58 protein-coding genes and 1 tRNA gene (1 of these 59 only partly in view) are annotated in these 55,065 nt (G+C 67.5%); 27 read left to right on the forward strand and 32 right to left on the reverse strand.

Annotated features, from left to right (window positions below; all coding sequences use genetic code 11):
* Positions 1-145: 145 nt before the first annotated feature.
* Positions 146-1,012, reverse strand: a complete 867-nt coding sequence (locus ACFW6D_RS25900; RefSeq protein ID WP_379332235.1) for a M23 family metallopeptidase — start codon at positions 1,010-1,012, stop codon at positions 146-148.
* Positions 1,013-1,278: 266 nt separating this feature from the next.
* On the opposite strand from ACFW6D_RS25900, the gene ACFW6D_RS25905 reads away from it, so the two are divergent.
* Positions 1,279-2,325 (forward strand): NAD(P)H-dependent flavin oxidoreductase, encoded by a 1,047-nt coding sequence (locus ACFW6D_RS25905; protein ID WP_379332237.1) that lies wholly within the window; start codon positions 1,279-1,281, stop codon positions 2,323-2,325.
* A gap of 69 nt (positions 2,326-2,394) precedes the next feature.
* On the forward strand, positions 2,395-2,787 hold the full coding sequence (locus ACFW6D_RS25910; protein WP_379234155.1) for an SCO5389 family protein: 393 nt from the start codon (positions 2,395-2,397) through the stop codon (positions 2,785-2,787).
* Positions 2,788-2,842: 55 nt separating this feature from the next.
* Here the strand turns inward: ACFW6D_RS25910 and ACFW6D_RS25915 are convergent, their stop codons facing one another.
* Both ACFW6D_RS25915 and ACFW6D_RS25920 read right to left on the reverse strand, forming a co-directional pair.
* A complete protein-coding gene (locus ACFW6D_RS25915) occupies positions 2,843-4,477 on the reverse strand; it encodes a long-chain fatty acid--CoA ligase (RefSeq protein ID WP_379332239.1) in 1,635 nt (544 codons plus the stop codon).
* Positions 4,478-4,588: 111 nt separating this feature from the next.
* Positions 4,589-4,969 carry an ArsR/SmtB family transcription factor gene (locus ACFW6D_RS25920; protein WP_379332241.1) on the reverse strand — a complete coding sequence of 127 codons (381 nt, stop codon included), beginning with the start codon at positions 4,967-4,969 and terminating at the stop codon, positions 4,589-4,591.
* A gap of 72 nt (positions 4,970-5,041) precedes the next feature.
* On the opposite strand from ACFW6D_RS25920, the gene ACFW6D_RS25925 reads away from it, so the two are divergent.
* The 4 genes from ACFW6D_RS25925 to ACFW6D_RS25940 all read left to right on the forward strand — a co-directional run bounded on the left by ACFW6D_RS25925 (position 5,042) and on the right by ACFW6D_RS25940 (position 7,869).
* Positions 5,042-6,181, forward strand: a complete 1,140-nt coding sequence (locus ACFW6D_RS25925; protein WP_379332243.1) for an acyl-CoA dehydrogenase family protein — start codon at positions 5,042-5,044, stop codon at positions 6,179-6,181.
* A gap of 98 nt (positions 6,182-6,279) precedes the next feature.
* The gene (locus ACFW6D_RS25930) at positions 6,280-7,041 is read left to right on the forward strand and encodes a DUF1542 domain-containing protein (RefSeq protein ID WP_379332245.1); all 762 of its coding nucleotides are present in this window, start codon (positions 6,280-6,282) and stop codon (positions 7,039-7,041) included.
* A gap of 74 nt (positions 7,042-7,115) precedes the next feature.
* A tRNA-Arg gene (locus tag ACFW6D_RS25935) sits at positions 7,116-7,191 on the forward strand.
* A gap of 30 nt (positions 7,192-7,221) precedes the next feature.
* A complete protein-coding gene (locus tag ACFW6D_RS25940) occupies positions 7,222-7,869 on the forward strand; it encodes a Uma2 family endonuclease (protein WP_379332247.1) in 648 nt (215 codons plus the stop codon).
* 61 nt (positions 7,870-7,930) lie between these two features.
* Here the strand turns inward: ACFW6D_RS25940 and ACFW6D_RS25945 are convergent, their stop codons facing one another.
* Both ACFW6D_RS25945 and ACFW6D_RS25950 read right to left on the reverse strand, forming a co-directional pair.
* Entirely contained in the window at positions 7,931-8,818 is an 888-nt protein-coding gene (locus ACFW6D_RS25945; RefSeq protein WP_379332249.1) for an exodeoxyribonuclease III, read from the reverse strand.
* 709 nt (positions 8,819-9,527) lie between these two features.
* On the reverse strand, positions 9,528-9,848 hold the full coding sequence (locus ACFW6D_RS25950; RefSeq protein WP_379332251.1) for a hypothetical protein: 321 nt from the start codon (positions 9,846-9,848) through the stop codon (positions 9,528-9,530).
* Between ACFW6D_RS25950 and ACFW6D_RS25955 the strand changes: the two genes are divergently transcribed.
* The 3 genes from ACFW6D_RS25955 (at position 9,820) to ACFW6D_RS25965 (ending at position 12,108) form a co-directional block, all read left to right on the forward strand.
* Entirely contained in the window at positions 9,820-10,131 is a 312-nt protein-coding gene (locus tag ACFW6D_RS25955) for a hypothetical protein (RefSeq protein ID WP_379332253.1), read from the forward strand. The genes ACFW6D_RS25950 and ACFW6D_RS25955 overlap by 29 nt on opposite strands.
* Positions 10,132-10,381: 250 nt before the next feature.
* Positions 10,382-11,629 carry an ATP-binding protein gene (locus ACFW6D_RS25960; RefSeq protein WP_379332255.1) on the forward strand — a complete coding sequence of 416 codons (1,248 nt, stop codon included), beginning with the start codon at positions 10,382-10,384 and terminating at the stop codon, positions 11,627-11,629.
* A gap of 326 nt (positions 11,630-11,955) precedes the next feature.
* The gene (locus tag ACFW6D_RS25965; protein WP_379332257.1) at positions 11,956-12,108 is read left to right on the forward strand and encodes a hypothetical protein; all 153 of its coding nucleotides are present in this window, start codon (positions 11,956-11,958) and stop codon (positions 12,106-12,108) included.
* A 34-nt stretch (positions 12,109-12,142) separates the two neighbouring features.
* On the opposite strand, the gene ACFW6D_RS25970 is transcribed toward ACFW6D_RS25965, so the two are convergent.
* The 3 genes from ACFW6D_RS25970 to ACFW6D_RS25980 all read right to left on the reverse strand — a co-directional run bounded on the left by ACFW6D_RS25970 (position 12,143) and on the right by ACFW6D_RS25980 (position 15,390).
* Positions 12,143-13,351: an alpha/beta fold hydrolase gene (locus tag ACFW6D_RS25970; RefSeq protein ID WP_379332259.1), complete on the reverse strand. Its 1,209-nt coding sequence runs from the start codon at positions 13,349-13,351 to the stop codon at positions 12,143-12,145.
* Between the two features lie 149 nt (positions 13,352-13,500).
* Positions 13,501-14,436 carry an NADP-dependent oxidoreductase gene (locus ACFW6D_RS25975; RefSeq protein WP_379332261.1) on the reverse strand — a complete coding sequence of 312 codons (936 nt, stop codon included), beginning with the start codon at positions 14,434-14,436 and terminating at the stop codon, positions 13,501-13,503.
* Positions 14,437-14,514: 78 nt separating this feature from the next.
* Complete coding sequence (locus ACFW6D_RS25980; protein WP_379332263.1) at positions 14,515-15,390, reverse strand: dioxygenase; 876 nt, start codon at positions 15,388-15,390, stop codon at positions 14,515-14,517.
* Between the two features lie 120 nt (positions 15,391-15,510).
* Between ACFW6D_RS25980 and ACFW6D_RS25985 the strand changes: the two genes are divergently transcribed.
* The 3 genes from ACFW6D_RS25985 to ACFW6D_RS25995 all read left to right on the forward strand — a co-directional run bounded on the left by ACFW6D_RS25985 (position 15,511) and on the right by ACFW6D_RS25995 (position 17,684).
* The gene (locus ACFW6D_RS25985; protein ID WP_379234115.1) at positions 15,511-15,984 is read left to right on the forward strand and encodes a MarR family winged helix-turn-helix transcriptional regulator; all 474 of its coding nucleotides are present in this window, start codon (positions 15,511-15,513) and stop codon (positions 15,982-15,984) included.
* A gap of 201 nt (positions 15,985-16,185) precedes the next feature.
* Positions 16,186-16,599, forward strand: coding sequence for a RidA family protein (locus tag ACFW6D_RS25990; RefSeq protein WP_379332265.1), 414 nt, complete (start codon positions 16,186-16,188; stop codon positions 16,597-16,599).
* Positions 16,596-17,684, forward strand: a complete 1,089-nt coding sequence (locus ACFW6D_RS25995) for an NADH:flavin oxidoreductase (RefSeq protein WP_379332267.1) — start codon at positions 16,596-16,598, stop codon at positions 17,682-17,684. Before ACFW6D_RS25990 ends, ACFW6D_RS25995 begins: the two co-directional genes overlap by 4 nt.
* Positions 17,685-17,688: 4 nt before the next feature.
* Here ACFW6D_RS25995 and ACFW6D_RS26000 read toward each other — a convergent pair whose 3' ends face one another.
* Positions 17,689-18,831 carry a serine hydrolase domain-containing protein gene (locus tag ACFW6D_RS26000; protein ID WP_379332269.1) on the reverse strand — a complete coding sequence of 381 codons (1,143 nt, stop codon included), beginning with the start codon at positions 18,829-18,831 and terminating at the stop codon, positions 17,689-17,691.
* 160 nt (positions 18,832-18,991) lie between these two features.
* On the opposite strand from ACFW6D_RS26000, the gene ACFW6D_RS26005 reads away from it, so the two are divergent.
* Positions 18,992-19,693 (forward strand): helix-turn-helix domain-containing protein, encoded by a 702-nt coding sequence (locus ACFW6D_RS26005; RefSeq protein WP_379332271.1) that lies wholly within the window; start codon positions 18,992-18,994, stop codon positions 19,691-19,693.
* On the opposite strand, the gene ACFW6D_RS26010 is transcribed toward ACFW6D_RS26005, so the two are convergent.
* Positions 19,675-20,250, reverse strand: a complete 576-nt coding sequence (locus ACFW6D_RS26010; protein WP_379332273.1) for a dihydrofolate reductase family protein — start codon at positions 20,248-20,250, stop codon at positions 19,675-19,677. The two genes, ACFW6D_RS26005 and ACFW6D_RS26010, sit on opposite strands and share 19 nt — an antisense overlap.
* Positions 20,251-20,873: 623 nt before the next feature.
* On the opposite strand from ACFW6D_RS26010, the gene ACFW6D_RS26015 reads away from it, so the two are divergent.
* Positions 20,874-21,458 carry a chloramphenicol phosphotransferase CPT family protein gene (locus tag ACFW6D_RS26015; RefSeq protein WP_379332275.1) on the forward strand — a complete coding sequence of 195 codons (585 nt, stop codon included), beginning with the start codon at positions 20,874-20,876 and terminating at the stop codon, positions 21,456-21,458.
* 236 nt (positions 21,459-21,694) lie between these two features.
* Here ACFW6D_RS26015 and ACFW6D_RS26020 read toward each other — a convergent pair whose 3' ends face one another.
* The 6 genes from ACFW6D_RS26020 to ACFW6D_RS26045 all read right to left on the reverse strand — a co-directional run bounded on the left by ACFW6D_RS26020 (position 21,695) and on the right by ACFW6D_RS26045 (position 25,551).
* Positions 21,695-21,862, reverse strand: a complete 168-nt coding sequence (locus ACFW6D_RS26020) for a DUF4236 domain-containing protein (protein WP_082843603.1) — start codon at positions 21,860-21,862, stop codon at positions 21,695-21,697.
* 67 nt (positions 21,863-21,929) lie between these two features.
* A complete protein-coding gene (locus ACFW6D_RS26025) occupies positions 21,930-22,151 on the reverse strand; it encodes a hypothetical protein (protein ID WP_379332277.1) in 222 nt (73 codons plus the stop codon).
* Positions 22,152-22,328: 177 nt separating this feature from the next.
* On the reverse strand, positions 22,329-23,291 hold the full coding sequence (locus ACFW6D_RS26030; RefSeq protein WP_379332279.1) for a helix-turn-helix domain-containing protein: 963 nt from the start codon (positions 23,289-23,291) through the stop codon (positions 22,329-22,331).
* 48 nt (positions 23,292-23,339) lie between these two features.
* Positions 23,340-23,777, reverse strand: a complete 438-nt coding sequence (locus ACFW6D_RS26035) for a DUF6194 family protein (protein WP_379332281.1) — start codon at positions 23,775-23,777, stop codon at positions 23,340-23,342.
* A 31-nt stretch (positions 23,778-23,808) separates the two neighbouring features.
* The gene (locus tag ACFW6D_RS26040; protein WP_379332283.1) at positions 23,809-24,627 is read right to left on the reverse strand and encodes a helix-turn-helix transcriptional regulator; all 819 of its coding nucleotides are present in this window, start codon (positions 24,625-24,627) and stop codon (positions 23,809-23,811) included.
* Between the two features lie 57 nt (positions 24,628-24,684).
* Entirely contained in the window at positions 24,685-25,551 is an 867-nt protein-coding gene (locus ACFW6D_RS26045) for an NAD(P)-dependent oxidoreductase (RefSeq protein ID WP_379332285.1), read from the reverse strand.
* Between the two features lie 234 nt (positions 25,552-25,785).
* On the opposite strand from ACFW6D_RS26045, the gene ACFW6D_RS26050 reads away from it, so the two are divergent.
* Positions 25,786-26,772, forward strand: coding sequence for an adenylate/guanylate cyclase domain-containing protein (locus ACFW6D_RS26050; RefSeq protein WP_379332287.1), 987 nt, complete (start codon positions 25,786-25,788; stop codon positions 26,770-26,772).
* Positions 26,773-26,809: 37 nt separating this feature from the next.
* Positions 26,810-27,577, forward strand: coding sequence for an RluA family pseudouridine synthase (locus ACFW6D_RS26055; protein ID WP_379332289.1), 768 nt, complete (start codon positions 26,810-26,812; stop codon positions 27,575-27,577).
* A 13-nt stretch (positions 27,578-27,590) separates the two neighbouring features.
* Here ACFW6D_RS26055 and ACFW6D_RS26060 read toward each other — a convergent pair whose 3' ends face one another.
* Positions 27,591-28,133, reverse strand: coding sequence for a DUF4333 domain-containing protein (locus ACFW6D_RS26060; protein WP_379332291.1), 543 nt, complete (start codon positions 28,131-28,133; stop codon positions 27,591-27,593).
* Positions 28,134-28,362: 229 nt separating this feature from the next.
* On the opposite strand from ACFW6D_RS26060, the gene ACFW6D_RS26065 reads away from it, so the two are divergent.
* Positions 28,363-29,142 carry a phosphodiesterase gene (locus tag ACFW6D_RS26065; RefSeq protein ID WP_379332293.1) on the forward strand — a complete coding sequence of 260 codons (780 nt, stop codon included), beginning with the start codon at positions 28,363-28,365 and terminating at the stop codon, positions 29,140-29,142.
* Positions 29,143-29,230: 88 nt separating this feature from the next.
* On the opposite strand, the gene ACFW6D_RS26070 is transcribed toward ACFW6D_RS26065, so the two are convergent.
* Positions 29,231-29,716: an ester cyclase gene (locus ACFW6D_RS26070; protein WP_379332295.1), complete on the reverse strand. Its 486-nt coding sequence runs from the start codon at positions 29,714-29,716 to the stop codon at positions 29,231-29,233.
* Complete coding sequence (locus tag ACFW6D_RS26075; protein WP_379332297.1) at positions 29,706-30,512, reverse strand: PIG-L deacetylase family protein; 807 nt, start codon at positions 30,510-30,512, stop codon at positions 29,706-29,708. Before ACFW6D_RS26075 ends, ACFW6D_RS26070 begins: the two co-directional genes overlap by 11 nt.
* 106 nt (positions 30,513-30,618) lie before the next feature.
* On the opposite strand from ACFW6D_RS26075, the gene ACFW6D_RS26080 reads away from it, so the two are divergent.
* Positions 30,619-31,797 (forward strand): acyl-CoA dehydrogenase family protein, encoded by a 1,179-nt coding sequence (locus ACFW6D_RS26080; protein WP_379332299.1) that lies wholly within the window; start codon positions 30,619-30,621, stop codon positions 31,795-31,797.
* A gap of 22 nt (positions 31,798-31,819) precedes the next feature.
* On the opposite strand, the gene ACFW6D_RS26085 is transcribed toward ACFW6D_RS26080, so the two are convergent.
* Positions 31,820-34,591 (reverse strand): ATP-binding protein, encoded by a 2,772-nt coding sequence (locus tag ACFW6D_RS26085; RefSeq protein ID WP_379332301.1) that lies wholly within the window; start codon positions 34,589-34,591, stop codon positions 31,820-31,822.
* A gap of 29 nt (positions 34,592-34,620) precedes the next feature.
* Entirely contained in the window at positions 34,621-35,532 is a 912-nt protein-coding gene (locus ACFW6D_RS26090) for a LysR family transcriptional regulator (RefSeq protein WP_379332303.1), read from the reverse strand.
* Positions 35,533-35,616: 84 nt separating this feature from the next.
* On the opposite strand from ACFW6D_RS26090, the gene ACFW6D_RS26095 reads away from it, so the two are divergent.
* The 6 genes from ACFW6D_RS26095 (at position 35,617) to ACFW6D_RS26120 (ending at position 41,746) form a co-directional block, all read left to right on the forward strand.
* A complete protein-coding gene (locus ACFW6D_RS26095; RefSeq protein WP_379332305.1) occupies positions 35,617-36,528 on the forward strand; it encodes a DMT family transporter in 912 nt (303 codons plus the stop codon).
* A gap of 120 nt (positions 36,529-36,648) precedes the next feature.
* On the forward strand, positions 36,649-38,691 hold the full coding sequence (locus ACFW6D_RS26100) for an ABC transporter ATP-binding protein (RefSeq protein ID WP_379332390.1): 2,043 nt from the start codon (positions 36,649-36,651) through the stop codon (positions 38,689-38,691).
* Positions 38,688-39,425, forward strand: coding sequence for an energy-coupling factor transporter transmembrane component T family protein (locus tag ACFW6D_RS26105; protein WP_379332307.1), 738 nt, complete (start codon positions 38,688-38,690; stop codon positions 39,423-39,425). The genes ACFW6D_RS26100 and ACFW6D_RS26105 overlap by 4 nt, the downstream gene beginning before the upstream one ends.
* A 53-nt stretch (positions 39,426-39,478) precedes the next feature.
* Complete coding sequence (locus tag ACFW6D_RS26110; RefSeq protein ID WP_379332309.1) at positions 39,479-40,156, forward strand: DUF1345 domain-containing protein; 678 nt, start codon at positions 39,479-39,481, stop codon at positions 40,154-40,156.
* A gap of 172 nt (positions 40,157-40,328) precedes the next feature.
* Positions 40,329-40,961, forward strand: a complete 633-nt coding sequence (locus tag ACFW6D_RS26115; RefSeq protein ID WP_379332311.1) for an ammonium transporter — start codon at positions 40,329-40,331, stop codon at positions 40,959-40,961.
* A gap of 143 nt (positions 40,962-41,104) precedes the next feature.
* Positions 41,105-41,746: a cysteine hydrolase family protein gene (locus ACFW6D_RS26120; protein ID WP_379332313.1), complete on the forward strand. Its 642-nt coding sequence runs from the start codon at positions 41,105-41,107 to the stop codon at positions 41,744-41,746.
* Between the two features lie 139 nt (positions 41,747-41,885).
* Here ACFW6D_RS26120 and ACFW6D_RS26125 read toward each other — a convergent pair whose 3' ends face one another.
* The 5 genes from ACFW6D_RS26125 to ACFW6D_RS26145 form a co-directional block, all read right to left on the reverse strand.
* Positions 41,886-42,056, reverse strand: coding sequence for an antitoxin (locus ACFW6D_RS26125; RefSeq protein WP_379332315.1), 171 nt, complete (start codon positions 42,054-42,056; stop codon positions 41,886-41,888).
* 75 nt (positions 42,057-42,131) lie between these two features.
* Entirely contained in the window at positions 42,132-44,396 is a 2,265-nt protein-coding gene (locus ACFW6D_RS26130; protein WP_379332317.1) for an ATP-dependent DNA ligase, read from the reverse strand.
* Positions 44,397-44,444: 48 nt separating this feature from the next.
* Positions 44,445-44,690: an antitoxin gene (locus ACFW6D_RS26135; RefSeq protein ID WP_379332319.1), complete on the reverse strand. Its 246-nt coding sequence runs from the start codon at positions 44,688-44,690 to the stop codon at positions 44,445-44,447.
* 31 nt (positions 44,691-44,721) lie between these two features.
* Positions 44,722-45,855, reverse strand: coding sequence for an MBL fold metallo-hydrolase (locus ACFW6D_RS26140; protein ID WP_379332321.1), 1,134 nt, complete (start codon positions 45,853-45,855; stop codon positions 44,722-44,724).
* Positions 45,855-46,583: an enoyl-CoA hydratase gene (locus ACFW6D_RS26145; protein ID WP_379332323.1), complete on the reverse strand. Its 729-nt coding sequence runs from the start codon at positions 46,581-46,583 to the stop codon at positions 45,855-45,857. The genes ACFW6D_RS26140 and ACFW6D_RS26145 overlap by 1 nt, the downstream gene beginning before the upstream one ends.
* Before the next feature lie 92 nt (positions 46,584-46,675).
* Between ACFW6D_RS26145 and ACFW6D_RS26150 the strand changes: the two genes are divergently transcribed.
* Complete coding sequence (locus ACFW6D_RS26150) at positions 46,676-47,839, forward strand: flavin-containing monooxygenase (protein ID WP_379332325.1); 1,164 nt, start codon at positions 46,676-46,678, stop codon at positions 47,837-47,839.
* On the opposite strand, the gene ACFW6D_RS26155 is transcribed toward ACFW6D_RS26150, so the two are convergent.
* Together ACFW6D_RS26155 and ACFW6D_RS26160 are read right to left on the reverse strand one after the other, a co-directional pair.
* Entirely contained in the window at positions 47,820-48,674 is an 855-nt protein-coding gene (locus tag ACFW6D_RS26155) for an aldo/keto reductase (RefSeq protein WP_379332327.1), read from the reverse strand. The two genes, ACFW6D_RS26150 and ACFW6D_RS26155, sit on opposite strands and share 20 nt — an antisense overlap.
* A 103-nt stretch (positions 48,675-48,777) precedes the next feature.
* Positions 48,778-50,286, reverse strand: a complete 1,509-nt coding sequence (locus ACFW6D_RS26160) for a carboxyl transferase domain-containing protein (RefSeq protein ID WP_379332329.1) — start codon at positions 50,284-50,286, stop codon at positions 48,778-48,780.
* A gap of 82 nt (positions 50,287-50,368) precedes the next feature.
* On the opposite strand from ACFW6D_RS26160, the gene ACFW6D_RS26165 reads away from it, so the two are divergent.
* Both ACFW6D_RS26165 and ACFW6D_RS26170 read left to right on the forward strand, forming a co-directional pair.
* On the forward strand, positions 50,369-50,647 hold the full coding sequence (locus tag ACFW6D_RS26165; protein WP_101464495.1) for a helix-turn-helix transcriptional regulator: 279 nt from the start codon (positions 50,369-50,371) through the stop codon (positions 50,645-50,647).
* On the forward strand, positions 50,644-51,177 hold the full coding sequence (locus ACFW6D_RS26170) for a hypothetical protein (protein WP_379332332.1): 534 nt from the start codon (positions 50,644-50,646) through the stop codon (positions 51,175-51,177). The genes ACFW6D_RS26165 and ACFW6D_RS26170 overlap by 4 nt, the downstream gene beginning before the upstream one ends.
* A 58-nt stretch (positions 51,178-51,235) precedes the next feature.
* Here ACFW6D_RS26170 and ACFW6D_RS26175 read toward each other — a convergent pair whose 3' ends face one another.
* The 4 genes in view from ACFW6D_RS26175 to ACFW6D_RS26190 are tightly spaced (at most 7 nt apart) and all read right to left on the reverse strand, a layout consistent with a single transcriptional unit that may run on beyond the window.
* Positions 51,236-51,838 carry an ATP/GTP-binding protein gene (locus ACFW6D_RS26175; protein WP_174551063.1) on the reverse strand — a complete coding sequence of 201 codons (603 nt, stop codon included), beginning with the start codon at positions 51,836-51,838 and terminating at the stop codon, positions 51,236-51,238.
* Complete coding sequence (locus ACFW6D_RS26180; RefSeq protein WP_056818578.1) at positions 51,819-52,193, reverse strand: DUF742 domain-containing protein; 375 nt, start codon at positions 52,191-52,193, stop codon at positions 51,819-51,821. The genes ACFW6D_RS26175 and ACFW6D_RS26180 overlap by 20 nt, the downstream gene beginning before the upstream one ends.
* Before the next feature lie 7 nt (positions 52,194-52,200).
* Positions 52,201-52,614 carry a roadblock/LC7 domain-containing protein gene (locus tag ACFW6D_RS26185; protein WP_011207200.1) on the reverse strand — a complete coding sequence of 138 codons (414 nt, stop codon included), beginning with the start codon at positions 52,612-52,614 and terminating at the stop codon, positions 52,201-52,203.
* Positions 52,611-55,065, reverse strand: the 3' portion of a protein-coding gene (locus ACFW6D_RS26190) for an ATP-binding protein (protein ID WP_379332334.1). It continues 1,205 nt past the right edge of the window; the window shows 2,455 of its 3,660 coding nt (coding positions 1,206-3,660); the start codon falls outside the window, past its right edge — the gene reads right to left on this strand; the stop codon is at positions 52,611-52,613. Before ACFW6D_RS26190 ends, ACFW6D_RS26185 begins: the two co-directional genes overlap by 4 nt.

Here is a 55,065-nt window from a genome sequence, read left to right on the forward strand (position 1 = left end):
GCGGTGGGCCCGCCGCCGCCGTCGGCGTTACGCGGCCGCCCCGCTGACCCGGCGCCGTTGCGTACGCGACGAAGGAGCAAGCAACGGTGCCTGAACAGCGGGACACAAGGGGCCGCGAACTCGAGCGCGCCAGCGCTCCAACAACTCAGTGCGAGGAAGGGCCCCACTCCAGCGGCACACCCTTGGCGGCCAGATACGGAATCGGGTCCATCTTGCCGCCGCCCTGATCCCAGATCTCGAGGTGCAGGTGCGGGCCGCTGGACTGGCCGCGGTTGCCCACGGTCGCGATGACGTCGCCCGCGTTGACCCGCTGGCCCTCGCTGACCAACATGTCGTTGACGTGGCCGTAGACGCCGGTGGTGCCGTCGTCGTGCAGCACGCGCACCCACAGGCCGAAGCCCGACGCCGGGCCCGCCTCGATCACGGTGCCGCTGGCGACGGACTTGATCGGGGCGCCGAGCGAATCGGCGAAGTCGATGCCGTAGTGCATGGCACCCCAGCGGGCGCCGTAGCCGGAGCTGATCGGGCCCGCGACCGGACGCGCGGCCTGCGGCGGCGCGACCTGGTGCTGGATGCCCTGCAGCATGTCCTCGACCTGGGCCAACGGGCCGGACAGCTCGGGGGGCAGGTTGCCGATGCCGAAGGGCGCGGCCACGGGGGCGGCGATCGGCGCGGCGACCGCGGTGACCGGCGCGGGGGCCTCGGTGTGCGCGGAGACCTGCTGCGCGGCGACGAGGTCGACGTCGGAGCGCGCGGACTCGGGGGCGACCGATTCCTCGACGCTGTCGTCGTGGGTGGGCAGCAGCGGCGCGGCGAAAGCCAGGGCCGGGGCGACCTGGGCGGTCACGCCGACCAGCGCGCCCGCGGCGACCGCTGCGGTGGCGGCGGCGCGCACCCGATCGGTGCGCGAAGCCTCGGCGCGGTGCCTGCTCCTGCTCGGGCTCCGGCCATCCGCGTGTGCAAGCAGAGCCTGCACGGAGATGGATTCGGGACCCACACGGTGCTGCGACAAGATCTCGTCCTAGCGTCCGACAACAAGGGAACGAAACCGATCTATGACCGGCCCGGGGACCACCTGGGTGTTCCCCACTGCCGAACTATGTGTAACGGTTCGGCATACGTTGTGACGGGAACTCTACTCGGCCGTGACCATTCCGCAACCTTCTGTTGCGAATTCGCAGGTAGATGGCGTGTCACACAGTAACGATCACAGTGTCCGAACCGTCACAGGCATTGTCAGCGGGCCTGAACACGGCCTCGACGGGCCAGACTCGACCCATGGTGATCGAGACCTTGACTGTCCCCATCGTCGCCGCGCCCATGGCAGGCGGCCCGTCCACACCCGAACTGGTGGCCGCCGTGACGGCCGCGGGCGGGTTCGGCCAGCTCGCCGCAGGCTACCTCGGCACCGAGGCGGTGGCCGCGCAGATCGCCGCGACCCGAGCAGCCACCACGGCGCCGTTCGGCGTGAACCTGTTCGCGCCGGGAGCAGTGGCCGATCCGTCCGCGTACGCCACCTACCTCGCCGAACTCGGTGCCGAATTCCCCCTCGGCACCCCCGAGCACGACACCGACGGCTGGGCCGACAAGCTCGATCTGCTGGTCGCCGATCCGGTCGCGGTGGTCTCGACGACCTTCGGCTGCCCCACCGCGGTGGAGGTGGACCGGCTGCACGCGGTCGGCTCGGAGGTATGGGTCACGGTCACCTCGCCCGCCGAGGCACTGGTCGCCGTCGACGCGGGCGCCGATGTGCTGATCGCCCAGGGCGCCGAGGCCGGCGGCCACCGCGCGAGCTTCGTCGACGACCCCGCCGACGACGCCGTAGACCCACCCGGCCTGCTGACCCTGATCCAGTTGCTCACCGCCGTCACCTCCCGCCCGCTCGTCGCGGCGGGCGGGATCGCGACGGGCGCGGGGGTGGCTGGGGTGTTGGCCGCCGGCGCCTCGGCGGCGCAGATCGGCACCGCGCTGCTGCGCTGTCCGGAAGCGGGCACCAACGCCGTGCACCGCGGCGCGATCGGGACGCCGGACCCCACGATGCTCACGCGCGCCTTCACCGGCCGACGCGCGCGCGGGATCCGCAATCGCTTCCTCGTCGAACACACCGCCGACGCGCCCGCCGCCTATCCCGAAATCCATTACGCCACCGCACCGTTGCGGGCCGCCGCCCGTAGCGCGGGCAACATCGACGATGTGAATCTGTGGGCGGGACAAGCACATTCGCTGAGCACCGGGCAACCGGCAGGCGAACTGGTCGCCGACCTCGCCTCGGACGCGAAAAGCGCACTCCGGAAAGCACTTTCGGAACGAATCCAGGGTTATTGACAACGAATTTCGTTTAGACTCGGACCTGGCATCGCGTCCCGCCGACCACCCCCAAGCAGGAGGAGAGCCATGTCCCTCGATGTACCCGCCGCCCTACTCGAACGCGCCGAAAGCGGCGATATCGACGACGCAGAATTCGTCGAATGTGTCCGTACCTCACTGCCTTACGCCTGGGAAGTGGTGAGCCGGGTCGCGGACGATCTCCGCACCGGCACCGACGAATACGCCGACAACCGCATCCCGCCGCCGGACGAGGTGGCCCGCGGCCAACTGCTGCGCGCCCTGGCCTCCGACGCCATTCGCGGTGGGCTGGAACGGCATTTCGGTGTGAAGCTGGCCTTCCAGAACTGCCATCGCGTCGCGGCGTTCCCGCTGTCGGCCGTCGGCGGGGAGACCTACACCCGCTACATCAGCCCGCGCGCGCAGCTCCTGAACCAGAGCCCGGAGCTCCGGAACTGTTGAGATAGCGCAAAAAAGGCGGGCGTGGAACTGGTTCCACGCCCGCCTTTTTCGGGTCTTACACCGTGATGACTTCCAGCTCACCCTCGGCGTACTGAGCGCGCAGGCGCTTCTTGTCGAACTTGCCGACGCTGGTCTTGGGGACCTCCGCGATGAAGGTCCAGCGCTCGGGCAGCTGCCACTTGGCGAACTTGTCGGCCAGGTAGTCACGCAGCTCGGCAGCCTCGGCGGCGGCGCCTTCGGCCAGCACGATGGCGACCAGCGGGCGCTCGTCCCACTTCTCGTCGGGCACACCGATGACCGCGGCCTCGGCGACGGCCGGGTGGCCCATCACCGAGTTCTCCAGGTCCACCGAGGAGATCCACTCGCCACCGGACTTGATGACGTCTTTGGAGCGGTCGACCAGGGTGAGGTAGCCGTTGGGGCTGATCTTGCCCACATCGCCGGTGCGCAGCCAGCCGTCGTCGAACTTGTCCGGGTCGATCTCCGAGCCGGTGGGCGAGTAGTAGGAGCCGGTGATCCAGGCGCCGCGCACCTCGAGCTCACCGAGCGACTCACCGTCGTTCGGGACGACCTTGCCGTCGTCACCGACCAGCCGGGCCTCGACATTGGCGGGGAAACGGCCCTGGGTGTAGCGGTACTCCCAGGCCTCGTCCTCGCTCGCACCCGCGGGCGCGTGCGCGACGCTGCCCAGCGGGGAGGTCTCGGTCATGCCCCACGCGTGCAGGATGCGCACGCCGTGCTTGTCCTCGAACGCGCGCATCATCGCGGGCGGCACCGCCGAACCACCGACAACGGCGGTACGCAGGTGCGAAATGTCTTGCGGCGCAGCAGCGAGCGTGGCCAGCACGCCACCCCAGATGGTCGGCACGGCGGCGGCGAAGGTCGGCTTCTCGGCGGCCATCATCTCCAGCAGCGGGCCCGGCTGCAGGAAGCGGTCCGGCATCAGGATGTTGGCGCCCGACATCAGCGCCGCGTACGGCAGGCCCCACGCATTGGCGTGGAACAGCGGCACGATCGCCAGGACGTAGTCGGAACCGTTGAAGCCCATGCCGTTCGGCGAGTTCACCTGCATGGCGTGCAGCCAGTTGGACCGGTGCGAGTAGACGACACCCTTCGGGTCGCCGGTGGTGCCGGAGGTGTAACACATTGCGGCAGCGGAACGTTCGTCGATCACCGGGAAGTCGAACTCGGCCGACTGCGCGTCGAGCAGCTCACGGTAGGAGTGCACCTGCACGCCCTCGGGCGCGGTGAGCGCGGCGGCGTCACCGTTGACGACGATCACGTGCTTCACGGTCTTCAGGTTCGGCAGGTACTGCGCGAACAGCGGCAGCAGCGTGCCGTCGACGAGCACGACCTTGTCCTCGGCGTGGTTGGCGACGAACACCAACTGCTCGGGGAACAGGCGGATGTTGAGCGCGTGCAGCACCGAGCCCATCGCGGGGACCGCGATGTAAGCGACCATGTGCTCGTTGTTGTTCCACATGAAGGTGCCGACGCGGTCGCCCTCTTCGATGCCGAGCCCACGCAGCGCATTGGCCAGCCGGGCCGAATCCGCACCCAGCTCGCGGTAGGTCATCGTGCGGACACCGTCACCGGTCCAGGTCGACACGGTCGAGTCGCCCTGGAAAGTGGCGGCGTATTTGAGCAGTGTCGCCAGCGAGAGCTGGTCTTCCTGCATGGTGCTCAGCATCGGTGCTCCTTCAAGTCCCTGCCGTGGCATGAGCCACGTCACAACGGATGCTACCGAAAGGTTTGAGCCCTGCAATCGTTTCCTCCGACAACATTCCTGCTGGTCGGCTCGTCACCGCAGACCGCGCGGCTCCGCGTGCGGCGGCTGACCGTCGGGATCTCTATGGTGCGACGGCACGCCCGGACCGGCGTGTTCGGCGTTGTGCACGGCGTCGACGACCAGGCTGCGGACGTGGTCGTTGTCGAGGCTGTAGTAAATGGTCGTTCCCTCGCGACGGGTGCGAACGAGCCTGGCCATGCGCAGTTTCGCCAGGTGCTGCGACACCGACGGACCCGGTTTGCCGACTCGGCTCGCCAGTTCGTTCACCGAGAGTTCTTGTTCGGCCAGCGCCCACAGGACTTGGACCCGGGTCGGGTCGGCCAGCATCCGGAACACCTCGACCACCAACCCCACCTGATCCTCGGCCAGTGGCGCGTGGGCATCTGCATTCATGCGCAGATAATAGATCCGCGCAGGCTCGCCTCGCCAGGATCGGCGATGTGAACGGTGGTTACTGTGACGAGCATGGCTGTTGACCGAATGCTGCCCACCGACGAGGCGCGCGAGCTGATCGAACTGACCCGCGATATCGCCGACAAGGTCCTCGAACCGCGCGTCGCCGAGAGCGAGAAGACCGGCGTCTTCCCCGACGGTGTGTTCCCCGCGCTCGGGGCGGCCGGGTTGCTCAGCCTGCCCTACCCCGAGGAATTCGGCGGCGGCGCGCAGCCCTACGGGGTGTACCTGCAGGTGCTCGAGGAGATCGCGAGCCGCTGGGCCGCGGTCGCCGTCGCGGTGAGCGTGCACGGGCTTTCCTGCCATCCCCTGTTCACCTACGGCACCGACGAGCAGAAACAGCAGTGGCTCGAGCGCATGCTGTCGGGCGAAACCATCGGCGCCTACAGCCTTTCCGAGGCGCACGCCGGTTCCGACGCGGCCGCCCTTCGCTGCCGCGCGACTCCCGTCGACGGGGGCTACAACCTCAACGGCACCAAGGCCTGGATCACCAACGGCGGCCGCGCCGACTTCTACACCCTGTTCGCCCGCACCGGCGAGGGCTCGCGCGGCATCTCCTGCTTCCTGGTCCCCGCCGACACCGCGGGCCTGAGCTTCGGCAAGCCGGAGGAGAAGATGGGCCTGCGCGGCATCCCCACCACCACCGCCGCCTACGACGACGCGTTCCTGCCCGCCGAACGTCGCATCGGCGAAGAGGGACAAGGACTTTCGATCGCCTTCAGCGCCCTGGACGCGGGCCGCCTCGGCATCGCCGCCGTCGCCACCGGTGTCGCCCAGCGCGCCCTCGACGAAGCGGTCGCCTACGCCAAGGAACGAGAAGCCTTCGGCCGCAAGATCATCGACCACCAGGGCCTCGGTTTCGTCCTGGCCGACATGGCCGCCGCCGTCGACACCGCCCGCGCCACCTACCTCGACGCCGCCCGCCGCCGCGACGCGGGCCTGCCCTACTCCCGCCAGGCCTCGGTCGCCAAACTCGTCGCGACCGACGCGGCCATGAAGGTGACCACCGACGCCGTCCAGGTCTTCGGCGGCTACGGCTACACCCAGGACTTCCCCGTCGAGCGGTACATGCGCGAGGCGAAGGTCATGCAGATCTTCGAAGGAACCAACCAGATCCAGCGCCTGGTAATCGCCCGCCACCTAGCCGGATAGCTATCTCGCAACGCGCTGATCAATGGGGGTCAGCACGTTAGGGCAACCGATCAGTAAACTGGACAGCATCTCGACACCTCGACGAAATGAGGCGCGCGATGCTGTGGTGGTTGGTCGTGATCGTGATCCTGTGCGTCGGCGCTCTGCTGTACCTGCGCGCCGAACAGAACAAGCGCAACGCGCGCGAACTCGAGGAGGCCCAAGCCGACGCGAGGGTGACGATCGAACGCCTCGGCGGCCAGGTCTACCAGCTGACCCCCCGCAACGAAGCCGCCCGTCAGGCCCTTGCCGACGCCTCCGAGCGCTACAACGCCGCAGGCGGCCAGATCGACCGCGCCAACTCCCCCACCCAAGCCCGCCTGGCCAAACAATCCGCTCTCGAAGGCCTCTACTACATCAGCGCCGCCCGCACCGCGATGGACATGGACCCCGGCCCCCCGATCCCCACCATCGACGGCCAGGACATCGCAGGCCGAGTCGACGAAAAACGCACCGTAGCCCACAACGGCCGCACCATCACCGCCTCCCCCACCCCTTCCGCGGGCACCCCCAACTACTTCCCCGGCGGCCGAGTAGCAGGCCGCCCCGTCCCCGCCGGCTGGTACTCCGAACCCTGGTGGAAGCCCGCCCTGATCGCAGGAGCCTGGGGCGCGGGATCGGTACTGCTGTTCACGACGTTGTTCGCCGGAATGGGCGGTGTCGGCTACGACGCCCAAGCCTTCGAAGACGGCACCGGCGAAGCGGCCCTCGATCCCGGCTACGACCAGGGCGGATTCGAGCCCGGCAACCCCGACACCGGCTTCGACAACAACACCGGAACCGGCTTCGACAGCAGCGGCGGCGGTTTCGACGCCTTCTGACCACCGCCCCAACGGGCCGACGCCACCGAACCCGACCCCACGCTATACTCAGCTCGGCCAGCCGAGGCTGGCGCGCCTTCGTAGCTCAGGGGATAGAGCAACCCTCTCCTAAAGGGTAGGTCGCAGGTTCGAATCCTGCCGAGGGCACCAGAGTTCGCCGGGTGCGAGGAGAAGATGACGATGTCGAATCCGTCAACGGAGTTCCCCCCACTGCCCGACCGCATGACGTGGGCCGAGTTGAGCGCCCTACCACCTGACCAGTCGGAACGCATCGAACTGATCAAAGGGCACCCGGTATGGGTACGGACCGGCCCACCAGAACACCAACGCTTCGCCACTCGCCTACGTAACGCACTGGAGAACTCGGCCAGGCGCAGCATGCGCGCCCGCCCAGGCGAATGCTGGCAGGTCGACACTGAGACCAATGTCTTCCTGAGTCGCGCCAAGGACGACTTCCTCACCCCGGACTTCATGGTCTACCGCTGCCCCGACGAGCCGTGGACGCCGATCTTCGCCGACGAAGTCGTCATCGTCGGCGAAGTGCTCTCCCCGTCCAACCACATCGGCCAGATGCTCACGAAACAAGCCCGCTACGCCGAAGCCGGGATCAGCGAGTACTGGGAGGTACTGCTGGACCGGGAAGGCCGGCGCATCGACACCATCTTGACCTACGTCCTGGCGACACCCACCGACCTACCAGTGGGCGTCACGCCTTTGCGGCCGCGCCAGTACGCCCTGGTCAGCGAATGGTCACCCACCATCCATCCCGAGGTCGAGCTGAACCACCCGTTCCCACTCACCCTCAGCTGGACCGACCTCGAATATTGAGCACCCGCGCCCGTTTCGGGTGGGTCGCAGGTTCGAATCCTGCCGAGGACACCAGAACTTCTCAGTCAGGCATTGCCGAGTAGGTCACCACGAGTGGGGCGTGATCGGAGAGCCGCTCGGCGGGTGACGGTTCCTTGTCGACGACGACAGACGTGGCGAGGCGGGCGAGACCGGGTGTCGCGAGTTGGTGGTCCACTCGCCAACCCACATCCTTGGCGAACGATTGACCCGCCCAACTCCACCAGGTGAGTGGACCCGGGCGATCGCCGTGCACCTGACGCACCACGTCGACGAGCCGACGCGTGCCGAGAATCGAACTGAACCACTCGCGGTCGGCAGGCAGGAATCCGTCCATCGTGCGGGCGGCACGCCAGTTGGTCACATCGTGCCAGGTGTGCGCGATGTTCAGATCCCCGGTGAGGACGAACTCGCGTCCCGCGCTCAGCGCCGCGAGCCGGTTCCGGTGCACTTCGCGGGCGAACGCCGCGAGGAACCGCTGCTTCCGTTCGTACTTGACCCCACCGTCGGGCTGTTCGCGCATAGATCCCGGGCGCTGGAGATGCGAGGGCAGACCACCCTTGGGGAGATAGAGACAGGCCACCGTCACCGGTCGGTCGGCCAGGTCGACCTCGACATAGCGTCCCTGTGCGGCGAACTCACCGAGTCCGCGGGCCCTGGGTGGGTGGGTCACCCACGTCCGCACGGCAGCGGCGGAAACCCTCGTCAGTACGGCCACACCGTTACGACCGGCCACGGAACCCACGTCCACCGCCGCGGAATAGCCCGGGAAGGTGCCCACATCAGATGCGGGACAACGCAACTCCTGCAACGCGAGCACATCGACCGACCGCGCCCGCAACCACTGGTCGAATCCACGACGACGTGCCGCGCGGATTCCGTTCACGTTGAATGTGGCGACAGTGAGAGAATCAGCGACCGACGAACCCATGGCAACACTGTGCCGGAGTCCCCCGTCACCCGCTCGGGCAGCTCCGGTACGCGCCCTCGGTGGGGCCGGGGAGGTCGGCGAACTGGTTTCCCACGCGCAAGCCGATGGATGGGACCGTGTATTCTCGCCTCCCCCAACGGCACTCGGTACGTCGAAGACGGGTACAGAAACCGATCCGAACCGGCGGTGCGTGAGGATCAGATCGAGATCGAACCCGCGATGACCAGGCGTTTTACAGTTGCCCATATTTTGCGTGTCCTGCCGAGGGCACATTTTCTTCCGAGGACCGAGGCTGACCCCGATTACCTAGAGGGTAGATCGCAGGTTCGAATCCTGCCGGGGGCACCAACCTGCGACCACATTTCCGCAGTTCAGGGCAATGTTGCCAGTGCAAAGCTAACTCGACCTCACAAGAAACCCCAGGTCACGCGTCGCAGGTTCGCGCCCTAGGTACGCACGACACACCGATCAACCGCATCGCCCGTCCCGGCCAGCACCAACCGGATTTAACTCACACCGTCACCGTCCCCATGATCGCGGCGCCTGACCAACAGCGCGGCAATTGCCTTGGCCTGCACCGCGGCGAGGCGCTCTCCTTCCGCACCGTCGACATGACGAATCTCGAACGACGCCGAGATGCCACCGCGCGTCCCAGGTAACTCGCCCAGATGACCGCGGCTGACCTCCGCGCCTTCCACACGTGCAGCATCTAGCACCTAGACTTCGCGACGGCAGCCGGGGTCAGGGCCCTCCATCGAGCAAACGCTGCTCGGCGTGCGGCGTGGTCAGGAGATCGATCCCATTGATCTGCTTGCCTGCCAGGTCGCCCCGAAAACAACAGGGCGTGGATCTCGCCGGTGCTATCACGATCGGAAAATTCGGCGGCACCGTGCAGTTCACCGACATAGCGGAAGTTCTCGATCGCGCCGAGAACGGCCGCGAGCACGGCCATGAGCTGGTCGCGGCTCTCGAACGGGGTGAACTTCACCGGCGAGTGCAGAGTGGCGTCAGGGGCCAGCAGCGATGACAACGCGGCGAGGTCCTGGCGCTCGCGGCGAACGATCTACCTCAACTTCCCCGGCGGCAAGGCCGAACTGGTCGCCGAGGCCACCCGCGTCGCGGGCCGCGCAGTCGGGTCACTACTGAGCGCGATTCCGGCGACCGCGTCGGCAACCGAGGCAGTCTCGGTGCTGGTCGAAATATGGAAACACACCCTGCGAACCAGCGATTTCACGGCGGGATGCCCGGTCGTCGCGGCGACGCTGGGTCGCGATGAGTCCCCGGATGCCGCTGACTCGTCGGCTAGCAGTTGACGAAGCTGGTCGAGATATAGGTTCAGACCTGAGCGCGGACGAATCTCCACGCTTCCGGCGTTCTCAGGCCCGAGAATGGGGCTCTACGTGCCGTGGTGACCGAACGCGCTCGAATACGGATCGCACACCGGTGATAGTCCGGAGATCCGGCAGATCGACGGAACATGCGTCGGCAGATTGACGCCGCGCACTTCGGCAGATCGGCGGAACCACCCTCGGCAGATTGACGGCTCAGAGGTACGATCACTACATGCATCAGGCCGCCGATCTCCTGCCCCGAAAAGCCTCTGAACTTGTCAAAGAGGCGCTTGAAGACACGCGGGTGGTAGTTATCAACGGCGCTCGACAAACTGGCAAGAGCACCCTCGCCGAGCAGTGCCTGCGGGGATCCGCTGAGGTGACCAAACGTTATCTCGACGATGTGCGGACCCGCACCTCCGCGGCCGCCGATCCGGCGGGCTTCCTCGATGCCCCCGGCACGATGATGATCGACGAAGTGCAGCGTGTTCCCGACCTGTGGCTGTCGATCAAACATGCCGTTGATCGCGACCCACGACCCGGCCATTTCCTACTGACCGGCTCGGCCCGGCTACTCGGTCTGAGCGGGCTCGGCGACTCGCTGCCAGGACGGTCGGAAACCATCGAATTGTTTCCCCTGTCTCAAGGCGAAATCAATGGCGCCCCAGATGGTTTCATCGACGCGGTGTTCGCCGCAGGCGCGGCCTTCCGCACCGGCCCGTCGGACCTGCGACGCAAGGACTATCTGGCGTCGGCGGCCAGGGGTGGATATCCCGAAGCCATCCGCCGAACCGCACCCCGCCGACGCGCCCAGTTCTTCAGTTCCTACCTCGACGACATCATGAGCCGCGACGTGCATCAGGTCGCTGACATCCGACGCGGCTCCGACATGCGTCGCCTCATCGCTGCCATGGCCGCACAGACCGGCGGGCTGCTCAACTACACCCGCCTGTCCGCTGACCTGGGAATACCGGTTACCACCGTCCGGGACTACATCGACATCTTGGAACTCATCTACCTCATCCGCCTGGTCCCCGCCTGGTCTGCCAACGCCACAACCCGTGCGATATCGACGCCGAAACTGACCTTCACCGACTCAGGCCTCGCCGCCCACCTACTAACCGGCATCACCAACGACGCGACCACCGGCGCCATCATGGAAACCTTCGTACTCGGCGAACTGACCCGCCAACTCACCTGGAGTACGACCATGGCCAGGCTCCACCACTACCGCGACCGCGACGGCTACGAAGTCGACGCGATCCTAGAGGACAACGCGGGCCGCGTCGTCGCGATCGAAGTCAAAGCCGCCGAGACCATTCGCACCGATGATTTCCGGGGACTCCGCGTCCTCCAACGCCGCCTCGGCGACCGCTTCCACGCCGGTTTCGTCGTCTACTGCGGCGACCAGCAACTCCCCTTCGGAGACGGCCTGTCCGGCATCCCGATCAGCGCCCTGTGGACCACCGCTACCGCATGATCTGGTTTGATCAGGTGATCGGCTCGACGTTCAGCCGCTTCGCCAATGCTGGCACCTCGGTTCTCGGAGAGGACGCGGTGCTGCTCGAGCGGCTGGCTGACGCGTGACTGAATATCTCACTGTCACCGACCTGTTGAAGGTCAACGCCGCGGTCCTCATGTCGGTTAGCGCGGTGTCGACGCGACGACGGTGCCCCTGAGCGGCCTACCACTGTTCGATGGCCTGCACGACAGGGGCGCCCGGTCTGGGTTCGCGCCAGTCCGCCAGAACACCATCGCTTCGCCACTCGCCTTCGCCGCCGCATCGACATCATCCTGACCTACGTCTTGGCGACACCCACCGACCTACCGGTGGGCGTCACGCCTTTGCGACCCCGCCAGTACGCACTGGTCAGCGAATGGTCCCCGACCGTCCATCCCGAAGTCGAGCTGAGCCACCCCTTCCCCCTCACCCTCAGCTGGACCGACCTCGAGTATTGACGCGCTCCCACCGCCTCTGAGCTGTAAGGATCATTCAGGCGAGCGCGGCGTCCGCGAGGGCTCGCGCCGCCTCGTCGGGCGCGTAGCTCGCCAGCGCGACGACAAGGCTTCGGATTCCCGACCGAGCCGATGGCGGTACCTGCGCGTGGCGTGCCACATCGAGCTCGTTGGCAATCGTCAGCACCGCGAAGTCATGCAGGTCAGCACCCTCGATCGGCCTGGGAACGCCAGTGAATCGGTCGACTACCGACAGGGGCGCTCGCCCTAGGTCGCGGTATGTCCGCGCCCGGTCGCAGCCGCCGTAGAGGTAGACCAGGGCCTCCGCGTGGTGGCCGATTACCTTCGCGAGACGCGGTCGGTCGTTCGCGGACAGGAGCTCGACGGCGAATCCGTCTGTCCCGTAGGACGCGTGGCAGATCGCGGCCAGCCGTGTTCGAGGCGCGGCGTTCCACTCGACCAGGAGTGCGTGCACCCGATGCAGGTGAGCGTGCAGGGTTCCACCGGGATGTTCGATCTTGTCGGCACCGAGGGCGCGTTGCAGGTCGAACGCACCCTGGACGGCCCGGTCGGTAGCCAGCCAGGTGGTGGCGTGCGCCGAAATGATCCGCGCGAGTTCATCGGGGGCTTCCCGGGCGACGAGATGCCCGACGTCGGGTACCAGGGCAACCGTGACCGGGCGGTCAGCGATGAACCGATCCACTTCAGCGTCGGTGAGCGGCGACCGTCCGCCGCGCACGAGCAGCACAGGCAGATCCAATTCGACAGCCGTGGCGTGCAATTGGGGTCCCGCCGCGAGACTGTTCTCTGTAAGGCCGACCAGCTGATCGCGCAGCCCCTCCGCGCTGAGCCAGGACCGAACCCGCTCCGGATCGGAATTCGGCACTACATCCACGAGGGCCAGACCGACCACATGACGCGCCACACTCGGTTCGCCGAGCGCGGCGATGGCAGCGAGTCCGCCGACGGAGGCCCCCACCACGACGATCGGCGCCGGTTCGCGCCGCACCATCTCGGCCACGTCATCCGCGATCGTCCGAAGGGTTGTCGCGTTCCCGGTGCTCTCGCCATGTCCACGCAGGTCGAAGGCCACCGCGCGAAATCCGGCCGCGGCGATCCGCACCGCGACCCGTGCCCACACACTGCGACGCTCGCCGCCCGCGTGCAGCAACAGAATCGTCGGGCCGTCACCGGTCGCCGTTCCCCGCAGGATGACATCACTCGAAGTGATTTCGACGTCGCTCATCGGCGATCCGATCGTTCGAAGATTCGGGTCGACACCCGGCCCGCGGGTTGCCGCCCTGTACTCACAACAATCATCAGCGACAAATCCCGCGTTGTCGAGGAGCGTGTCGAAGAGGGGGCCCGGGCCCCGACACTGGGGCCCGGACGGAATCAGGGAGCGAGTACGACGGTTTTTCCGGCCAGGCGACCCGCGCCTGCGTCGGCATGCACGTCGGCCAGTTCCGACACCGGACGGCGGTCGGCCACGTGGATCCGGAGCTTGCCCGCGTCCACCTTGGCGACCAGCTCGCTCAGCTGAGCGCCGTCGCTGCGGACCCACAGGCTCTCGCTGCGAACACCGCGGGTGGTGTCTTCTGGGATCGGGCCTGCCGAGCTCACGGCGATTCCGCCGTCGGCGACGTAGTTCGTCAGTTGGGCGAGTTCCTCGGGGGAAACGCGCACGTGGTTCACCACGACCTGGAACGGACCGCCGACCGCATCAGGGCCGGCTGCGAGGTCGAGGGGGCCTTCGACGCGGGTTGCGCCGTAAGCGCGGAGGCGGCCGGCGTGCTGGGGTGCGTCCACCGCGGTCACGTGCGCTCCCGCGTCGACGGCGAGTTGCACGACGAGGCTGCCCACCGCACCGGCGGCACCGTTGACCAGGACGGTCTGACCGGGCTTCAGTTCGGCGAGTTCGAAGGTCAGCTGCCAGGCCGCGAGGCCGGTCAGTGGTAGCGCCGCAGCGTCGACGAGGTCGGTCGACTGTGGTGCCTGGGCTACGGATTCCGCAGGGACGACAGCATATTCGGCCGCACCGCCCGCGGAGCCGAGTGGCAGCATCGCCACGACTCGGTCGCCGATCGACAGTCCTGTCACGTCGGCGCCGAGTTCGGCGACGGTGCCCGCCAGGTCGATACCTGGCACGTAGGGCAGCGTCATCGGGATCATTTCGGCGAGGTGGCCTGCGCGGATGTGGTCGTCGACCGGGTTGAACGAGGTGGCGGCGACCTGCACCAGCACCTGCCCGGGGCCGGGAACGGGACGGTCGATGTCTTCGTAGCGCAGGACTTCGCTGGTGCCGAACTCGTGGAAGCGGATTGCCTTCATGGAACTGTCCTCCAGGGTGTTTCGATGTCGTCGCCACGAGATGAGGCGATCGAGTGGAGAGGTGAAAGTCGAACCGGCTCAGGTCAGTTGAACCGAGCGGATGGAGTTGCCCATGACCAGGCGGTCGATGGCGCTCACCGCGCCCGCGGGGTCGTCGGCGGCGCCGACGGTGAGCAGCAGCGGGACGAAGTGCTCGGCCGTCGGGTGGGCGATCGCCGCACCGGGTGCCTTCTTCCGGTAGTCGGTGAGGGCGTCGACGTCGCCGCGAGCGAGAGCGTCGGCCGCCCATTCATCGAAAGCTGTTGTCTCGGCGATGAGTTCGGGTTGGCGAAAGACGGCGAAGCTGTGCGTCATGAAGCCGGAGCCGAGCACCAGAACGCCTTCTTCGCGCAAGGGTCGCAGGCGGGCTCCGAGCGCCAATAGCGCACCGGGGTCGAGGCTTGGCATCGACAGTTGCACGACCGGCACGTCAGCCGCCGGATACATCGCCATGAGCGGGATGAACGCGCCGTGGTCGAGACCGCGGTCGGCAAACTCGTGCACCGGTGTGCCGCCGAGCAGGCCGGTGAGTCGGCGGGCGAGGTCGGTGGCGTCGGGGGTGGCGTAGGGCAGGGTTTTGTAGCGGGGGTGGAAACCGCTGAAGTCGTAGTAGAGCGGTGTACCCGCCGAGGCTGCGGTGATCGCGGCGGGCGCCTGTTCCCAGTGGGCCGAAATGACCACGATGGCACGGGGTTTGGGCATGGACTGAGCCCAGGCGAAGAGGTCGCCGAGCCACTGCGGATCGTCGAGGGTGAACGGGGCGCCGTGACTGACGAACAGACTGGGCAGCGGCCCGTCGGACGGACTCCACACGCGCTGCTTCCTGGCCTGCGGCAGCACGCGGGCAAGGAGGTCGTCGTATGCCGCAGCCGGTTTGCGGGAAATCGGGCCGATCCGGGAAGCGAGAGTGGACATCGATATCAGCTCCTTCGCTTGCCTCGGCAACTGTATTCACTTGCCTAGGCAAGTCAAACTGTAGCGCCTCATCACTTGCCTAGGCAAGTGTGAGTTGCCCAGGCAAGTACGATGAACCCCATGAACACCCCCTCACCCTGGCTCGATGACGATCAGCAGGACCTGTGGCAGGCACTGCTCACGGTCGTCATCGCCCTCCCCGCCGCCCTCGACCGTCAGCTACAGCGCGACGCCGGCATCTCCAACTTCGAGTACGGGGTGCTCGCCCAGCTATCGATGGCCGACGACGACACGATGCGCCTGAGCGACCTCGCCCGGGTCTGCGACAGCACGCAGCCCCGCCTGTCGAAGGCGATGGACCGCTTCGAAGCTCGCGACTGGGTGACCCGCCGCCCCGACCCCAGCGACGGCCGATACACCTTCGCCACCCTCACCGACGACGGCCGCCGCAAGCTCGCCGAGAGCGCCCCCGAACACGTCGCACAGGTCAAACGGCTCGTGTTCGATCCACTGACCGCCGCTCAGCGCCGCAACCTCGCCACCGCCCTCACCCGCATCGCCACCACCGTGCGCGGGGAACTCGACCAGGGCTGAGCATTCCCCGACCGGGATCATCCCCGTCTCGCGGCGCGCGCCGATCCCACGCGAGGTCGGCGCGCATACCGACGTCAGGCCGATCTTCGATGCTTCAGACGTGACGTTACGTAACGTATTGACAAGATCGGAGGGGCAGCCGTACTGTTTTAGGCGTTACGGAACGTTCCGTAACGCATTCCGCATTGGAGGGAACCCGCGATGACCACTCCCAAGATTCGGCCCGAAATCCGCAAGGTCGCCACCGACCCCGACTGGTACCAGCCCTACCGAATCTCCCAGGCGATCACCGCCAACGGCCTGATCTACGTCTCCGGACAGGCCGGGTTCACCGAAGACGGGCGCACGGTCCCCGGCGGATTCCTCGAGCAGGGCCGCCAGGCGTTCCGCAACGTCGAGCGGGTGCTGGCGCAAGCGGGCGCCGACCTCGGTGATGTGATCAAGGTCGGCATCTTCGTCCGCGATATGGCCGCCAACCTGGCGCACGTGATCACCCTGCGCGAGGAGTTCCTGCGCGAGCCCTACCCGGCCGATACGCTGCTGGAAGTCTCCGCGCTCGCCCAACCCGACTGGCAGATCGAGGTCGAGGTCATCGCGGTGGAGTCGAACCGATGACCACTGTGGAAACGCGCCACCCCGCGCTCGCGCCGTACACCCTCGGCTCGCTGCCGCTGCACAACCGCCTCGCCGTCGCACCGATGACACGGGTCTCCGCCCAACCCGACGGAACCCCGACCGACCGAATGGCCGAGTACTACCGCGAATACGCGCGCGGCGGCTTCGGCCTGATCATCACCGAAGGCGCCTACCCCGACATCACCCACAGCCAGGGCTATGCGAACCAACCCGGCCTGGCCACCGATCGACACATCACCGGCTGGCGCAAGGTGGTCGACGCGGTGCACGACGCCGGTTCGACGATCATCGCCCAGCTGATGCACGCCGGCGCCATCTCCCAGGGCAACGCCTACGGGTACGAGAGCATCGGCCCGTCGGCCGTCCCACCACGTGGGCAGAAGATGGCCAGTTATGGCGGCGCGGGCGACTGGAGCACGCCCCGAGCGATGACCGCCCGTGACATCGATGCCGCTGTCGCCGGTTTCGCTGCCGCCGCGGTCAATGCGAAGGCAGCGGGATTCGACGGCGTCGAGATCCACGGAGCCAACGGCTACCTGCTCGACCAATTCCTCACCGACTACACCAACCAGCGCACCGACGAATACGGCGGTCCGGTGCACAACCGAATATGGCTCACCGCAACGGTTCTCGCTGCGGTCCGCGACGCGGTCGGCGACTATCCGGTCGGCGTGCGACTGTCCCAGACCAAGGTCAACGACTTCACCTATCGCTGGTCCGGAGCCGAGGACGACGCCCGGGTGATCTTCGAAGCGCTGTCCGAGGCGACCTACCTCCACATCGCGGGCGACGGGGGTTCGACCGTCACCCGACTCGCCCGCGAGATGTCGGGTCGCCCGGTGATCGCCAACGGTGGACTGGCCGATCTGCGGCTGGCCGCCGACGTGCTGAACGACGAACACGCCGATGTGCTGGCTTTCGGACAAGCGGCGCTCGCCAATCCCGACCTGCCGCAGCTACTCCGCTCCGGTGCCGAACTTGCGGCCTACGATCCCGAGATGCTCAGGCCTACCGCGACTTTGGATTCCGCCTCCGAGTGGCGTGCGAGGAGGAAGTCTGGGTGACGCGCTACTTTTCACAGAGTGCGTGGTCCACCAATTCGTTCACAGCGCGCAATTGCGCGAATCCCCTACTGCGCGCGACATCTTCGCCGACTGCGAGAGTGGCTGACAACGAGACGACGGCACTTCGGCTTCCGTCGTCGGTTACTCCGGCATTGGTGAGAAATCCTGTTTGGCCACCGTTGTGCATCCAATAGGTGCCGCCGCAGGTCAGTGGTACCGAGAACAGACCGAGGCCGTAGCTCGCGCCGGGCCAGACCATTCCGGTGACTCCGTCGACCGGCACCGTGGTGCGCATCTGGGCCAGCTCTTCGGGGCGGAGTAGTTTGCCGCCGAGCAGGTTTCGGTAGAAGGCGCCGACGTCTGCGGTGGTGGAGATGTGGCCGACGGAGGCGTCGGCGTCGACCAGTTCGGTGACATCGATCAGGGGGCCGTCGGCCTCGAATTGCTGGTAGCCGTGCGCGTGTGGAGTGGGCAGGGTGGGGGTGGTGCCCGGCCAGTGGGTGTCCCGTAGCCCGAGCGGTTCGAGGATGCGCGTACGGACCTCGTCGTGCCAGGGGCGATCGGTGACCTGCTCGATGATCATGCCCGACAGGACATAGCCGGTATTGGAGTACGACCATCCCGCGCCCGGTGCGAAATCGGGGGCGTGTCGCATGGCCGACGCCACGGTCTCCCGTGGATCACGGACCTGGTAGCGGAGTCGGTAATAGTCGTCGGCAGTGGTCATTTCGGGCGGGCTTTCATGAATACCGCTGGTGTGCTGCAGAAGCTGACGGACCGTGATCACGGATCCGTCATTTCCATTGCCGTGCACGACATCCGGAATCCACTGCTGCACGGTGTCATCGAGCGTGAGCCGCCCTTCACCGACCAACTGAAGAACCACAGTCGCAACCATGGTCTTGGTCAGACTTCCGATTCGAAAATATCCTTCCGTCGAAACCTGTTCCGCCGCATTGGTATCTGTCCTTCCCGTCGCCCTCGACCGATCGGCACCGGTGGCGGCATCCACAAATCTGGCCTGCACACCGGTGGTGCCGAGTGCCGCGATCGCATCGACGTCACGTTGCAGGGCATCGGGTTCATCGCCGCAGCCACCGACCACCAAGGCCAGCACAAGCACTACGGCCACCATCATGGATCGCATCGGGCGCCCCTTTCGACTCAGTGGGGAACCTATCGACGGCCCACACCCCGCGGCATCCCTCCGCAGTACTGCTTTCGAGCTCCCGATTCGGCGTGCCTGTCACCCTCGAGTACCAGTTCCGGCGGGCGCAGCGGCGATTAGGATCTCGATGGTGGGATTGGTGTTCGAGACGCGCGGGTCGGATTCGCCGTGGGTGGAGTCGGTGTGGACCTGCCGGAGTGAGCAGGTCGCGGAGATGACGTCCGTGGCGACCGAGACCTGGGGATTGGTGTTCTGGGAGCAGCAGGGGGTGAGCTGCGCGGCGGTCACCGGGCCGGAAGTTCGCACCGGCACCGCGCCTGTTCCCGAGGGGGCGGACTTCGTCGGGATCCAGTTCGCGGTCGGCACGTCGTTGCGGGCGGTGACCGCATCGACCCTGGTCGACAGCGGGATCGTGCTGCCCGATGTGACCGCACGGGGCTTCTGGCTGGACGGCGAGCGTTGGGAGACCCCGCACGCCGACGATGCGGAAGCGCTGGTCGAGCGACTTGTCGGCCGAGATGTCGTGGTCCGTGACGCCCTCGTCGCCGACACGCTGCGTGGCCTGCAGCCCGCGATGACCGAGCGCACGCTCGAACGTCGTTTCCGGGCGGCGACGGGTCTCACCCAGGGCGCGGTCCGTCAGATCGAACGCGCGCGCACGGCGGCGCTGCTGCTGAGTGCGGGCGAGTCACCGGCTGATGTCATCGACAAGCTCGGCTACTACGACGAGCCCCACCTCGCCCGCGCGCTGCGCCGGTTCGTCGGGCGGACGGCGCGGCAGCTGCGCGAGGGGAGCGAGGGGGCGATCGCGTTGGACGTCGGTCAGCGCACGACGTCGTAGACCATCTTGGCGACACCGTTGGAGTAGGTCGCCGAGTCACGCAGGCGCAGTTGCTGTTTGGGGCGATCGGCCCGGCCGAACAGGCTCTTGCCCGCGCCGAGCAGCACCGGGAACACGAGCAGGTTGTACCGGTCGATCAGGTCGGCATCCGAAAGCCGCTGTGCCAGTTCGGCACTGCCGTGGATGTAGATGGGACCGCCCTCGGTCTGCTTGAGCTTTTCGATGTCCTCGGTCGAGCGCAGGATGGTGATGTCGCCCCAGCCGTCGATCAGCTTGTCATCGGAGAGTGACTCCGACACAACATATTTGGGCAAATCTTTGTAGGCGGCGTGGTCCTCGGAATCGCGCCAGATCGGGGCGAACGCCTCGTAGCTGCGACGCCCGAACATCAGCGCGGTGGTGTCGGCGAGCTCCTCGCCCTTCAGCGAATACGCTTCCGGCACGAACTCGGTCTCCATCACCCATCCGCCACTGCGATGTCCCTCGACCGTCCCGCCGGGCGAGTCCACCACACCGTCGAGCGACATGAACCCCGTGTAAACCAGTTCGCGTGCCATCACAATCCTCCTGAAATCCGAATGTTCGAAACTGCCTGCGGTCAGCCTAGAGAGCCCTCCCCCACCCTGTCTTGGACGAAACCGACACGTGCGTTCGGCAGGCGCTCACGCGTTCCAGTCGACAGGACCGGCGCCCCGGCGGGGTACGGAACCGCTACTGGTCGGCGCCTGCGTGCTTGGCATGAATTGCACTACGGCGAGCCGCGACACGGGCCGCACGACGGTCACGACTATCGGCAGTGCGGCGAGAATTCGACGGTGCACGTTCGCGCGGCGACACCACCACATCCGCCTCAGCGTCTCTCCCGACGCGACCACGAACCCGATCCACCCCAGCACTGACCGCATCCCAAAGCCACGATGCGACGCAGAGCAGCACGAACCCCACCCCCGCAATCACCAACACCGGCCCGAAGACCGTCTCTATCACGAACTTCCCCACGGAGAACCGCCCAACGCCAGTGCGGCCACGCCGCGATGATCACAACCGGCGAATGCTACAACCACCCCACTCCATCCGCGACCGCTACCCGGTCGTCCCTGGCTGACATCCGTACTCGGCATGCCGGAGGTACCTGAGCCCTCCAGACCTCGCGCACTCGGGTTTCTGATTGACTGGATGGATGCCGGTTTTATCGGGTCATGGGGAGCAGTCCGGTCAGGTCGTTCTCCTCAACGGGGCGTCGAGTTCGGGCAAGTCGAGCATCGCGCAGCGGCTGCTGGTCGACCTCGAACGGCCCTTCTTCCACATGGGCGTCGACATGATCGGCGCGATGCGATCGCCGTCGCGGACCCATGCACTCGATTCCGCCGAACTCGCCGCCGTCCTCCGGCGAACCCGAGCAGGGTTCCATCGAGCCGTCGCCGCGATGGCCGGGGCGGGCAACGACATCATCATGGATCACGTCCTCAGCGAGCCGTGGCGCCTCCGCGACTGCTTGTCCGTCATGAACGGCATCGACGTCGTCTTCGTCGGAGTGCACTGCTCACTCGACGAATTACAACGCCGAGAACTGCAACGCGGTGACCGCCCGATCGGCACCGCGGCCGACCAGATCCACCCCGTGCACGCCCACGGAATCTACGACCTCGAACTCGACACCAGCACCGACACTGTCGAAGACTGCTCCGCACAGATCACCACGTTCTTAGGCCGAACCCCGACGAACCGAGCATTCGACCGACTTCGATCCGCGCCAAAACCTTGATGCACGTGCATGATCCAGGGTCGGCATGGCTCCGTTCACACAGACCGGCAGTCGGCGGGAGACACTTCGGTGGTGAGCCACAGCCCTGACCTGTTCGTGCCTGCCCTCCCGATTTTCCTGGCGTTTCTCGGCGCCGGCCTTGCCATGAATCTCACCCCGGGGCTCGACACGATGTTCGTGATCGGGCAGGCGGTGGGGCTGGCTGTCGGTCTGGGTGTTGTCTCGGTGAAGCGCAGTCAGCGCTGGCGCCAGCTCAGGGGGCCGGGGAGGTCGACGCTGTTCTTGCGGGTGCGGGAATTCCAGGACCAGGGGCCGATCTTGATGCCCCAGGAGGACAGACCGGCCTGGGTGAAGTTGAACTTCAGTGGTCCGAAGGATTTGCGCTGACGGAACTTGATGGGCATGAACGGCCTCCCTGATCGCCACCAGGATAGCCGATCCGATTATGTCCCACCGGTTTCGGCGGAGCCGCTACGACGAACCCGCGCGATCCGAATTGCCGCGGCGGTGGGCGAGGGCGAGGAGGGCGAGGCCGGTGGTGGTTGCCAGGATTATGGCGAGGGTAAGCAGGACGAGGGGGGTGGTCGCGGTTCGGTCGGCGCCGCTGTGGCGGATCAGCAGGGCCGCGATCAGGGGGCCGATCATTGCCAGCGCCGCGGCGATCAGCAGCAATCCGCCGGTGATCAATTCCACGCGGCCGAGCCTGGCATGGGATAGCGCTTGCGCTGACCTGGTATGTACTGACATGACCTCCCCTTTCGTTGGTATCTGAAAGGTACCGCGCCGAACGCGATAAACCGCGACCATGAGACCGGACCGTCGCGAAGTCTGACATCAGCAAACAAATGGCGACCAGAAGTGCCAGCGGTGTCAGTCCCGCGTCGAGGACAGAATGCTTTCTCGATATTCGCCGGGGGTCATCCCGATTTCACTGCGAAATGCGCGATAGAAAATACGGTCGCCGGTGAATCCACAGGCTCGGGCGATCGAGCCGATGGTGCGATCGGGGGCGGTGGCGAGCAGTTCGCACGCTCGTTCGGCGCGCAGGGTGCGCAGCAATGCCATCGGGCCGCCGTCGCGATCGCCGACGACACGGAACAATTTGCGCCGCGACATGCCGCAGGCCTCGGCGATGCGGTCGGTGCTCAACCGCGGGTCGGCCAACGAGTGGCGCAGGAACGTCATCAGTTGTTCGCGGTCGAGGGCCGGGACCGCGGGCCCGCGACCGAGGGAAAGGGTGGCGCCGAGGAGTTCGACACCTGCGTTGAGCATGGGCACCGAACCCATCGTCTCCGGCGGGAGCGTGATCAGCCGACGGAAGAAGTCGATGACCACCGCACCGTGCGCCACCGGAGCGACCAGGCGCACCGGTGGCAACGCATCGGCATCGAGCCCGGCCGAGCGCAGGATCGTTTCCTTCGGCACCCGGATGAGCAGCGCCTCGTAGTCCGCGGTGCGAGCCTCCTGGGGACGTTCGCTGTCGACCAGGTACATCGTGCCGACCGGCGCCCGCACGAATCTGTCGTCACACACGATTTCGGCGACACCGGACAGTGTGAGCACCGCGAGTACGGACGCGTCGCAACCGCGGGCGATGTGCTGGTCGGTGCGCCGGGCGCGCTCGGCGGAGTTCGCCGTCACGACCATCGACAGCGGATCGGCCATAACCTTCGGGACCAGCGAAGCGGAGAACGGTCCGTCGCCGAGCGGCTCCATCGAGCACGGCATGACCGATTCGCTCATCACCGACGTCCAGAAGTCGAACGATTCCCGCGCCGGTACCGCGGCCGTGGAAATCACCTGGCCGCCGACGACGATCCCGTCCTGGTCCATAACTCCATGCTGGCACTCATCGCCGCCATCTGGAACCAATTGACGGTGCTATTGCGCCGCGCGTCGCTCGAATCGGGTGTGTGCCCGGTCGTGGGCTTCGCTCAGCATCGCGCGAACCGACGCTTCTGTGGCCTGCCCCGGATTGACGACCGCGAGCCAATTCGCGGAGGCGTAAAGGGGGTGGGCGACGACGGTGTCGTCGATACTCGCGTCGGTCGGGGCGGCCGCTTCGGTGAAAGTCGCCTTGCTCACGGCGAAATTGACGCGAAAGCTGCCGGGCCGGTTGAGGTCGGATGTCTCGTCGCCTGGGTAGTCCTTGGTCACGATGGTGGCGAACGGCTGACCGGCGGGGACGACACCGTCGGGGGCGTAGTAGAAGAAAGTGTCGCCCCAGGCGAGCTCGGGTGCGTCACTGCCTTCGGTCGGTTGCAGCAGCAATACTCCGCCGAGGCCGGTCACGTAATCGATTATCTCGTCGATCGTCATGCTTCGAGCGTCTCATCCGGGTCCGACAGGATCAGTGCGCGCCGACCAATTCGCGCGCACGCAGCGCGTCGATCGCTTCGCTCGCGGCCGAGTTCGGGTCCACCGTGTAGACCACCAGCACCTGATCCTGGTCGTCCGGCAGATCCAGTGTCTCGTAACCGAATTCGATCCGACCGACCACCGGGTGGTGAATCAGCTTGTGGCCGTGGGAGTTACGCGTGGCGGACTGGATCGACCAGATGCGATGGAAGACCGGGTTGCCTGCGATGAGGTCGTCGATGAGCGAGGTCAGGCGGCGATCACGCGGGCGACGGGCCACCTGGCGACGCAGGTAGGCGGCAGTCTCGGCGGCCACCGGTTCCCAGTCGGGATAGAAGACGCCCGCGTCGGGGTGCAGGACCGTGAAGCGGGCCAGATTGCCCTCGGGGTCGGCGGCGAAGTCGAATATCTTGTCGCCCATGGCATTCCAGGCGAGCACTTCCATGTGCCGACCGAGCACGAACGCGGGCGTGGCGATCGAGTCGAGCAGTAGTCGGGTGCCGGGGCGGACCGTCGGGCAGTAGTTGTAGTCGGGGTCGGCGGGGCGGACCAGGGTGTAGAAGTGGTCGCGCTCGGCAGCGTCGAGGCGCAGGGCGCGGGCTACGGAATCGAGCACCGAATCGGGGAAGTCTTCGTCGCGGCCCCGCTCCAGTCGCGTGTAGTAATCCACGCTCATGCCGGCCAGCTGGGCGACTTCCTCGCGGCGTAATCCGACCATTCTGCGGCGACCGTATTCGCTCAGTCCGACGGCGGCGGGTTGGATGCGGGCGCGCCTGGTGCGAAGGAACTCGCCGAGAGCGGGTGACGACATGGCAGCCAGCGTAGAAGGTATCGGCCGCCCCCGTTACATCGCATCGTGCGAAGGCGTCTACAGCGTGCTGCGTTGAGTGAGCAGCTCGATCAGCGCGGTGACGCTCTGCCCACCGCGCCCCTCGGCGACCGCACGGCCCAGCAGCTCGTGCATCGGGGCGTGCCAGGACATGTCGACGCCCGTTTCGGCGCCGAGTCGCATGTCGTCGGCCACGGCGGTGTGGAACAGCTCGACCGACGCGCCGAGGCGGGTGTAGTCCTTGTCGTCGATTTCACCGGCCAGGACCGGCAGCAGCGATTCGATCATCTGCAGCCATTTCACCGAATAGGGCACCATCGTCGACGCGGGCAGGCCGCGCGACGCCAGTACCGCCGCGCCTTCCAGGAATCCGAGCAGGGCCGGGAGCAGGGTCGCACCGACGGCAGATTCGTAGAGCGCGGCCAGATCCGGTTCGGCACCGAGGAATTCGAGATCACCGCCCAGCACGCGCAGGGTCGCGGAGTGAGTCTCGAAGACGTCGCGATCACCGCCGAAGTACAGCAGCGTATTCGGATCACCCACGGCCGCAGGCACATTCTTGATCGCACCACCGAGGAAACGGGCACCCGCGCTGTTCGCGAATTGCGCGAATCCCCTTGCTTGGTCGGGTGTTCCGCTGTTCAAGGTGATCAGGTCTCGGCCCAGTAGATCGGTACCGCGCAGACTCTCGTGTGCGGCTTCGAAGGAAGTGAGGCAGGAGATGATCACCGGACTCGCGGCGACGGCGTCGGCGATGCCGGGGTGCGCGTTCGCGCCGACCAGAGCCGCCGCCTTGTCGTGGCTACGGTTCCAGACCGCGGTGCGATATCCCGCGGCGACGAAAGCACCGGCTACCGCGCTACCCATCGACCCGGTTCCGAGCACCGTCACCGATTCGTTGATCATCTCGACTCCTGTCCAGGACCATCGCTCGACCGCCCTGATCCGAGTGTCGGTGCGCCGCCCACCTGCGAACAAGTACGCACTTTCGCCATCCCTTGCCCACCTCTGGGTAAGCGACCAGGTCAGGCGATGGCGCTGTGCCAGGTGTCACGGGCGAGAGCAGCGGATTTGATGACCCTTGCCAAGGCGGGGACGAGGATGACCGTCGCTCGCGTGGCGCAGTCGTAGAGTCTGGGTATGTCGGACGCCGAGATGACCGAGTTGGTGCAGCGCAGTGTCGAGGAGGCACTGCTCGGTGGGCCGCGCCGATATACGCGCACGCAGGTCGCCGAGCAGTCGGGCGTACCGGAGGCGGAGTCGCGGCGGTTGTGGACCGCGCTGGGATTTCCGGCGAATGAGGACGACGAGGTCGACTACACGCAGAGCGACATCACCTCGGTCACCAACTTCCGGAGCATGAAAGTTGTTGCCGCGTCCGATATTCGGCAGCAGGCTGCGGCGGCGCGGACGATCGGTCAGGGCATGGCGCGGCTGGCGGAGTGGCAGGCCGATCTGGTGCTGGCCGAGATCAAGGTGCGGGCCGAATCGGCCGATCCCGCGATTGCGCTCGAGGAACGGATCAGGGCCGCAACGGAATCCACGATGGCCGGCATCGACCAGTTGCAGTCGTATGTGTGGCGCAGGCATCTGGCGGCCGCGGTCGCCAGGTCGAACGAGGCCCAGGGCGGCGGTTCGATGCGGACGCTGGCGGTGGGATTCGCTGACATGGTCGGCTTCACCCGCCTCACCAGGCACCTGCACCCCGACGAATTGTCCACGCTGCTGGAAGCTTTCGAGTCGACCACCACTGCGGCGATCACCGACAACGGCGGCTGGGTGATCAAGAATGTCGGCGACGAGGTGATGTTCGCCGCCGAGACCGCCGAGGACGGCGCCTACATCGCACTCGCCATCCAGGAGTCGACCATGCTCGTCGGCGGCACCCCGGAACTGCGCGTCGCCTTCGCCTACGGCGAGGTTCTGCAACGCTTCGGCGACGTGTACGGCTCGGTCGTCAATATCGCCGCCCGGCTCACCGGCGTGGCCCGGCCCGGCAATGTCCTCATCGACGACGCGGCGGCCGAGGCCCTCGACAACCATCCCGATTTCGCCATTCGCCACCTGCGCAGCGTCCGCGTGCGCGGGTTCAACCGCCTGCGCCCGCACCGCCTGCGGCAGGCATGAGCGACTGGGTGACGACACCGTTCTCTAGGGTGTTGTAGTGGATTTGGATTGGCGCAGTGTGCGCGAGGACTACACCGTGTTCGCCGACGATGCCGTGCTCGCGTTGAACAAACCGGCGGGGATCTCGGTGACCGGGGAGCGTCACGACACCGATCTGGTGGAGTTGGCGCAGGCCGCGGGGACACAGCTGTATCCGGTGCACCGGATCGACAAGGTCACCTCCGGGCTGGTGCTGCTGGCTACCGATCTGGCCGCGCACGGGCCGCTGACCAGGCAGTTCAACAATCAGACCGCGCGCAAGGCGTATCTGGCGATCGTATCGGGCGCCGACCTGCCCGAGCACGGCGAGCTCGATCTGCCGTTGAGTGTGGGGCGCAAGAATCGGGTGCGGATCGCGGCGCCGCGGGAGGCGATCCAGCGCGAGGGTGACCGCTGGTTCGTCGACGAGGTCGACCTGCTGCCCGCCAAGAACTACCCGTCGCGGACCCTGTTCAGCACCGTCGCCCGGCACGGCGACAACGCGCTGCTGGCCCTACGGCCGGTGACGGGGCGGCGTCATCAGATCCGCGTGCAGCTGGCCTGGATCGGCCACCCGATCCTCGGCGACCCGCTGTTCGACCGCACCGCCGCGCTCCCCCGCACCCACCTGCACTCCTGGAAACTCGGGCTCGCCGCCGACTGGCTGACCCCACCGGTCCTCGACCTGGAAGCCACCCCCGGCCCCGACTTCTGGGCACCGCTGACCGGCGACCCGGACGAGGCCGCACGACTGCTCGATGTCGCGAGCCAGGTCACCGGCGGCTGAGCCCGCGGGGGCCTTATTCGACGAGTCGCCAGTCGCTACCGCCCTCGTTGCGAGCGGTCACCTCGATCGTCCCCGACTCACCCTGTTCATCGAGCGCCGTGCAGTTGAAGACGCTGCCGACCTCGACGATCTTCAGCCCCTGCCCGCAGTCCACCGTCACCGGGAAACCCACCTGCGCCGCGACGTCGGTGGTGAGGCTGTTGGCGGTTGCGGCGAGGTCGAACGCGATGTCGCGCGTAGTGAACTTCACCGAGCCCTCGTCGTCTTCGACCTTCACATCCACCCGCACGTCGTTGCCGTCGAGAACGGCGGTGCAGACGAAGGTCTCGCCCTTCTTCGGATCGTCGGCCAGCCGTGGACATTTGACCGAGTCGACCTTGCGCGACATCGGCGCGTAGGCCTTGTCCAGCTCCGCGGTGATGTCCTTTTCCAGCGCGTCGTAGTCCGGCCCGCCGATCGAGATCGACCCGCTGCACCCGAACAGGGCCAGCGAGAGCGGAACAGTCAACGCGCCCAGGAGGACTCGGGTTCTGGGCGCTGCAATAGAGAGAGACACGCCGCTAAAGCTACGCAGTCGCGGGCGTACTACAACGCCGCATCCCGCACACCGGAACGCACAGATTCGCGGGCGTGAAAGGTGACACAGACCACTGAGCAGGTTCTCGGCCGTGGCACGACTCATGAAGACGAATAAGCGCAGGTCATCTAGCCTTGAGAGGTGCCGATGAGCGATACCGGCACACTCTGACGCAACGGAGCGATCCCAGAGAAGAAAGCGACTGCCGATGATCCTGGCGGCTCAGCTCAGCGATACCCACTTCGACCTCAGCGCGCGCAACACCGAACGGGTGGAGGCGGTGATGGGCTATCTGGCGGACCTGCCACGCAGGCCCGACGTCATCCTCGTGACCGGCGACATCACCGATTCCGGCACACCGGAGCAGTACGCGCAAGCACGTCTGGCCCTGCAGACCGACCTCCCCCTGTACCTGCTGCCCGGCAACCACGACGACCGAGCCAACTTTCGCACCGCACTGCTGGGCGAGCCCGCCACGACCACCCCGATCAACAGTGTCCACACGATCGGCGCACTGACCGTGATCATGCTCGACTCGAGCATCCCCGGCCAACCCGCCGGCCTGCTGGGCGAGGACACCTTCGACTGGCTGCGCGCGACACTGGCCGAGCTGCCCGACGGGCCCATCCTGGTGGCCCTGCACCACCCGCCCAAACGCGTGTTCAGCCCCGTCGTCGATGTGATCGCGCTCGCCGATCCGGGCCGGCTGGCCGCCGTGGTCGCGGGTGACCCACGCATCGTCGGCATCCTCACCGGCCACGCCCACGCCCCCATCGCGACGACCTTCGCGGGCAAACCCATGATCACCTGCCCCAGCACCGCATCCGTCCTCGGCGGCGAATGGGAGGTGGCGCCGCCTGATCGCGTCATGGATTACGCCCCCGAACCGGCCCTCGCGCTGCATGTGATCGACGAGAACTTCGGGCTGACAACACATTTCCGCACGGTCGCCATGGGCGGCTGGCTGGGCGTGCCGCCGCCCGCTTGATCGTCGGCCACCCGGCGTAATCGTACAAACGGCGCGCTTTCAATCAGTTTTCTGATTTTTTGGCGTCGAATTGTACGAAGATGCCGGTCTAACGGAGGCCGACGCGCATCCGACTGCGCCGCACTGGCGGATTGTTGGGGGCGGAGCCGAGTTCGCCGCGGTCGACTGTTCGTTCGATGATCAGGCCGTCGACGAGGCGGAACCAGTAGGTGTGCAGCACGGTGAAGATCGCGCCGCTGGCGGGGATCGTCTGCTGTGGGCGGCCGTCGGGGCCGTAGAGGACCAGGTCGTGGGAGTGGGTGCCGCTCATCGCGGCGTACACGGCGACCTGGTTCTCGTCGGCGACGAGGCGGTGGATCGACCAGTCGAGGTCGGTGAAGGTTTCGCGTAACCACAGCGATGTCGCGTGGATCGCCGACGGGCCCTGCGCACGGCAATCCGGTGGGACGTAGGGGCCTGCGTGGTTGCGGGCCAGCGGGTGGAAGACGGCGGCGAAGTCGTCGGGGGTGCCGTGGCTGAGCAGTTTCACGGCGAGGATGCCGAGGGTGCGGGCGCGGGCCAGGTCAGCATCCATCACTTGCCGCCACGGATTCGCGCACTTCGGTGGCGACGACGAAGGTTTCCTCGGCCACCAGGTCGTGCAGCAGCGCCTCGTCGACGGAGGCGGTGAGAGCGCCGGTCTGCGTGGACATCGCGCGCAGGGCGGTGATCTTGCGATCGAGGGCGGTGCCGGTCAGGGTGTGGTTCAGGGGGATCTCGGCGCGGGGCACGCCGACGGGGCGCAGGGGGCTCATGTACATGTCCCACTCCTCGTAGAGCGGCATGAAGCGGGCGAGTTTCTCGGCGGACGGCACCGCGTACAGGAGTCGGCCGGGGCGGCCCGCGGCGTGCCAGGCGCGGGTGACCCAGCGGTGGACGGCGATGTGGTCGAGGTGGAAGGTCATGCCCTCCGGACCGAAGGTGAGGACGGTGTCGGGCTGGACTTCGGCGAGAAGGTCTGCGGCCCACGCTCTTCCGGACAGATCGTGCATCGGGAACTCGCCGTCGGGGAAGTCGTCGACGCGGTGTTCGGTGACACCGAGGACTGCCATCGCGGCAGCGGCTTCCCAGCGGCGCACCTGGCCGAGGCGTTGCGGGGGCCAGGTCACGGCACCGTTCGTACCCGATGTCGTGTCCTCGATGACGAGCTCACCCGTGGCGGAGCGGATGATCACATTCCTCGTACCCAGTTCGCCGGCGGAGGCGTTCGCGCAGACCACTCGTTGACCGTTGTCGCGAGCCGCCGCCATGATCCCGGCGGCCAGATAGGTTTCGTCGTCGGGGTGGGCCCAGACCGACAGGATCGTGCCCAGTTCTTCGATTGCGATCATGGCGTTCAGCCTGCGTGGGCGGCCTGTCAGCGGGCTGTCAGGCGCCGGGCGGCCCGTGACAGCGCGCGACAGCGGCGTAACAGCCCGACCCCGAACAGTGGCTCCCATGACTCAGACCATCAGCGAAACCCGCACCATCCCGACCGACATGCTGGAACGGTTTCGGTCCCGTGCGGCCGCCCACGACCGTGCCAACACCTACTTCACCGAGGACCTCGCCGAACTGCGCGGCATCGGCTACCTTGCCGCCGCCGTCCCCGCCGAACGTGGCGGCTGGGGCCTGGACCTGGCCCAGCTCGCCGCGAGTCAGCGTCGCCTTGCCGCGTATGCTCCCGCCACCGCGCTGGCGATGTCGATGCATTCGTACTGGATCGGCATCGCCAACGAAATGGCAAGGGCCGGTGACCATTCGCTCGACTGGATCTATGACGAGGCGCTGGCGGGCGAAGTGTTCGCGGCGGGACATGCTGAGCCGGGCAACGACATTCCGGTGCTGCTGTCCACCTGCCAGGCCCGTCGCGTCGACGGCGGATACCGACTCACCGGACGCAAGCAGTTCGGGTCCAACGGGCCCGCGTGGAAGTGGCTGGGCGCGCACGCGCTCGATGTCGACGCCGAGGGTGGCCCGAAGGTGGTGCACGCCTTCGTGAAACGCGGTTCCGAGGGGGCGACGGTGGTCGAGAACTGGGACACGCTCGGCATGCGGCCGACCCAGAGTCACGACACCCAGCTCACCGAGGTGTTCGTGCCCGATGTGCGGATCGGCTGTGTGATGCCCGCCGGGGACGCCGAACATCCTTTCCTGCTCGGGATGACGATGTGGCCGCTGTCGCTGATCGGCGCGGTGTATCTCGGAATCGGCGACCGCGCACTGGAATTGGCGATCGAGAACGCGCGGCGCAAGAAGTCGATGGCGATCGAGCGTGGCGCCTACGCCTACAACCCGTTCGTGCAGCACCAGATCGCATCGATGTATCTGGAACTCGACGCCGCCGACGCGGTGCTGACCAAGTTCACGACGGACTGGGTGACCGGTGCCGATCACGGTGCCGACTGGGCGCCGAAGGTGTACTCGATGAAATGGCGGGCCGTGGAGGCCGCCAAGCGGGTGGTCGATATCGCGCTCGACGTGGTGGGCGGGGCGGCGATGTTCTCCGGGAACGAGCTAGAGCGGCTCTACCGCGATGTGCGGTGTGGCGGTTTCCATCCCGGCAACGACGCGCTGACCCATGAGATGGTCGGCAAGGCGGTGCTCGGCATTCTGGGCGAGCAGCCGCGCTGGTGAAACCCATGGCCCGCAGGCTGATTCAGGTCTGCGGGCCGAGGGCTGCCAGGGTGTAGTCGAGGATCGCGTCGTTGCCGAGGTCGGCGCCGTGGCGACGGGCCTGTTCGAAATCGTTGTCGCCCAGGGCTGTTCGCAAGCGTTGGGACAGCTGGTCGAGGACCTCGCGGTCGGAACCGAGGGGCTGATCGGCGGCAGCGGCGCGGATGGCTCCGTCGAGGACCGCGGCCTGTTCCGACCTGCCCAGCTGATCGAGCAACAGTGCGATCGAGCGCAGCATCACCCACTGGGTGGACCACATTCCGGCGCGCTGCCAGCTGCGGATCAACGCGGGGTACGCAGCTGCGGCGTCGGCGGTGCGGCGCGAACGGACATCGAGGGAGGCGCGCGAGGCCCCGGCGACACCGGACACGAACGTCGTGCCGGTGGCTTCGGCCATCCGCAATGCCCGGTCGAGCAGGTCGCGGGCCCGGTCCTGGTCGATATCGAGGATCGCCTCGCCCGCACAATAGAGCGCGTAGGCGACGTAAGGGGAAGTGACGGAGCCGGTTTCGGCGACGAGTTCGGCCGAACGTTGCGCGACGGTCGGATCGCCCGCGTAACCGAGCAGCATGGTCCACGTCGCCACATCCATGTTCGATGCCGGACGATCGGGGATGACGGCGGCGCGGCGATACCACTCGGCGGATTCGTCGAAGCGACCCGAGAACAGGTCGCACACACCGTAGGCACCGTAAGAGTTGTAGGGCGGGTCGTCGCAGACGGTGAGCGAGCGAGCGGCGCGGTCGTAGGCGCCGGGCAGGTCACCGGCCATCCAGCGGGCGTACGCCGCCGACGCGAGCACCCCGGCTGCGGTGGGGCCGGCGGCATCGGAGTCGGCCGCGATCACGAGTTCGGCCCAGCCGAGGACGTCCGGGCGCAGGCGGAGCAGGCCGTAGTCGGTCAGGGCAGCGACGAGGCGGGCGGCGTTCGCGGTGTCGCGGTGGTCGAGGAGCCAGTGCAGGGCGCGGTGGAGTTCGGTGATCGTGTCGTCGATGCGGGGGATGACGGCGGCCGAATGGGCGAGTTCCAGGTCGGTGCGCTCGACCCAGTCGACGAAATAGTTGGCGTGGCGGGCGCCCGCTGTGTCGTCGATGGTCGCGCGTTCGGTGCGGCCGAATGTTCGCAGGGTTTCGAGGAGGGCGTAGCGGCGGCCGGGGGCGCGCATCACCAGTGAACGTTCGGTGAGTTCGGTCAGGCGGTCGGCGGCCGGGCCGAGTTCGGTGCCGCAGACCGCGGCCGCGGCGGCGACATCGAAGGGGCCGGAGAACACCGACAAACTCGTAAACGCTTCCCGCAGCGGTTTATCGAGCAGATCCACCGACCAGGCCACGGCGGTGGCGAGGGAGCCGTGGCGGGTGGCGGTGCGGTAACCAGCTGAGAGGAAATCGAATTGGCGGTCGAGGCCTGCCGCGATCTCGTCGACTTCGTGCGAATACATCCGTGCCGCAGCGAGTTCGATGGCGAGCGGTAGTCCGTCGAGGCGGGTGACGATCGCGGAGATCTGGTCGACGACGGCGGGTTCGAGTGCGAGTTCGCCGGTGACCGAGGCGGCGCGCTCGAGGAACAGTTCGACCCCGGGAGACGTGTCGAGCGGGGGTACGCGGCGCACCTGTTCGCCTGCTACGCGCAGGCGTTCGCGGCTGGTGGCGGCTACCCGTAGGCGCGGGCAACGGGTCAGCAGCAGGTCGACCAGTGCGGCGATCGGTTCGATGACGTGCTCGCAATTGTCCAGGAGCACAAGCATTTCCGTAGTGCCGATGACGCCCGCGATGCGTTCGTCGAGCGGGATGCCGGGGCGTACGTCGATGGCGAGTGCGGCGGCGACCGCACCGACCGCACCATCGGCATCGGTGCCGGCCAGCTCACACCACACGACCGGGGTAGCGATGTGTCTGCGTCCGAGTTCGAGCAGCATCCGGGTCTTGCCTACGCCACCGGGACCGACGAGAGTCACCAGGCGGGCGTCGGCGAGCAGGGCTTCGGTCTCGGCCAGCAGGTCCGCGCGTCCGAGCAGCGCGGTGACCGACATCGGAAGTGGTTGGGCTGCTTCTGTTCTCTGATCGCCGGTGAGCAACTGCTGGTAGCGCTGCTGGAGTGGTTCGGAGGGTTCGGTACCGAGTTCGTCGGCGAGCAGGCGGCGGAATTCGTCGTAGACCCGCAGCGCGTCGGCGGAGCGGCCGGTCGCGGCCAACGCGTCGATCAGCAAGGCGCGCGGGTGTTCTCGCAGCGGGTACTCGTCGACCACCGCGCGCAGCTCGGCGGCCAACCCGTCGGTGCGTCCGGCTGCGAGCCGGTCGGCCGCTTCGGCTTCGCGTGCCCTGACCCGAAGCTCTTCCAGCCGAACCGATTCCGCTCGCGCCTCGTCGACCATGTCGAGTTCCGGATACGCGGGCCCGATCCAGCGCCGCAGGATCGACGCGGGCGAACCGCCGCCGTCGAGGATCTCCCCCAACTCGTCGGCGTCGACCACGACCCGAGCCGGATCCAGCCGGTACCCGTCGCCCGCCGAATCGATCACCTCCGGCAGTACCCGCCGCAGCCGCGACATATGGCTGTGCAACGCCGCCGCCGGATTGTTGGGCCCACCGTCGGGCCACAACAACTCGATCGCCGCGTCCACCGACACCACTGCTCCGCGCCGCAACACCAGCAGCGCGAGCAACCGCCGCGGCAACACCCCGCTCGGCGTCACCTCGTCGCCATCGGGCCCCCACACCCGCAGCGGCCCGAGCACGGCACACCGATACCGACCCACTTCGTGCACTGTTCCGCCTCTCCGCGTCTTCAGCGCGAGGTCCGGGAGCTGTGCGGCGCGACCGCCAGTTCGTCGAGCAGCTCCATCGTTCGGACGACGACTGGATTGTAGGACTCGGAATCTTTGATGTGCGCGCAGACGGTGCGCCGCGGCGTCGGATTGGTGAGTTCCAGCGCGCAGGCACCGGGCGGCAGCTCGGTGGCGCCGAGGCGCGGGATCACCGTGATGCCGATCCCGCGCGCCACGAAACGCAACGCCGACGGATAGTCGGTGGTCTCCACCTCGAAGCGAGGCGTGAAACCCGCTGCCGCACAGGCGTTCAGCATGGCCTGGCGACAGGGTCCGCGGCTGATGTCGCTGTCGATCCAGCGGTAATGCTCGAGTTCGGCCACGTCCACCGTGGTGCGGCCCGCGAGTTCGTGCCCGGCGGGCACCACCGCGACGTACGGCTCGGTCATCAGGTCACGGTGGGTGTAGCCGACCACCTGGGTCGGTTTGTCCAGGCGCACGGTGAGCGCGATATCGGGCCGGTTGACCGACACCTCGGCCAGCTCGTCGACGATGCGCAGCCGCATTCGGGTGTCGGGGAATTCGTGGGTGAGGGTGGCGACCACGTCCGGCATCCAGTTGGTGCCCGCCGAGCTGAAGGTGTTGATGGTGATCCGGCCTGCCTTGCCTGCCCGCAGGTCCGACACCGTCGACCCGAGCGCGTTCAGTTCGTCGAGCACCTTGGCGGCCTCGGCCGCGATCACCCGCCCGGCCGGGGTCGGTTCCACGCCGCGGCCCACCCGTTCGAGCAGCTGTAGGCCGGTTTCGCGTTGGAGCGCGGTGAGGTGCTGGGAGATGGCCGACGGTGAGTAGCCGAGGGTCGATGCCGCGGCGGCCACCGAGCCGGTCGCGACCACGGAGCGGAAGATCATCAAGCGGTGCGTGTCGATCATGCGAATTCCTCGATTCAGTCCTACTGAATATTAGATGGCGAATACCCGCTTGTGCTTATCCCTTGGTAGGTCCACCGTTGAGGGATGAAGTCGCGTCTGCCCGCTCTCGCCCTGGTCGCTGTGATGCTGACCTGGGCGTCGTCGTTCGTGATCATCCGCGGCATCGCGCCGTATGTCTCGCCCGCGGCGATGGCGTCGGGGCGAATCCTCGTCGGCGCGCTCGTGCTGGGGGTGGTGCTCGCTGTTCGCGGCAGGCCGCTGCCGCGTGGCCTGGCGCTGTGGTTGACGCTGGCGTACGGCGCGCTGTGGTTCGGGTTGTACACGGTGCTGGTGAACGCCGCCGAACATCATCTCGACGCGGGCACCACGGCGCTGCTGGTGAATATCGCGCCCATCGTGGTCGCGGTGCTGGCCGGGGTGTTCCTGAACGAGGGCTTCCCGCCGCTGCTCATCGTGGGGATCGCGGTCAGCTTCAGCGGCGCGGCGATCATCGCGTTCACCGGTCCCGGACAACGCGACCGCATCGGGGTGCTGCTCGCGGTGGCCGCCGCCCTGCTCTACGGGGTCAGTGTGGTGGCACAGAAACTCGTGCTGCGAACGACCGATCCGGTGACCACCACCGCGTTGGGCGCGATCGCCGGAGCGGTCGTCCTGCTGCCGTGGGCGCCGCAGATGGCACACCAACTGGCCGAAGCACCCCTGTCGGCCACCGTCGGCGTCGTCTACATGGGCCTGATCCCGACTGGCCTGGCCTTCCTGCTCTGGGCCTACGCCCTGTCGCACACCCCCGCAGGCGTGACCGCGTCCTCGAGCTACGCCGTCCCCGCCCTCGCGATCCTCATGTCCTGGATCTTCCTGGCCGAGGTACCCACCCTCACCGCCCTCCTCGGCGGCACCCTCTGCCTGACCGGCGTGGCAATCGCCCGCCTGAACCCGCGCATGTTCCGCCGCACACCCCAGGACCACACGCCCGATCCCGTCCCGGCGCGCCCATAGATTCCACACGAACTCCACATCGGCACCACACCCGCAAACCCAACCCCCTGGCAGACTGGACAGGTGAGCGACACCCCCCGCGGCCCCCTGCGCCCGATCGAACTTGCGAGCGGCGCGGTGATGGCTGGGCTCACGGTCGGCCTCATCACCGTCGGCTCACTGGTTCCCATGGCTGCCGCATTACAGCTCGTCGCCGCGGTTCCACTCGGGCTGCTCGCCCAGCGATATCGTCTCCGCGCGCTCGCCACCGCCACCATCGCGGCAACGCTGGTCACCTTCGTCGCCGCGGGCATGATGCCCGCGCTCGGCGTGATGGGCGCGGCCACCCTGGCCGGCATCATCGGCACGGTGAAACGCCGAGGCGGCGGATTCCCCACGGTCTTCGCGCTCGGCATCGTGGCAGGCGTGGGCTGGGGCCTGTTCTCCGTCGGCAGCCTGCTCGTCTTCGCCAAAACCAGGGAACTGTTCTTCGAAGCGTTCCGCAACACCGCGAAGGGCATCGAGAATCTGGCCGGGCGGGTGCCTGCCCTGGAACCGCTCGGCCGAGCGGCCGCCGACGCCGTCGAGGGGATTCTGCAGTGGTGGTGGATCTACATCGGCGCCACCGTCGCACTCGGCGTGCTGGTCAGCACGGTGATCTCCTGGTTCGTGCTCGGCGCGGTACTCGATCGACTGGCCTGGCTGCCGGGCAGTGATCGTCTCGACGCGCCGGCGGATGATCGGCCGGTAGGGCCGCTGCCGGTGTCGCTGCACGGGGTCGGTTATCGGTACGAGGGTGCTCAGATGGATGCGCTCGCCGACATCGACCTCACGATTCGCCATGGCGAGTTCGTCGCCGTCGTCGGCCACAACGGCTCAGGCAAATCGACTTTGACCCGAGTCCTGGCAGGCAGGCCGCCGACGACGGGTGCGGTGGATCGGCCGGGTTCGGCCGGCCTCGGCGCCATCGGCGGAACGGCGCTGGTCCTGCAGCGACCGGAGAGTCAAACGCTCGGGGTCTCGGTCGCCGACGATGTGGTGTGGGGGCTGTCGGCGGAATCGGCCGCCGAGGTCGACGTCGACGCCCTGCTCGCCGAGGTCGGCCTCGCCGACATGGGCGACCGCGAAACCGCCGCCCTCTCCGGGGGGCAACAACAACGCCTCGCCGTGGCCGCCGCGCTGGCCCGTCGTCCGGCCCTGCTCATCGCCGACGAGGCCACCTCGATGATCGACCCCGACGGCCGTCGCGAACTCGTCGCCCTGCTCGCCGAACTGCCCCGCCGCCACGGCACGGCCGTCGTCCTGGTCACCCACCACGAAGCCGACGCGACCGCCGCCGACCGGGTGATCCACCTCGCCGACGGCCGCATGGTCGACCACCTCGCCAGCTGGCCGCACCCCGCCCGCGACCAGCGCCGCAGGCCGATGGGCGAGCCCGTCCTCGAACTCACCGACGTGCGCCACACCTACAACCGCGGCACGCCGTGGGAGGCACCCGCCCTGCACGGCGTGGACCTGTCGGTCCGCAAGGGCGAGGCGCTGCTGATCGTCGGCGGCAACGGTTCCGGCAAGTCGACATTGGCCTGGATCATCGCGGGATTGATCGCGCCGAGTTCGGGCAGTTGCACACTGCGCGGCACCGCGGTCGACAAGCAGGTCGGCGATGTCGCGCTGGCCTTCCAGCACTCCCGACTGCAACTGCAGAAGCAGACCGTGGGCGCCGAGATCGCCGACTGGGGTGGGCGGGCGACCGGCTCCGGCGCGGTCGGTCAGGCCCTGGACGCGGTGGGTTTGGATCGGCGCCTCGCCGCGCGCTCGGTCGAGGAACTCAGCGGCGGGCAGGCCAAGCGGGTCGTCCTCGCCGCGATGGTGGCGAGTCGACCGCAGGTGGTGGTGCTCGACGAACCACTGGCCGGTCTGGACCCGCAGGGTCGCGCCGAGATCGTGGAACTGCTTGCCCGGCTGCGTGATTCGGGACTGACGCTGATCATCATCTCCCACGATGTCGCCGACATGGCCATGGTCTGCGACCGCACGGTGCACCTCGACGGCGGCGTGATGGTCTCGGCCGACGGCCACGCGATCGCGAGAACCCAAAGCGCACTGGAGAAGTCGCGGTTCGCGGCCGGTATCCCCCAGGGCGCCACGGCCCACACCAGCGCACCGAAAGGGACAACCCCATGAGCACAGTGCTGCTGCGTGAAGTACCGGTCGACAGCGTCGTGCACCGGCTGTGGGCGGGCACGAAGATGATCGCCGCGTTCGCCATCAGCCTGCTGCTGATGTTCCTGCCGTCCTGGCCGGTACTCGGGGTGATCGCGGGGTTCCTGGTCTTCATCTGGGTGCTCGCGCGGCTGCCGCTCGGTGCGTTCCCCCGGCTGCCGTGGTGGTTCTGGGGGCTGATCGTGCTCGGCGTACTGATCGTGGCGCCGATCGGGACGAAAGCGATGCTCGGCAACCTGCAGGTCATCGTGTTCGGGCTGGTACTGCTGGCGGCCTCGTTCCTGATCGCGTTCACCACCCCGATGGGTGAGATCGCCCCCGCGCTCGCGAAACTCGGTGCGCCACTGCGCAAGTTACGTCTTCCGGTCGACGAGTGGGCGGTTGTCGTCGCGCTGACGCTGCGCGGTCTGCCGCTGTTGTTCGACGAGATCCGGGTGCTGCGCGCGGCTCGCAAACTGCGCCCCAAGGAGAACCTGCTGCACCGCACCACCGACCCGCTCATCGACATCCTCACCGCGTGCATGGCGGTGTCGTCGCGACGTGCGGGCGAACTCGGTGAGGCGATCACCGCGCGCGGCGGTACCGGGATGCTGACAGCGCACCCCAGCGCACCGCACCGTCGTGACGCGATCGCCCTTGCGGTCGTGTTCGCGGTCTGCGCGGGCGCCGTCGTGTTGAGTACCGTCATCGGCTGAACCCACGCCCGGCCTCCCCGGCAACACCCGATTCCCGGGCGATACTGCACGATGTGACCGACAGCGAGCACGCGCTCCCCGCCTGGCGCAGGCCCACCGAGGGTGAGTCCCGCCTGTCCGCCACCGGCGCGATCCTCGCGCTCGTGGTGGTCCAGGCGCTGCTGCCCAACCAGTTCCTGCCCTCGCCCGGATGGCTGCTCCCCGCACTGGAACTGGGCGTGCTCGCCGTGCTGCTGGTCGCCAACCCGAGCCGGATGGACCGCCAGGAACCGTGGATCCGCAAGCTCAGCCTGTTGCTGTCGGCCCTGATCAGCTTCGCCACCGCCGTGTCGACGGTGCGGTTGGTACAGGCCATCGTCGTCGGCCAGATCGACAAACAGCCGAGCGAACTGCTGCTCAGCGGCGCGATCATCTGGACGACCAACGTCATCGCGTTCTCGCTCTGGTACTGGGAATTCGATCGCGGCGGCCCAGCGGCCAGGGCGAACGGCCGGGAACCGGTGCCCGACTTCCTGTTTCCGCAGATGCAGTCGCCCGAACTGGCCGACAAGGACTGGCGACCCGAGTACTTCGACTACCTGTACCTGGCATTCACCAACGCCACCTCGTTCGCGCCCGCCGACGTACTGCCGCTCTCGCGCTGGTGCAAGGTCATGATGATGGCCCAGTCGGTGATCTCACTGGTCCTCGCGGCGATGGTCATCGCGCGCGCCATCAACATCCTGAAGTGAAGCGCAATACCCCGATTTCACTGTCCCGAAACCTGGTTGCAAGCTATGGTTCGTCACAGAAATCGAGCTAGGCAGCTTCACGCGCCGGTCACGCACTTTCTCGGGGGAAGTCATCACCACGGCGCTTGTTCGAGCACTCACACCTGATGAAGTCCAGATGGGAAATGTTCATATGATCATCCGCAGAATCGCCGCGGCCGCCATTCCGGTGCTCGCTGCAGCGCTGGTGGGAACCGGAATCGCCGGGGCAGACCCGGTCACGCCGAATGTCGAGTACCGCACCGACGTCGTCGGCAACACCCTTGTCACCACCCTCACGCACGGCACCTTCGCCCTCACCGGCGGTGCGGTCGAGATCCGCGACGAAGCCGGCGCGACCCTGATGTCGCTGCCCCTGTCGGTGCGCGACGGCGCGTTCGAATACCCATTGCCGCACTCGATTCGCGAGGACAGCACGGTGCTCGAGCTGACCGCGGTCAAAGACGTCGCGGCGGCCAGGCCCAACCTGACGCCGGTCGCCTCGCCCGCGGAAAACTCTGCGGCGCAAGCGAACTTCGCCTCCACCTTCGGCCTTGCCACGGCCGTCGGCAGCTTCGTCGGCATGGGCATCGGTGCCGTGATCGGCCTGGTTATCGGCGCGGCAGCGGGCGGGGTCGGCGCGATTCCCGGCCTCATCACGGGCGCCTCCGTCGGCGGGGTCATCGGCACCCTGGTGGTCGGCGGGCCGACGCTGATCATCGCGGGTATGGACCTGATCAACACCTACACCGCCCCGCCGGGAACCACCCAGTGGGCAACCAAATAGTCTGCGCCCACAAACTGATTGCCTGATCGCCCCGATGCCGGTTCCGGTGTCGGGGCGACTCGGTTCTCGGCGCGGGCAGTCCGGTTGCCCGGTCGCGCACGCGAGTCTCGACAGACTCGCGCCCGCCGACGATACTGGCGCCGGTGCGACAAGGAAACGGACTCGACATTCCCGATACCCTCGGCGATCTGTGCGCGCCCGACCGGATGGCGCTGATCGTCTACGACATGCAGGTCGGCGTCCTCGGCCAATTACCCGACGGCCAGGAGATCGTCGAGCGCGTGGTGCGGGTCGTCGAAGCGGCCCGGCGCGGCGGCTATCCGGTGATCTTCCTGCGGCACTTCTTCCCACCGCGGCGACTGACCGGCGTGTACGGGATGCGACTGCTGATGAGCTGGCAGAACGCCGAATCCGTTGACGACGTGGCCTTCATCCTGCAACGCGATACGCCCGCGTTCGAGCTGGTACCGGAACTCGTACCGCGCGAGGACGAGCTGGTCTTCGACAAGATGTCGATGTCGGCGTTCGAGGGCACACCCCTGGCCACCCTGCTGCGCGATCTGCGGATCGGCGCCTACGCCATCGCCGGGGTGGCGCTCGAGATCGGGATCGCGCCCACCGTCAGCCATTCGACCGACCTGGGTTTCGTGCCCGTGGTGATCAGCGACGCCTGCGGCGGTCGCGACAAAGAGGCGATGGCACGGGCCTACGACGACTTCGCGTTCCAGGGCAATGCACTGGTCACCGATATCGACACGATCTCGAGCCTGATGTCCGAAAACTGAACAACCGGCAATCTTTCAGCACTGGATTTTCGGCCGCCTCGGATCCGAGAGGCGAGACGTAACGCCGAAGGCGGAGTATCGCCTCTCGGATTCGAGGCCCTCAGGGCCGAAAATCCCGCGGCGCCAGCCGCAAGAAAATTCAGCGCAGCGCGTTCTTTGCCGCGTCCTGGGCGGAGTCGACCTGGCCGCTGAACTTGCCACCGGTCTTGTTGTCGACCACGTCGCCGGCCTTGTCGATGACGCCGTCTACCTTGTCCGCATGCTGGGCAGCCATGTCCATCGCCTTGCCGGCCAGGTTCTTGAAATCCACCGCGTACTCCTCGTTTGATCCGACACCAGTACAACGCGACAACCGTAGCAACATCGCAGCTTTCGCGGGTGGGCATCAGCGTGGCGAACTCGTCACACCGTCCCACACGGGGTGCCAGAGCCGTCCGGTGTCGGTCCATGCCTGGAAGCGGACGGTGCCGGTGAGTTCGGGGGTCACCCATTGCGCGTCGTGGCGTTCGTCGGCGGTCAGCTCATTGGTGAACGGTGAGGTGTCGCGCTGCAGTCCGGCCAGTTCGTCGGCGATCCGACGCGACTGCTCGTACCCGAATCCCGTTCCCACCCGGCCGACATAGATGAGGCCGTTCTCGTGCGGCATGCCGAGCAGCAGCGACTTGAACGGCCGTTTGTCGCTGCGCCGCCACCCACCGACCACCACGTCGCGGGTGCGCCAATTGCGCTGCTTGAGCCAGGTCTGGCTGCGCTTGCCCGGCTGGTACACCGATTCCAGCCGCTTGGCGACGACTCCTTCCTGGCCCTGCTCGCGACTGACCTTCATCGCCTCGGCGCCCGAACCGTCCAGCAGCGCACTGACATTCATCGACGGCGACAGCCTGCCCAGCGCCTCGAGCACGGTGCGGCGATCGGTGTACTTCTTGCGCAGCAGCGAGGTGCCGTCGAGGTAGAGCACGTCGAACGCGACGAATACCGCGCGGGCCGAATCCGCTTGCAGTGCTGAGATATCCGAGAGACCGGCGTCATCGAGGACTACCGCCTCACCGTCCAGGATCACCTGGTGTCCGGCCAGTTCTTCGCCGAGGGCGGCCAGGCGCGGATATCGGGCGGTCACCGTGTTGCCCGCACGGCTGCGGACCGTGACTGTGCCGTCGTCGATTTCGACGATCACCCGGAAGCCGTCCCACTTCGTCTCGAAGGCCCAATCCGCAGGTGTCAGCGATTCGACATCTCCTGCGGTAGCCAGCATGGGCGAGAGACCGCGCGGGAAACCCTTGTCCGCCACAGGTTCTCGACGAGCCTGGTCGCGCATGAAGTGCATCAGCCACTGGTCGCCCTTGGTCTGGATGAAGGCGTAACGGCCGGACACCCGTTCGCCGTCGAGCTCGACGATCACCTCGTCGGAGCGCCACTTCTCGGTGACATAGGTGCCCGAATCCCAGATCGTCATCTCTCCCGCACCGTATTCGCCCTTCGGGATAGCGCCGTGGAAGTGCAGGTATTCGAGGGGGTGATCCTCGGTGCGCACGGCGAGGCGGTTGTGTTTCGGTTCGGTCGGCGGGCCCTTCGGCACCGCCCAGGAGGCGAGGACACCGTCGTGTTCGAGGCGCACATCCCAGTGCAGGCGGCGCGCGTGATGCTCCTGGATGACGAAACGGTTGCCGGGGCCGGGTTCCGGGGTCGCCTCGGGGACCGGTTCGGGGGTGCGCTGCGGGTCGCGCATGCTGCGGTACTTGGCGAGCGAGTCCGGTCGCGGCCGATCCGGCAGTGGCGGGTCGAGTTCGGCCAGCAGGTCACCGTCGGCCTTCCAGCGAGCGAGCACCTCGTCGAAACGTAACTGGCGCAACGCATCCGCGTCTTCGATCTCGGCCCAGGTGCGCGGGGCTGCCACATTCGGTTCGGCGCGACCGCGCAGCGAGTACGGGGCGATGGTGGTCTTGGCCGCGTTGTTCTGGCTCCAATCCAGGAACACCTTGCCCTTGCGGGCCGCCTTCGCCATGGTCGCCGTCACCAGATCCGGGTGCAGCGCTTCGAGATTGGTGGCCACCTGCTTGGCGACGGTAGATGCGCCAAGCGAACTCACCGGCCGGTCGAGGGGCACATAGACGTGAATCCCCTTGCTACCACTGGTAACCGGGAACGCCCGCATGCCGATATCGGCGACCAGCGCGCGCACGGCCAGCGCGACCCGCGCGCATTCGGCCAGCCCGGCGCCGGGACCAGGATCCAAATCGAACACGATCCTGGTCGCCGGGCCGCGCTCGTCACCGTCGAAACGCCATTGCGGCACATGGATTTCCAGCGCCGCCTGCTGCCCCAACCAGGCCATCCCCGCTTCGGAGTCGATCAGCGGGTACACCACGCGGCGGCTGGAATGCTCGATCGCGGCGCGGTGTATCCACGCGGGCGCGTGCTCGGGCAGGTTCTTCTCGAAGAAATCGGAGTGATCGACCCCGTTCGGCCACCGTTTCCTGGTGACCGGACGCCCCGCCACATGCGGCAACGCGGCCTCGGAGATCGCCGAATAGTAGGCGATCACCTCGCCTTTGGTGGTGCCGGTCTCCGGGTACAGCACTTTGTCGAGGTTGCTGAGCTCAACCTCGATGTCCGGTTCACCCGGCGCGCCCCGAAATTCCCGGCGGACCATCGACGCAATCCGGCAGCGGGGACCGAATACCGGCCCCCGCGGACCGAATCAGGCCTTGGGTCCCGGATCTGTCGGAGCGGGGCCACCGGCGGCAGGACCGGGGCCTGCCTGCGGGGGCACGACCTTCTTGGCCGCGTCCTTGCCCTTCTCGATCTTGTCGCTGTACTTGCCCTTGGTTTTGTCATCGATGAAGGTGCCGGCCTTGTCGACCGCCTCATTGATCTTGTCGGCGTTCTGTTCGACCGCTACCTTGCCCTTACCGAGCAAGCCCTTCAACGTATCTACGAGACTCATCTAACGATGTTCCTTTCGAGAGGCGGGTCGGTCACTCAACATCTTCCCACCACGAATCCCGTGGTGGGAGGTCATTCGGAACCACCCTCTGGCCCGGCTTGGGCACTACCACCGGAGTACCCGCATCCGCGGCCGCCGACACCAGGCGGCGGACGGGTTCGGACCAGCCGTGGAAGGCCAGGTTGAACGTGGCCCAGTGGATCGGGACCAGCAGGCCGTAGCCGGGGTCGCCGAGGCACAGGTCGGCGTGGGCGCGCACCGCCTCTTCGGGATTCATGTGCACATCGGTCCAGCGCTCGTCGTAGGCGCCGATGGGCAGCAGGGTGAGATCGAAGGGGCCGAGTACCGCGCCCGCTTGGGAGAACGCCTTCGTGTAGCCGGTGTCGCCGCCGAAGTAGACCCGTTTGGTGGGGCCCGACAGCGCCCACGACGCCCACAGCGTGGTGTTTCGGACCAGGCCGCGGCCGGAGAAGTGCCTGGCCTCGGCGCAGGTGATGGTGAGGCCGCGGTCGTCGGCATCGTGGCCGAGCGAGACCGAGCCACCCCAGTCCAGCTCGACGATCCGGTACTCGGGCACACCCCACTGCCGCAGGTGCGCGCCGATTCCGGTGGGCACGACGAACGGGGCGAGCTGGGTGCGGACGAGTTCGTCGACGGTGGCTTTGTCGAGGTGGTCGTAGTGATCGTGGGAGATGATCACGGCGTCGACCTGCGGCACCTGCGACAGTTCGCCGGGGACCGGATGCAGCCGGGCCGGGCCGACGACCGGGGACGGGGAGACCCGTTCGCTCCACACGGGATCGGCCAACACCCGGTAGCCGTCGAGTTCGACCAGGGCGGAGGCGTGCCCGTACCAGGTGACGGCGAGTTCGGCCGCCTGCTCGGGGACCGCGGGGGTGACCAACGGGACGGGGTTCGCCGGGCGACCGACGCGGCCCTTGGTGAGACCCGACCAGATCAGCGACGGTGCGGCACCGGCCGCGAGCATCAAACTCGGCTCGGTGTTGTGGAAACGGCCGTCGCGGTAGGAGGACTTGCCGATCGCGGTCGGCGCGATGGCCGACGGACCGGCACCGAGCGCAGTGGGCAGCCCCCACACCGCGCGCGCCACCCAGGCGAGACCGAGGGTGCTCGCCAGCGAACCGGCCACTCGTGTGATCCGCATCAGCGGCCCACGAACTTCGCCGGACGCTTCTCCTGCCGGGCCAGACGGCCCTCTTTCGCGTCGTCGCTGCTCCACGCGGCTTCCAGCGCGGCAACCTGTTGCGCGCTGGCCGGGTCGCCGGTGCCGTCGTCGTTGAGCATCAGCTTCATGGCCTGCAGCGACAGCGGCGCGAGCGCGGCGATCGACTTGGCCCAGTCCTGCGCGTCGGCCAGTGTGCCGAGCTTGTTGGCGAAGCCGTAGGCGTAAGCGTCTGCGGCGGAGACGGATTCGGCGCCGAGCAGGATCGTGCGGGCCGGACCGCCACCGATCAGCGCCGCCAGCCGCGACACCGTCCAGCGGTCGACCGAGATGCCGAGCTTGGCCGCGGGCACCGCGATGTAGGCATCGGGCTCGATCACCCGCAGGTCCGAGGCCAGCGCCAGTTGCACGCCCGCACCGAGCGCGCCGCCGTTGATCGCCGAGATCACCGGCACCGGAACGGATTCGATGGTGTGCAGCATGTCGAGCAGCCCGCTCAGGAACGACTCGGAGTACACCCCCGACAGGTCGGCACCCGCACTGAAGATGGGTCCGCGGCCGGTGAGCACGATGGCCCGCGCACCTTGTGCCACCGCGTCGAGCACCGCGGCGCGCAACTGCCCGACCAGGTCCTCGTTGAGCGCATTGCGCCGTTCCTCGCGCTGCAATTCGATGGTGATCACATCACCATCGCGGGTCACGCCGAGCATGCATACTCCCCAGAATCGGCCGGATTTCGTGGATGTTCACACTCTGCCACAGGCCACCGACAACGCCTGGTAAGGCGATAGCATCCACGACTGTGGTTCACGACAATTCTGCCTCAGCCGCCGCGGTACCAGCCCCCGGGAGCCATGACTTCGACATCCTGGTGATCGGTGCGGGACAGGCCGGACTCTCCGCTGGCTACCACCTACGCAAGCTCGGACTGGTGCCCGAGCGCGATTTCCGCATCGTCGATCAGGCGCCGGGACCCGGTGGGGCGTGGCAGTTCCGGTGGCCTTCGTTGACATTGACGACGGTGAACCGAGTGCACGATCTGCCGGGGATGTCCTTCGCTGAGACGCTGCCCGCTGGATCGGAGTCCGCGCCCGCTGCCACGGCGGTGCCGCACTATTACGAGCTCTACGAGAAGCGCTTCGACCTGCGGGTTCAGCGGCAGGTGACGGTCAAAGTGGTGTGCGATCGAACGGCCGACGGCAGTAGCTGCGCGGGGCGCGGCGAGGTTTTCCAGGTCGAAACCGAGGGTGCGGGCACCTTGCGCACGCGCGGGCTGATCAATGGCACCGGCACCTGGGAGCGCCCGTTCGTCCCCCGATACCCGGGGGCCGACACCTTCGCCGGTCGTCAGATGCACACCCGCGACTACCAGACTGCCGACGAGTTCGCGGGCAAGCATGTGGTGATCGTCGGTGGGGGCATCTCCGCGGTGCAGTTGCTCGACGAGATCTCGCTGGTGACTTCCACCACATGGGTGACCAGATCGGAGCCACGGTGGCGGCAGACGCCGTTCGTGGAACAGGACGGGCGCGACGCGGTGGCGCTGGTGGAGGACCGTGTGCGCGCCGGGCTGCCGCCGGGGTCGGTCGTCTCGGTGACCGGACTGCCCCTGGACGCGCGTTTGCGGGCCGCCCGCGAGCGTGGCGCGTTGCGGCGGTTGCCGATGTTCGAGCGGATCGAGCCGACCGGCGTGCGATGGGCCGACGGCAGTTTCCAGGCCGCCGATGTGATCCTGTGGGCGACCGGTTTCCGCAGCGCACTGGACCATTTGGCACCGCTACGGCTGCGCGGACCAGGCGGCGGGATCACCATGACCGGACGGTTGGCGACCCAGGTGGCCGTCGATCCGCGCATCCACCTCATCGGCTACGGGCCCTCGGCCAGCACGATCGGCGCCAACCGGGCCGGCCGGGCCGCCGCCCGCGAACTGACCGACTACCTCGGGATCAGTCCAGCCCGGCGCTGAACGTCGACGGATCGGGGCCGACCCGCTTGCCCGCGTCGAGGCGGCTGATCGACTCCATCGCCTCGGCGTCGAGTTCGAAGGTGAACACATCGAAGTTCTCGGCGATCCGCGACGGCGTCACCGACTTCGGGATGACGATATTGCCCAGCTGCAGGTGCCACCTGATGATGACCTGCGCGGGCGTGCGGTCGAGTTCCTTCGCGATGCCGACGATGGTCGGGTTGTCGAGCAAGGTGCCCTGCCCGAGCGGGCTCCACGCCTCGGTGGCGATCGCGTGATTGGCATCGTATTGACGCAGGTCACGCTGGGAAAGCGTGGGATGTAGTTCGATCTGGTTCACCGTGGGGATCTCGCCGGTGTCGGCGATCAGGGTCTCCAGGTCGATCACCCGGAAGTTCGAGACACCGATCGAACCGACCCGGCCCTGCGACTTCAGCGCCTGGAACGCGCGGAACGTGTCGACATAGCGACCGGCCGACGGAACCGGCCAGTGGATCAGATACAGGTCGAGATAGTCCAGGCCGAGGCGCTGCATGCTGGTGTCGAAAGCACGCAGGGTGCTGTCGTAGCCCTGGTCGGTGTTCCATAGCTTGGTGGTGACGAAGAGTTCGTCGCGGGGAATCCCGGACTCACCGATGGCGCGGCCTACGCCTTCCTCGTTTCCGTAGACCGCGGCCGTGTCGATGCTGCGGTAGCCGACCTTCAACGCCTCGGCCACCACCCCGGTGACGTCTTCCGCCGGCACCTGGAACACACCGAAGCCGAGCTGCGGGATCACGTTCCCGTCATTGAGCACGATGGTGGGGACAGGGCTGCTCTCACTGCGAAAGGTCACCCTTTCGACCGTAGAAGCGGTTCGGGGTGTCGTCAACGACGGTGCGTGGTGTGTTTCCCCCGACCTGCGAATGGGTACGAAGCGGGGCGCGAGTCGGGGGCCGTCAGCTGCCGCCCACCAGTCCGATTCGCCGGTATCTGGCCTGGCGCAGGGTCCGCAGTTCGGCCGGATCCCCGGCGCGCAGGGCAGCCAGTTCGGCGGCGATCGCGAGGACCGTGCGGCGGGCGAAGGCGACCGGTTCGTCGGCGGCGTCGGGGTACTCCTCGACGATCTGGTCCACCACACCGTCATCGAGCAGGTCCGCCGATCTGATGCCTTGCGCCGCAGCCATTTCCGGTGCGTGCGCGGTGTCGCGAAACACGATGGCGCTCGCCCCTTCCGGCGGCAGCGGGGCCAGCCAGCCGTGCCTGGCGGCGAGCACCCGGTCGGCGGGCAACAGCGCGAGGGCGCCGCCGCCGGTGCCCTGGCCGAGCAGCACGGAGACGGTCGGGGTGTCGAGGGTGACGAGATCGGCCAGGCAACGCGCGATTTCGGGGGCAAGCCCGCGTTCTTCGGCCTCCTTGGACAGGGCCGCACCGACGGTATCGATGACGAGCACCAGCGGCAGCCGCAATTCCCGCGCCAGCACCATCGCGCGCCGCGCCTCACGCAGGGCGGCCGGGCCCATGGTGTGTTCGCCTTCCTGCCCGGATCGGTCGTGGCCGAAGACGACGCACGGTTGCCCGGCGAAGCGGGCGAGGGCGAGCAGGACGGTGCGATCGGAATCACCGCGACCGGTACCGCTGAGCGGGACCCGCTGTGTCGTATGGCGAAGCAGATCCCGAATGCCGGGTCGGCCCGGCCTGCGCGAGCTGAGCACCGAATCCCAGGCGCTCGCAGCGGGATTCGCCGGTGTCGCCGGACTACGAACGGGCGCAGCCCAACCCGGTTCGGTGGTCACCGGTTCGACAGCGCCGCCGGCGACACTCATCGCCCGGTGCGCGATCCGGCGGAACACCTCCACGGTCACCACGCCGTCGATCACGCCATTGCGATAGAGGTTCTCCGCGGTCTGCACGCCGGGCGGAAAAGGCCTGCCGTACAAGGCCTCGTACACGCGTGGCCCGAGGAATCCGATGAGTGCGCCGGGCTCGGCAAAGGTGATGTGCCCCAACGAACCCCACGACGCGAACACCCCGCCCATCGTCGGGTTGCGCAGGTACACGAGGTACGGATGTCCCGCCGCCTTGTGCACAGCCACCGCGCCCGCGATCTTCACCATCTGGACGAAAGCTACTGTCCCCTCCTGCATTCGAGTGCCGCCGGAGGTCGGCGAGGCGATCAGCGGCAGGCCGAGTTCGGTCGCGCGCTCGACCGCACACACGATCCGCTCGGCCGCCGCCACCCCGATCGACCCGGCCAGAAACGCGAACTCGCAGGCGATCACCGCCACGCGGCGCCCCCGCAGCAGACCCTCCCCCGTCAACACCGCCTCATCGGTGCCCGCCCGTTCCGCCGCCGCGATCAGCTCCTGGCGATAGCGCGGCGACACCGCGGGCTCGATCGGGGCCCGGTCCCAGCTCACGAAGGAGCCCGCGTCGAGCAACTGGCCGAGCAAGTCATCCGCCGACATGTGCACGCTCTGAGCCTAGCCGGAACGACTGTACCGTTGGAATGTCTTGACATTCTGTTGTGTTTTTACAACACTTTATTAGGTGAGCCCAGTCAGACGAGGGGAAACCCTACCGATCTTCAACCGCATCGCCGTGTTGCGCGCGGAGCATCGGATGAGCCGGGCGGCGCTAGCCGAGGCCGTCAACGTCAATGTCCAGACGATCGGCGCGCTCGAGCGTGGCGATCACTATCCGAGCCTCGATCTGGCGATGCGCATCTGCGATGTCTTCGCGCTGCCGATCGAAGTCGTGTTCTCCCGCAAGGAATTCGGCCCGTTGTCGGCCGAGCTGTACCCACGTACGAAAGGCGAAATGCCATGACCAGCACCCTCATCGACCGCTACCAGAACTATCGAATCCAGCGCTGGCTCGTCCAGGAACAGCGAACCGCAGGGATGCTGCGGAGCTGGCGACCGCTGCGCCGGCGACGGATGTTGGTGATCGGCGTGGTGATCGCGCTGCTCGGGATCACCGTCGCGGGAGTGATGTGCGCGCTGGATCTGGCAGCGGCGCCGGTGGTCGCGCTCATCGCACTTGTGCTGTTTCTGCCCAGCTGGACGATGCTGCGCATCGCCTCTGGCGGGCAGGATCACGCGCCCGACCAGATGCTCGACGAGCTGGAGATCGCCGAACGCAACAAGGCGCGGTCGGCGGGACTCGCTGTCACCCAGACGCTGACGGTGCCGCCGCTGGCGTACCTGATCTTCGTCAGCGCGATCGCGCCGGAAGCCGACGCCTATCGCACCGCCTACGCGGGCGGACTGATGATGCTGGCCGCGATCCTCGCCGGTGGCTGTGCACCGGCGATGATCCTCGGCTGGACGCGACCGGACCCCGAACCGGAGTCGTGAACGAAATCGGGGCTGCGGCCTTCATCGCGGCAGCCCCGGTCATCGTCGAAGAACCGGCTCAGTAGCCCTGCATGACCTTGCGCAGCGCGTACTCGGTCAAGGCGACCAGTGCCTGCTTGGCCGGTTCCCGGCGACGGGCGTCGATCGACATGATCGGCACGTCGGCGGGAACCGCAAGCGCCTGGCGGATGTCTTCCAGGGGGTACTTCGGCGCATCGTCGAACTCGTTGAGCGCCACCAGGAACGGCAGCCCGCGGGCCTCGAAGTAGTCGACAGCGGCGAAGCTGTCTTCGAGCCTGCGGGTGTCGACCAGCACCACGGCGCCGATGGCGCCGCGGATCAGGTCGTCCCACATGAACCAGAACCGGTACTGGCCCGGCGTACCGAACAGGTACAGGACCAGGTCGTCGGCGAGGCTGATACGGCCGAAGTCCATGGCCACCGTGGTGGTCGACTTCTGCGGAATACCGGTCAGGTTGTCGATTCCGGTACTGGCGTTGGTGACCAACGCCTCGGTGCGCAGCGGAACGATCTCCGACACCGCACCGACCATCGTGGTCTTACCCACACCGAAGCCACCGGCGACAACGATCTTCGCCGAAGTCGGCTTGGCCGTGCGGGTGTCTACCTGCGCCGTCGAATCAAATACGCCGGAGTCCACTGAGAACCCTTTCGATCAGCTCGCGACGTTCATCGTCGCTGGAATCGTCTTTCAATGTTGCCGAAACCCGGACATGACCGGCCTCGATCAGATCGGCTACGAGTACCCGGGCCACCCCGATCGGGATGTACAGCTGGGCAGCTATCTCGGCAACGGACGGCGATTGCCTGCACAACTCCACGATGGACGTTTCGAGGTTGTTCAGTTCGTACTGCCGCTCCATGGCGACCGGATGCGATGCGACGAGTGCCTCCAGCGCCAACTCGACCGCCGGCCTGGTGCGGCCGGCAGTCAAGGAGTACGGGCGAACGAGGCTGGGCTCGGCGCTCCCCATGCGGTGATCGTCTATGTCCATCCCACCATCAGGAACCCATCGTGACGCGCGGTGTGGCCTGGACTGTCTGGCCAACGCGCTCGACCAGAAGTGCCATTTCGTAGCCGACCTGACCGATGTCACACGAGGTGTTGGTCAGGACAGCTAGGTAGGAGCCATCGCCGACTGCCATGAGCAGCAGGTAACCGTGCTCCATCTCGACGACGGACTGCAGTACCGTACCGCCTTCGAACAGATTCGACACGCCGACGGACAGGCTCGCCAGTCCGGCGGTGACGGCAGAGAGCTGCTCGGCACGGTCGACCGGGAGCTGAGCGCTCGCGGCCATCAAGAGTCCGTCAGCCGAGACCAGGACGGCATGGGCTACGCCAGGAACCTCGTTGGCGAAGTTCGAAACCAGCCAATCCAGCTGACGGTTCGTACCACCTAGATCGGGGTTCATCGGTCTCCTTTATCTCCGGTTAGGTTCATTGCCTTCATTGCGCGGCCATCCCGGACGCCCTGCTGATGACGACTCAGGCTGTTGCGGATCGTGGCGGGATCGCGTTGGGGCTGGGTGCGCTCGGCGGCGCCGCTCACACCACCCGGCACGAGCCTGCCGCCCGGACTGCGCTGTGGCAAGCCGGCGGCGGTACGGACCTCGGCCTGGGCTTCGCTGGCCGCACGAGCGGCCTGCCATCCCTCGTCACCGGGTGATTCGAAGGCGGCGGCCATCTGGTTGCGGTCGGAGTTCTCGTCCGTGAGCCACGCCGACATCATCTCGGCGAAGATCGGCGTTCCGCCCATCACGGAATCACCCTCGGGTGCCGGCTGCAACCTGGTCTGGAAGAACGACGCAGCCTTCTCCGGACTGGCCCGGAAGCTGTGCCGACCCGGATCACGCCCTGCCGACGCAGCGTTATCCGGCTCCGCAGGTTCCCGATCCCGTTGCGGCAGAGCCACTCCTGGCCCGGCGGTCGCCTGCGGTACAACACTAGCCCCGGGATCGCGCTGCGGCAGCCCATTCGGTGCAGCCGCACGTTGCGGCAGGCCGTTGGGCGCGTCCCGCCGCGGTTGCGCCGCGGCCGGATCCTGCTGCGGCGCAGGGGTTGCGCGCTGCGGCAGGCCATTGGCCGGACGGGCGGGCTGAGCGCGCGGCGGGAGTCCGTTGGCCGGATCACGCTGCGGCAGACCACCGGTCTGCTCACGCTGCGGCGACGGATCACGCTGCGGCAGCCCGGTCGACGGATCACGCTTGGGCAGTTCACCGGACGGATCGCGCTGCGTGAGCGGATCGAGCCTCGGCAGACCGCCGGACTGATCCCGATGCGGCAGCCGCGGTGTGGGTTCACGCTGCGGCAGACCGCCGGAGGCAGTGCCCCGCTGCGGGAGACCGGTCGACGAATCACGCTGGACCGGTTCGGAATCACGCTGCGGCGCGGCACTTCCCGGCGCACGCTGCGGCAATCCGGTCGGCTGGTCACGCTGCGGCAGACCCGTTACCGGATCACGCTGCGGCAGGCCGCCGGTCTGCTCCCGCTGCGGGAGCCCGGTCGACGGGTCGCGCTGCGGCAACCCACCGGTCTGATCACGCTGCGGTAGTCGCTGCGCCGGATCACGCTGTGGGAGACCGACAGAGGGATCACGCTGCGGGGCACCGTTGGCGCCGGGCGAACGCTGCGGCAGACCACCGGGGGTGCTCCCCCGCTGAGTCTGTGCCGCATCGCGCTGCGGCGCGGCGGGCGGCTGTGCGGAATCGCGCGAGGGCGCACCGCTGGCACCGGGCTGACGCTGCGGCAATCCGCCGCCGGTCTGCGCGAGCCCGCTCGGCTTCTGCTCGCCCTGACCCGGCCCGGCGGGCGGACGCTGCGGCCCGCCCGGTGCCAGATTGCGCTTGGGCAGGTTCGCCGCGGCGAGCTTGCCGCGCTGGGGCACGTTCGCCTGGCCCGGCGCAGGCGGACGCAGCGACGGCGACGACTGCTCGGTCGCGTCCTGTGCCGCACCCGCTGCCATCGAGTTACCCGGCTGACGCTGCGGCAACCCACCACCGGCACCCGCCGGGGTCGGCCCGCTGACGCCGGGATCCACGGTGACCATCACGTTGCCACCCGGGGTGCGGGTGATCGCGCGGGTCTGCATGGTGCTCGGCTGCTGCTGTGGGTTGGGCTGCGGCCGCTGCTGGTCCGGTGCGGGAGCCTGCTGCTGCTTCTGCAGCTGATGCGGCGGCACCACGGTCCCACCGGCACCCGAGACGATCAGGCCGACCGGCACGTGCACGGTGACGGTGACGCCGGGATCGCGGGCGGTATCGAAGGTCGGACGTAGTCGCACGGTGAGCCCGTGGCGCTCGGCCAGTCGGCCCACCACGAACAGGCCCATGTGGCGGGCGGTGTCGGGACCGGGCTCTGCGGTCTGCTCGAGCCGGTGGTTGATCTCCGACATCTCCGCGGGCGGCATACCGATACCGCGGTCGGCGACCTCGATCAGCAGACCCTGGTCGTGTGCCTGGGCGAAGGTGAACTTGACGTCGGTCTCCGGCGGGGAGGCCCGCAGCGCGTTGTCGAGCAGCTCGGCGAACAGGTGCGCCATATCGGAGGCGGCCGGTTCGACCAGCGAGCCACGCGGCGTGGCGCCGAGCTTGACCCGCTCGTAGTCCTCGACCTCGGAGATCGCGGCGCGCAGGACGTCGGCGATCTCGACCGGGGCCGACTTGGTGCGACGCTGTTTGGTACCGGCGAGAATCAGCAGGTTGTCACCGTTACGACGCATACGCGCCGCGAGGTGGTCGAGCCGGAAGAGGTTCTCGAGCAGGCGCGGGTCCTTCTCGTCGTACTCCATCGCCTCGATGAGGGTGAGCTGATGGTCGACGAGCGACTTGGACCGGCGCGCCAGGGTCTCGAACATGTCGTTGACC

The sequence above is a fragment of the Nocardia sp. NPDC058705 genome (assembly GCF_042749305.1).
GTDB lineage: Bacteria > Actinomycetota > Actinomycetes > Mycobacteriales > Mycobacteriaceae > Nocardia.

Excerpts from the sequence above, each read along its gene's own strand:
- ACFW6D_RS26015 (WP_379332275.1), top strand. The coding sequence starts at position 20,874 with ATGCCGGTTTTATCGGGTCATGGGGAGCAGTCCGGTCAGGTCGTTCTC.
- ACFW6D_RS25990 (WP_379332265.1), top strand. The coding sequence starts at position 16,186 with ATGACCACTCCCAAGATTCGGCCCGAAATCCGCAAGGTCGCCACCGAC.
- ACFW6D_RS25940 (WP_379332247.1), top strand. The coding sequence starts at position 7,222 with ATGTCGAATCCGTCAACGGAGTTCCCCCCACTGCCCGACCGCATGACG.
- ACFW6D_RS26040 (WP_379332283.1), bottom strand. The coding sequence starts at position 24,627 with ATGTCGTCACCCGCTCTCGGCGAGTTCCTTCGCACCAGGCGCGCCCGC.
- ACFW6D_RS26145 (WP_379332323.1), bottom strand. The coding sequence starts at position 46,583 with ATGCTCGGCGTGACCCGCGATGGTGATGTGATCACCATCGAATTGCAG.
- ACFW6D_RS26050 (WP_379332287.1), top strand. The coding sequence starts at position 25,786 with ATGTCGGACGCCGAGATGACCGAGTTGGTGCAGCGCAGTGTCGAGGAG.
- ACFW6D_RS26130 (WP_379332317.1), bottom strand. The coding sequence starts at position 44,396 with ATGGTCCGCCGGGAATTTCGGGGCGCGCCGGGTGAACCGGACATCGAG.
- ACFW6D_RS25975 (WP_379332261.1), bottom strand. The coding sequence starts at position 14,436 with ATGAAGGCAATCCGCTTCCACGAGTTCGGCACCAGCGAAGTCCTGCGC.
- ACFW6D_RS26030 (WP_379332279.1), bottom strand. The coding sequence starts at position 23,291 with ATGGACCAGGACGGGATCGTCGTCGGCGGCCAGGTGATTTCCACGGCC.
- ACFW6D_RS26080 (WP_379332299.1), top strand. The coding sequence starts at position 30,619 with ATGACTCAGACCATCAGCGAAACCCGCACCATCCCGACCGACATGCTG.
- ACFW6D_RS25960 (WP_379332255.1), top strand. The coding sequence starts at position 10,382 with ATGCATCAGGCCGCCGATCTCCTGCCCCGAAAAGCCTCTGAACTTGTC.
- ACFW6D_RS26010 (WP_379332273.1), bottom strand. The coding sequence starts at position 20,250 with ATGGCACGCGAACTGGTTTACACGGGGTTCATGTCGCTCGACGGTGTG.
- ACFW6D_RS25905 (WP_379332237.1), top strand. The coding sequence starts at position 1,279 with ATGGTGATCGAGACCTTGACTGTCCCCATCGTCGCCGCGCCCATGGCA.
- ACFW6D_RS26000 (WP_379332269.1), bottom strand. The coding sequence starts at position 18,831 with ATGCGATCCATGATGGTGGCCGTAGTGCTTGTGCTGGCCTTGGTGGTC.
- ACFW6D_RS26135 (WP_379332319.1), bottom strand. The coding sequence starts at position 44,690 with ATGAGTCTCGTAGATACGTTGAAGGGCTTGCTCGGTAAGGGCAAGGTA.
- ACFW6D_RS26045 (WP_379332285.1), bottom strand. The coding sequence starts at position 25,551 with ATGATCAACGAATCGGTGACGGTGCTCGGAACCGGGTCGATGGGTAGC.
- ACFW6D_RS26095 (WP_379332305.1), top strand. The coding sequence starts at position 35,617 with ATGAAGTCGCGTCTGCCCGCTCTCGCCCTGGTCGCTGTGATGCTGACC.
- ACFW6D_RS25970 (WP_379332259.1), bottom strand. The coding sequence starts at position 13,351 with ATGAGCGACGTCGAAATCACTTCGAGTGATGTCATCCTGCGGGGAACG.
- ACFW6D_RS26185 (WP_011207200.1), bottom strand. The coding sequence starts at position 52,614 with ATGAACCCCGATCTAGGTGGTACGAACCGTCAGCTGGATTGGCTGGTT.
- ACFW6D_RS26090 (WP_379332303.1), bottom strand. The coding sequence starts at position 35,532 with ATGATCGACACGCACCGCTTGATGATCTTCCGCTCCGTGGTCGCGACC.
- ACFW6D_RS25920 (WP_379332241.1), bottom strand. The coding sequence starts at position 4,969 with ATGAATGCAGATGCCCACGCGCCACTGGCCGAGGATCAGGTGGGGTTG.
- ACFW6D_RS26100 (WP_379332390.1), top strand. The coding sequence starts at position 36,649 with ATGGCTGGGCTCACGGTCGGCCTCATCACCGTCGGCTCACTGGTTCCC.
- ACFW6D_RS25925 (WP_379332243.1), top strand. The coding sequence starts at position 5,042 with ATGGCTGTTGACCGAATGCTGCCCACCGACGAGGCGCGCGAGCTGATC.
- ACFW6D_RS26105 (WP_379332307.1), top strand. The coding sequence starts at position 38,688 with ATGAGCACAGTGCTGCTGCGTGAAGTACCGGTCGACAGCGTCGTGCAC.
- ACFW6D_RS26170 (WP_379332332.1), top strand. The coding sequence starts at position 50,644 with ATGACCAGCACCCTCATCGACCGCTACCAGAACTATCGAATCCAGCGC.
- ACFW6D_RS26075 (WP_379332297.1), bottom strand. The coding sequence starts at position 30,512 with ATGATCGCAATCGAAGAACTGGGCACGATCCTGTCGGTCTGGGCCCAC.
- ACFW6D_RS26160 (WP_379332329.1), bottom strand. The coding sequence starts at position 50,286 with ATGTCGGCGGATGACTTGCTCGGCCAGTTGCTCGACGCGGGCTCCTTC.
- ACFW6D_RS26140 (WP_379332321.1), bottom strand. The coding sequence starts at position 45,855 with ATGCGGATCACACGAGTGGCCGGTTCGCTGGCGAGCACCCTCGGTCTC.
- ACFW6D_RS25985 (WP_379234115.1), top strand. The coding sequence starts at position 15,511 with ATGAACACCCCCTCACCCTGGCTCGATGACGATCAGCAGGACCTGTGG.
- ACFW6D_RS25910 (WP_379234155.1), top strand. The coding sequence starts at position 2,395 with ATGTCCCTCGATGTACCCGCCGCCCTACTCGAACGCGCCGAAAGCGGC.
- ACFW6D_RS25930 (WP_379332245.1), top strand. The coding sequence starts at position 6,280 with ATGCTGTGGTGGTTGGTCGTGATCGTGATCCTGTGCGTCGGCGCTCTG.
- ACFW6D_RS26070 (WP_379332295.1), bottom strand. The coding sequence starts at position 29,716 with ATGGATGCTGACCTGGCCCGCGCCCGCACCCTCGGCATCCTCGCCGTG.
- ACFW6D_RS26180 (WP_056818578.1), bottom strand. The coding sequence starts at position 52,193 with ATGGACATAGACGATCACCGCATGGGGAGCGCCGAGCCCAGCCTCGTT.
- ACFW6D_RS26065 (WP_379332293.1), top strand. The coding sequence starts at position 28,363 with ATGATCCTGGCGGCTCAGCTCAGCGATACCCACTTCGACCTCAGCGCG.
- ACFW6D_RS25945 (WP_379332249.1), bottom strand. The coding sequence starts at position 8,818 with ATGGGTTCGTCGGTCGCTGATTCTCTCACTGTCGCCACATTCAACGTG.
- ACFW6D_RS25980 (WP_379332263.1), bottom strand. The coding sequence starts at position 15,390 with ATGTCCACTCTCGCTTCCCGGATCGGCCCGATTTCCCGCAAACCGGCT.
- ACFW6D_RS25995 (WP_379332267.1), top strand. The coding sequence starts at position 16,596 with ATGACCACTGTGGAAACGCGCCACCCCGCGCTCGCGCCGTACACCCTC.
- ACFW6D_RS25915 (WP_379332239.1), bottom strand. The coding sequence starts at position 4,477 with ATGCTGAGCACCATGCAGGAAGACCAGCTCTCGCTGGCGACACTGCTC.
- ACFW6D_RS26115 (WP_379332311.1), top strand. The coding sequence starts at position 40,329 with ATGATCATCCGCAGAATCGCCGCGGCCGCCATTCCGGTGCTCGCTGCA.
- ACFW6D_RS26020 (WP_082843603.1), bottom strand. The coding sequence starts at position 21,862 with ATGCCCATCAAGTTCCGTCAGCGCAAATCCTTCGGACCACTGAAGTTC.
- ACFW6D_RS26035 (WP_379332281.1), bottom strand. The coding sequence starts at position 23,777 with ATGACGATCGACGAGATAATCGATTACGTGACCGGCCTCGGCGGAGTA.